The following is a 40472-nucleotide window of genomic DNA, read 5'->3' as shown; positions in this document are numbered from 1 at the left end:
TGTTCACGTGTGTTCGTGGTTGAAGCACATGATCACGCGAAGGCCGTTGTGCTGTCCGGGAAACGATGAAGCCCGTGACCAGGACGGTATCCGGTCACGGGCTCAAGGTTAAACGACAAGCTAGGGCGTGTTCGGTGAGCGATCGCCCGTTCAGGCACCCCGTACGGACCACCCTCCCAAGTGGGATCCCCGACGGCACCCAAGGGTTCACTCCTCCGGCCGGAGAACACGGAAAACGGGGGTGGAACGCCCGGTCCCGGCCAACGAGTTCCCGCGTGGCCACAGGCGGCCAACCCCGAGGTCAGATCAGGTGCCAGGGGGAATCCTAGGATCGTAAGTGCCACCGAGAGGACTACTCACCCTTGAAGACGCTCGACACCCTGCGAATCGACTCCCAACTGCGCCTGGCCCACAGCGTGTCGTGGCTCACCGCACAGGGCGGCGACCACGCCAGCAGGCTGCTCCACTGGCCCTGGCGGCACAACCCCTACCCCACCTACCGCAGGCTGCGCGATCAGGGCCCCGTGGTCTCCAGCCCCCTGCCCTTCCGAGCGGCCACCACCCGCGCCGCCGTGGACCAGATCCTCCGCGGCCGCGACTTCGGCGTCGCCCCGCCCGAGGGCCTCCGGGTACCCGAACAGTTCAACAGCGTCGAACTGTCCTTCCTGCAGATGGACCCGCCCGACCACACCCGGCTGCGCAAGCTCGCACGGCCCGCGTTCAGCCCGCGGCGCATGGCCGAGTACCGCACCGAGGTCGAGAAGATCACCGCCGACCTCCTCGACTCGGCCCTGGCCCGCGGTGAATTCGACCTGATGCACGACTTCGCCCAGCCCCTGCCCATCACGGTCATCAGCCGCCTCCTGGGCGTGCCCGAGCCCGACAAGGCCGACTTCGTGCGGATCGGCTACGTGATCAGCGGGGCACTGGACGGTGCCCGATCGGCGCGTCACCTGCGCCAGATCCAGGACGCGACGGCAGAATTGGACCTGTTGTTGGAGCGTTTGATGGCCGAACGCCGCACCAGCCCGCGCGGGGACGTCGTCTCCACCCTGGTAGGTCAGAGTGACGAGGGGGAACTGACCGGGGCCGAGCTGGGTTCGATGTGCCGTCTGTTGCTGCTCGCCGGTTTCGAGACCACGGTCAACCTGATCGGGAACGGAGTGATGGCCCTGCTGCGCCACCGGGAACAGTGGGAACGGCTGGTCGCCGATCCCACGCTGGTCTCCGGGGCGGTCGAGGAGGCCCTGCGTTACGACGCGCCGGTCCAGTTCACCGGGCGGTGGTCCCATCGCGATACGGAGGTCGAGGGGGTCCGCATCCCGGCCGGGCAGCAGGTGATGTGCCTGATCGGATCGGCCAACCGGGACCCCGAGCAGTTCGAGGACCCCGACCGGTTCGACATCACCCGGTCCGGCGCCGGTGACCATCTGGCCTTCTCCGGCGGGATCCACTACTGCCTGGGGGCGCCGCTGGCCCGGCTGGAGGGCGAGATCGCGTTCCGGGCCCTGTCCGAACGGGCTCCGGGGCTACGGCCCACGGCGATGCCGACCCGGCGGGCCACCACGACGGTACGGTCCCTGTCCGCGTTCCCGGTCACCACCGGCAACCAGTAGAGGGTGGGGGCAGAGAGGGTGCGAGAAGCTGTCGAGGGCAGCTGGCGATCGGCCACGCGCGGACGGGGTGTTCTGCTGTCGGCGGGGGCGGTGTGCGTGGTTATTTTCGTGGTGGTCGCGGTTCTGGTGGTGGTCCTTCCCGGACCGGCCGAGGAACCCGAGAGTGACCTTCCGGCGCTGGCCGAGGCGCACGGGATCGAGCTGGGCGTGGCCGTGGCGGTGAACCCGCTGGAACACGACTCCGAGTACCGGGACGTGGTGACCGACCACTACACGTCGGTGACCGCCGAGAACACGATGAAGTGGCAGCACGTCCAGCCGGAACGGGACGAGTTCGACTGGAGCGGGCCGGACCTGGTCGTGGACTTCGCCGAGGAGAACGATCTCAACGTGCGCGGACACACGCTGCTGTGGCACAACCAGCAGCCGGACTGGCTGGCGGAGGGCGGCTTCGACGGCGACGAGCTGCGCACGGTGATGCGCGAGCACATGGACGAGCTGCTGGGCCGCTACGAGGGGCGCATCTCCTCCTGGGACGTGATCAACGAACCCTTCGAGGACGGCGGCCCGGAGCTGCGCGACAACCTCTGGCGCCAGACGCTGGGCGACGACTACATCGCCGAAGCCCTGCGTATGGCCCATGAGGTGGATCCGGAGGCCGATCTCTACATCAACGAGTTCGGTGTCGAGGGCAGCGGCGACAAGGCCGACGCCCTGTACGACCTGGCGTCGGACCTGCTGGAGCGGGACGTACCCCTGGACGGCATCGGCTTCCAGGGGCACTTCGTGCACGAGCAGGTCCCCGAGGACATCGCCGAGAACATGCAGCGCTTCGCCGACCTCGGACTGGACGTGGAGATCAGCGAGGTGGACATCCGCATCCCCGAACCGGCCACCGAAGAGGAGCTGGCCGCGCAGGCGGACGAGTACCAGCACGTCGTGGAGTCGTGCCTGGCGGTCTCCCGCTGCGTGGGCGTCTCGGTGTGGGGCGTCGCCGACCACCACTCCTGGATTCCCGAGTGGTTCCCCGGTTACACGGCGGCCCTGCCCTTCGACGAGGACTACGAGCCCAAGCCCGCGCTGAACGGAATCACCGACGCCCTCGCCCAGGCCCGGGGCTCCCAGGGCACCCTCGGGGCCGGGGACTAGGGGGGTGTTCGGTATCCGTTAGGCGCGCGCCTCGGGTCTCCTTCGTCACGGCCGAGACGACGAAGGAGAGTGACGACATGCACGAGAGCACACCCCCGATTCCGGTGCCGCCCGGGCTCGCTGAGACCACCGGCCGCTTCTTCGGTCCCGAGTGGGCCGAGGCACTGCCGGGGCTGGCCGCGCGCCAGTGCGACCGGTGGGCACTGCGGCCCACGGGAGAGGCGATGCACGGTGCCGTGGCCCTGGTGGTTCCGGTGGAACGGCCGGACGGAACCACCGCGGTGCTCAAGGTCCAGCCGGTGGACGAGGAGACCGAGGGCGAACCAGCGGCGCTGCGTGCGTGGGGCGGAGAGGGGTCCGTGCGGCTGTTGGAGCACGATCCGCAGACCGGGTCGATGCTGTTGGAGGCCTTGGACCCCACCCGGCGGCTGGACGGTGTGGCGATCGACGAGGCGCTGGAGGTGCTCGGCGGCCTGCTGGCCCGCCTGAGCGCGTACCGCGGCCCCGACGGGATGCGCGGCCTCGGTGCGATCGCCTTGGACCTGGCGGAGCGGGCCGGGACGCTGGCCGCCTCGGAGCGGATCGAGCCGGTGTCCCGGAGGTCGCTGTCCCGGTGGGCCGGACTGGCCCGGGAGATGGCCGCCGAACCCGGCGACCGGCTGCTGCACTGGGATCTGCACTACGAGAACGTGCTGGCGCCCCTGCCCGGATCGGGTCGGGGGCCGTGGCTTGCCATCGATCCCAAGCCCCTCGTGGGCGATCCGGGCTTCGAGCTGTTGCCGGCGCTGCGCAACCGGTGGACGGAGGCCGAGGCCACCGGTGACCCGCTCCGGGAGACACGGCGCCGCCTCGACCTGCTAACCGAGGTGGCGGAGCTGGACCGGGAGCGGGCCCGCGCCTGGACCCTGGTGCGGGTTCTGGAGGACTCGCTGTGGCAGTTGGAGGGGTGTGACCGCGTCCCCGCGGTGCAGGCCTGGATCGCCGAAGCACTGGAGAACCGGCGGTGACGTGGAGCACGATGGTGGCGCACCACCGAGCACGCGCACTTTCGGAGGCTCCCGTGACCGTTCCACCCCGCCCGCCGTTCGACCCGGAACTCGCCGCCGCGCTGGAGGTGGTCGGCGCGGAGATCCCGCCCACGGTCACCCCCGAGATGATCAGTGCGCTGCGGGTGGGCGGGGGCCAGCGGGCTCCCGGCGACAAGGTCGACATGACCCTGGACGGGGCCTTCGAGGAGGAACGGCACACCGCCCAGGGGCCTGACGGGGCTGAGATCCCCCTGCTGGTGTGGCGGCCGACGAGGCCCAGCGGGGCCACCGGCGCCCTGTACTGGATCCACGGCGGCGGGATGGTCGCCGGTACCCCGCGCGGCTGGGAGATCCCCTGGTTGCTGGAGTACGCCCGGGAGCTGGACCTGGCGGTGGTGTCGGTGGACTACCGCCTGGCCCCCGAGAACCCGCACCCCGTTCCGGTCGAGGACTGCTACGCGGGTCTGGTGTGGCTGACCGAGAACGCCGGGAGCGCGGGGGTGGCGTCGCCCGAACGGCTGGTGGTCTGCGGGCTCAGCGCCGGCGGCGGCCTTGCGGCGGCGACCTGCCTGCTGGCCAGGGACCGGAGCGGGCCGACCGCGCTCGCCCAGCTCCTGCTCTGCCCGATGCTGGACGACCGCAACGACTCCGTCTCCGCCCACCAGATGGCCGGGGTGGGCGTGTGGGACCGGGCCTCCAACACGACCGGTTGGGGCGCCCTGCTGGGAGACCGGGTGGGCGGGCCGGACGTGTCCCCCTACGCCGCCCCGGCCCGGGCCCAGGACCTGTCCGGCCTGCCCCCGGCCTTCTTGGACGTGGGGTCGGCGGAGACCTTCCGCGACGAGGTCGTGGAGTACGCCTCGCGGATCTGGCGGGCGGGCGGCTCCGCCGAGCTGCACGTCTGGCCGGGCGGTTTCCACTCCTTCGACGGGTTCGTGCCGGACGCCGCGCTCAGCCGGTCCGCACGGGAACAGCGCCTGCCGTGGCTGCGGCGGGTTCTGGGGACATGACCCCGCCCCGGCGGTGCTCGGTGGGCGTGGTGCCGCGCAGGCGCTTGAAGGCGCTGCTGAGCGCGAAGGCGTTGCTGTATCCGACCCCGCGGGCGATGGCGTCGACTGTGGTGTCGGTGTCGCGGAGCAGGTCCGCGGCGAGCCCGACGCGCCAGTCGGTCAGGTAGGCCATGGGCGGGGTGCCCACCAGGGCGCGGAAGTCGCGGGCCAGAGCGGCGCGGGAGACCCCGCAGAGCTCAGCCAGGGAGCCCACGGTCCAGGGCTGGGCGGGCTGGTTGTGCATCAGGCGCATGGCCCGGCCCACCACCGGGTCGGCCATGGCGGAGTACCAGGCGGGCGGTCGGGCACCGGGGCGGGCGAACCAGGCGCGCAGTTTGGTGATCAGGGCCAGGTCCAGCAGGCGGTCCAGGACCAGTTGCTGACCGGGAGCGGCGCAACTGATCTCCGCCTCGATCATCGCGCCCAACCGGTCGTGGCACTCGTCGGCCGGGACCACCAGGGTCTGTGGCAGGGCGGCGAATAGGCGTCGGCTGAGGTCGCCGGTGACCTCGTAGGAACCGCTGAGCAGCAGGTCGGGGGCGTCCAGGGAGTCGCCGTAGGTGCGGATGCCCAGGCTGGCCTCCTCGGTGAGCGGGGTGCCGTCCGGTCCCAGGCACAGGTGTCCGTCCAGAACGGTGCAGCTGGTGGGCGCGTCCACGGGGTTGGCGACGGTGTGCGGACCGGGGGCGCGCAGGATGGCGGTGTCGCCAACCTCCAGAGGTATGGGGTCTCCGCTGCCTTCGGGGGCGATCCAGGCGCGGCCGCGCACCATGGTGACCAGGGTCAGGGGCGAGCTGTGGGCGAAGCGCAGCGACCAGGGCGGATCCATGACGGACTTGCTGAAGAGCGCCCCTCGGGCGCGGACCCCGTCCAAGAGGTCGGCGAGTGCGTCCATACCCGTAAGTGTAGACGCCTGGATATCGTTCTGAGCTTCTAGGCCATGGCGCGTCTCAGGGCTACGCGGTTGACTCAGGACCATGACAAAGAACAAGAGAAGCCAGCGGCCGATCCTGGTGACCGGTGCGACGGGGATGACCGGCAGCCGGGTCCTGGCACGGCTGCACGATCGGGGCGTGGCGGTGCGGGCCGCCTCCCGCTCCTCCGAGTGGAAGTTCGACTGGTCCGAACCGGACACCTGGGACACGGTGCTGGAGGGCGCGGGGTCGGTGTACGTGGTGCAGAACGACGTCGACCCCCGCACCCCCGCCTTCGTGGCTCGCGCGGTGACGCACGGCGTGGAGCGGATCGTGCAGCTGTCGGCGCGCGGGATCGACCAGCCGGGCTACTTCGAGGGTATGGAGGAGGCCTCCTCGCACCTGCGGGCAGAGGAGGCGGTGAAGGCCAGCGGGCTGGAGTGGACCGTCCTGCGCCCGGGGTGGTTCGCGCAGAACTTCAACGAGGGGCTACTGGCCGACGGGGTGCGCTCGGGACTGCTGCGCCTGCCCACTGGCGACGGCGCGGCCACCTGGATCGACGCCCGAGACATCGCTGACGTGGCGGTGGCGGCGCTGACCGAGTCCGGGCACCACGGGCGCATCTACGAGCTGAGCGGGCACCGTGCACTTACGGTGGCGGAGGCCGTGGCGGAGGTCGCCGAGGCCCTGGGGCAGCCGGTCCGCTACGAGCCGGTGTCAACTGAGGAGTACGTGAACGAGCTCCTGCGCCAAGGGTGGCCCAAGGAGGGCGCCCAGGAGATGGTCTCGGCTCTTTCGGCCGTGCGCCGCAGCCTGGAGGCGAAGGTCTCCCCCGGCGTCCAGGAGGCACTCGGGCGCGAACCCCGCGACTTCTCGGAGTTCGTCAAGACCGTTGCGGAATCCAGGGGCGGGCGGTGATAACGCACCGCAGGCACACCTTCGCGACGTAGAGTGACACTGGGGTGCCGACACACGTCGGCGCCCCTGCTTCCGTCGGCCGCTCAGCCGGCCACCGTGATGCCCAGGGAACCCAGGATCAGCCCGGCTTGGGCGGGGCTGATGGTGGCCCCGCGCAAGAACCCGGCCTGCTGCAGGTCGAACTCCCCCAGGTCCGCACCGCGCAGGTCCGCCCCGGTGAACGCGGCGTTGACCAGGTTGGCGCCGCGCAGCCGCGACTCCACCCACACGGTCTCGCGCAGATCGGCCGAGGCCAGGTCCACCTCGTCCATGCGCAGCCCTTCCAGGGTCTGACCGCGCAGGACCAGCCCCTTGCAGCGGGCCAGCATCAGGTTGCACTGGGAGAACGTGTAACCGATCCCCCGCAGCGAGTTCAGCCCGGCACCGGTCATCCGGCAGCCGGTGAACGCGGTGTCGCTGAGCAGCGCGCCCTGCCAGCGGGTGTTGGCCAGGTCCACCCGTTCGAAGCGGGTGTCGGTGCAGTCGGAGTGCGCGAAGGTCGCGCCCGGGGCACCCCCGCCGGTGAACACCGCGCCCTCCAGCACCGCCCGTTCCAGGCGCACCCCGTCCAGACGGCAGTCGACCAGACGCGCGTCCACCAGGTGCGCGTCTCTCAGGTCTGCCCCGCTGAGGTCGCAGCGGGTCCACACGCGCGGCGCACCCTGGTCCTCGGACAGGGCTTCGCGCAGGTCGAGTTCGGACAGGTCGGCGTCGGTGATCTCGGCGTCGGCGAGAAGTTCGGTGCTCACGCAACGAACCATAGACCCGGGCAACGACAGAGAGCGTTTAGTCCCGGAGCTTGAGGGCGAGGAACAGGTCGACCCGGTGTTCGAGGCTGCTCAGGTTCCGGCCGGTCAGCTCCTCGACGCGGCCGATGCGGTAGCGCAGGGTGTTGACGTGGACGTGCATGGTGGCCGCGCAGCGCTGCCAGGAACCCGAGTGGGCCAGGAACTGGTCCAGCGTCTCCACCAGCTCCGATCGGTGGTCGCGGTCGTAGTCCACCAGGGGGCCCAGGAGGCGCTCGCGATAGGAGGTCTGGACCTCCTCCGGTACCGAGGCCAGCAGGAGTTCGTGCGAGTCGATCTCGGCCCCGGCGATCACCCGGGAGCGGCCCCCGCGCAGCTCGGCCAGGCGGCGGGCGTGGCGGGCCTCCACCGCCGCACCGCGCAGCTCGGCGACGCCCCTGGCGGCCGAGCTCAGGCCGACCGCCAGACGGTAGTCGAGCAGCCCTCCCTCCAGAACGCGGGCGCGGTGGACGAGCTCGGCACGGATCGTTTCTGCGCTGGTGCGGGACCGGTGGTCGGGGTCGGCCACCGGGATCACGGCCAAGGCGTCGTTGTCCCCGGTGACGACCGCACCGGGGTGGTCCGCGACGAGTTCGGCGACCACGCGGCGCGCCAGGTCGGGCACGCGCGGCTCGGGCAGCATCATGGCACTGACCACGACGTGCGCGCGGTCGTCGGGGTCGGGACCCTCGCCACCACCGGTACCGCGCATGAGGGCAGTGACCTCGTCGAAGCGCTGGGCCGCGAGCAGCCGGGGCAGCCCCTCCAGGTGCCGGGCGGTAGTCAGGGCCCGCTCCTCGTCCCGGCTGCGCGCCAGGACACCGACGGAGACGAGTTCGGCGACCGACTCGTGCTCCTCCTCGCCCCATGTGGCGTGGTCACCGGTACAGACCAGCAGCCAGCTGGAAAGCGGGTGCGACTCCTTGGTCTGGACCGGAACGACGGTGAGGGTGCGGCCTTCTCCACCCGAGGGGATGCGGATGGTGTGCGGAAAGGCCGACCAGGTCTGGGCCCTGGCCGCGATGAGCTCCCGCTCCTCCGGGGCCAGGGGCGTACCCGAGGAGGCCACGTGACGGCCGCAGCCGGAGATCACCCAGGCGGTGACCCCGGCCTGCTCGGCGGAGGCGGCGAAGGCGTCGGGGAAGTCGGCCCCGGACGCGACCTCGGCCATGAGGCGCCGGTGCCGGTCACGGGTCTCGGCGATGGTGGTGAAGCGCCGCTGGGTGAGGGAGCGCAGCACCTCCTCGGTGACCGAGCCGAAGGAGGTTTCAGCGGGGACCTCGATGAGGGGCATCTGGTGGGCCTCGCAGGCCGCGACCAGGTCCGGGGGGATGTCGCCGAGCGCCGTTCCCGCGGCCACGGCCAGGGCGCCGGCGCTGGCGACCGAGGCCACGAACGTCTCGGAGTCCTCGGGGCGGTTGCGCCACATCATCCCGGTCAGGACCATTTCGCCGCCGCGCAGGTAGCGGGCGGGTTCGAGCAGATCAGTGGTGTAGGCCCACCGGACGTCGCGGTGGGCGTGCTCAGCGCCGGCCAAGAACCGCAGGTGCAGTCGTTTGACGGCGATCAGCTCACTGATCTGCATGAACTTCCCTCTGTGTTCGGGTGCGTCGGGTCCCACCAGTGGTGACTTCGTACCAGGACACAGTGTGCACCGACGAAGGACCGCCAAGCGACAGGACCGGGGGTCTTTCGTGCTCATACCAAGACCACTTGTAGGAAACAACCAACAGTAGCCGTTCGTTCCATGATCACTTCATGTCATCACTGGCTGGATGGGCGCGGACGGCGAGTGCTGTACTTCACATGACTGCCCCATTAACGAGGGGACGCCCGAGATCGGCGTGACCAGACCGCACTGCGCAGGACGAGGACGAGCATGGAATTCGTGAGGCCATCCACACTGGTGGAGGCCCTAGAGGCCAGGAGCGCCCACCCCGACGGCGTGCCCATCATGGGCGGTACCGACGTGATGGTGGAGCTGAACTTCGACAAGAGCCGGCCATCGGCGCTGATCGACCTGACCGGGGTCCCGGAGCTGACCGAGTGGGGTGTGGACGGCGACCACACGCGGTTGGGCGCGGGGGTCCCTTACACCCGGATCATCGAGCACCTGTCGGGGAAGGCGCCCGCGCTGGCCAAGGCCTCGCGGTCGGTGGCATCCCCCCAGATCCGCAACCGCGGCACGGTCGGCGGGAACCTGGGCGGGGCCTCCCCCGCCGGTGAGTCCCACCCGCCGCTGCTGGCCACGGACGCCGAGATCGAGCTCGCGTCGGTCCGCGGCACGCGCCGGGTGCGGGCCCGCGACTTCTACCTGTCACTGCGCACGACCGCCCTGCGCGACGACGAGCTGATCACCGCGGTCCTGCTGCCCAACGCCACCGGCCCGCAGCAGTTCGCCAAGATCGGTACCCGCAACGCCATGGTGATCGCGGTGACCTCCTTCTGCCTGGCGCTGGACACCGAGAAGCGGACGGTGGGGACGGGCGTGGGTTCGGCCGGGCCGACTCCGCTGCGCGCCGAGGCCGCCGAGGAGTTCCTGGAGGCCGAGTTCGACTGGGAGGACGGGCGCCCGCTCTCGGAGGCGGTAGTCCGCCGCTTCGGCGATCTCGTGGCCGCCGCCGCCCGTCCCATCGACGACCAGCGCGGTACCGCCGACTACCGCAAGCACGCCTTGTCGGTCATGGCTCGCCGCGCGCTGAGCTGGTCCGTCACCGACTACCGGAAGGGGTCCACGCGATGCGCGTGAATTTCAACGTCAACGGCGAGAACGTCACCGCCGACAACGTGTGGCCGGGCGAGAGCCTGCTGTACGTACTGCGTGAGCGCCTGGGACTGCCCGGCAGCAAGAACGCCTGTGAGCAGGGTGAGTGCGGCTCGTGCACGGTCTACTTCGACGGGGTGACCGCCTGTTCGTGCATGATCGCCGCCGGGCAGGCAGAGGGGCACGAGGTGCGCACCGTCGAGGGCCTGGCCGAGGGCGCGGGCAAGGGCAGCGACCGGAAGCTGGGCGTGGTCCAGGAGGCGTTCGTCGAGGCGGGCGCCGTGCAGTGCGGGTTCTGCACGCCGGGTCTGCTGGTGCAGACCGACGACCTGCTCGAGCGCACGGTGGGTGCGGGCGAGGGCGCGCCGGCCGACTCGGAGATCCGTGAGGCTCTGGCGGGCAACCTGTGCCGCTGCACCGGGTACGAGAAGATCATCGACGCCGTGCATCTGGCCGCGGAGCGGCGCGCGGAAGCCGGGAGCCAAGCATGAGCCGGACCGTAGTCATCGAGGGCGCCCACGTCGTGACCGTGGACGGCCCGGAGTACGCCGACGGCCACGTCGTGGTGCGTGACGGCCGGATCACCGCGGTGGGGTCCGGTCCCGCGCCCAGCGTCGAGGGGCCGGTCGAGCGGGTGGACGGTCGCGGCTGCGTGGCCACACCGGGGCTGGTCAACTCGCACAACCACCTCTACCAGTGGGCGACCCAGGGTCTGTTCGCGGACGGCACGCTGTTCGAGTGGCTGGTGGGCTCCTACGAGATCTGGCACCGGCTCGACGCCGACGTGGTCTCGGGTACGACCTCCGCGGGGATGGCCCACCTGGCGCTGGCCGGGTGCACGACCGCCTCGGACCACCACTACATCTACCCCTCCGGCCGCGGTGACATCGCCGCCGCCGAGGTCGAGGCCGCCCGGGAGGTCGGGATCCGCCTGGACCTGGCCCGCGGGTCGATGGACCGGGGCCACAGTCAGGGCGGTCTGCCGCCGGACAGCGTGGTCGAGACGCTGGAGGGCGCGCTGGCGGCTACCGGCGCCGCGGTCGACGCCCACCACGACGCCTCCTTCGACTCGATGACCCGGATCGCGGTGGCCCCGTGTTCACCGTTCTCGGTCTCGCGCGATCTCATGGTCCAAGGCGCCGAGTTGGCCCGGGAGAAGGGCGTGCGGCTGCACACCCACCTGGCCGAGACGGTCGAGGAGGAGCAGCAGTGCCTGGACGAGTTCGGCTGCACCCCCGTGGAGTACGCCGAGAAGCTCGGCTGGCTCGGTGAGGACGTGTGGTTCGCGCACGCCGTGCACCTGTCGGACACCGCGATCTCCCGGATCGCCGCGACCGGTACCGGAATCGCGCACTGCCCGACCTCCAACGCCCGTCTGGGCGCGGGGATCTGCCGGGTGACCGAGCTCCTCGACGCCGGGGCCCGGGTGGGCCTGGGCGTGGACGGCCCGGCCTCCAGCGAGCTGTCGACGTTGGCCGGGGAGATGCACCAGGCGCTGCTGATGGCACGTGCCCGCAAGGGCCCGCAGGCGCTCAGCGCCCGCCAGTCGCTTGAGCTGGCCACCCTGGGCGGCGCCCGGGTGCTGGGCCGCGACGCCGAGCTGGGCTCGCTGTCGGTGGGCAAGGTCGGAGACGTCGCCCTGTGGCGCGTGGACGGCTTCGGCTACGACGTGATCGCCGACCCGGTGGTGGCACTGACCTTTGGACCCACCCCGCCCTTGGAGCGGCTCCTGGTCGGCGGCGACACCGTCGTCGACCGCGGTGAGCTGCGCACCCTGTCCGCCGAGACCGCCGCCGCGCGGGGCCGCGCGGCGCACCGATCCCTCATGCAGGAGGCGAGCCGCTGATGAAGGCCACCACAGACAGCGTGACCACGGACCTTTCCAGCACCACCAGGGACGGGCTGGGCGCCAGCCCGCGCCGTCCCGACGGGACGCTGAAGGTCACCGGCGAGTTCGCCTACTCGTCGGACCTGTGGATGGAGGACATGCTGTGGGGCGCGACCCTGCGCAGCCCCCACCCGCACGCCAAGATCCTGGGCATCGACATCACCGAGGCCCTGCAGGTCGCCGGCGTGTCGGCGGTGCTCACACACGAGGACGTGCCCGGCGAGAAGCGCTACGGCCTGGAGTTCCAGGACCAGCCGGTACTCGCCTACGACAAGGTGCGCTACAAGGGTGAGGCGGTGGCCGTGGTGGCGGCCGACCACCCGGAGACGGCGCGCCGGGCCATGGAGCGCATCAAGGTCGACTACGAGGTCCTGGACCCGGTCAGCGACTCGCGGCGCGCCGCGCACGACCCCGAGTACCCGCTGGTCCACGAGGAGGGCACCCTCGAGATCCACGAGGAGTACCACCAGGCCGGCAACCGGGTGCGCCACCAGCCGATCCGGACGGGCGACTTCGCCGGGGTGGCGGGGTCGGACGAGGGCCAGCGGGGGGTGCTCGAGCGCCTGCGCGCCGAGGCCGACGCGGTGGCCACCACCGAGTACGAGGTGGGCATGCAGGACCAGGCCTTCCTCGGTCCCGAGTCGGGGATGGCGGTGCCCGCCGAGGACGGCGGTGTGGACCTGTACGTGGCCACGCAGTGGTTGCACGTGGACCAGAAGCAGATCGGCCCGGCCCTGGGGCTGCCCCAGGACAAGGTGCGCCTGACCTTGGCGGGTGTGGGCGGCGCCTTCGGTGCCCGCGAGGACCTGTCGATGCAGATCCACGCGTGCATGCTGGCACTGCACACCGGCAAGCCGGTCAAGTTCGTGTACAACCGCGAGGAGTCCTTCTTCGGGCACGTGCACCGGCACCCGGCCAAGATGCGCTACGAGCACGGCGCCAAGGCCGACGGGACGCTGCTGTACGCGACGGCGGAGATCATCGTGGACGGCGGCGCGTACGCGTCGGCGACCCCCGCGGTGGTGGGTGTGGCCTCGTCGCTGGGCGTCGGCCCCTACGAGGTGCCCCACGTGTTGGTGGACGCCTACGGGGTGTACACCACCAACCCGCCGTGCGGCGCGATGCGCGGCTTCGGCGCTGTGCAGGCCTGTTTCGCCTACGAGTCGCAGATGGACAAGCTCGCGGAGCAGCTGGGGATGCACCCGGTCGACGTGCGGCTGAAGAACGCCATGGCGCAGGGGTCGCGGATCATCACCGGCCAGGAGATCGACATGCCGCTGCCGATGGCGGAGATGTTGGAGCGGTGCCGTGACCTTCCGATGCCGGTGGAGCGCACCGAGCTGGCGGACCCGTCCGACCAGCGCACCCTGCCGGGCGGCGTGGCCGGGACCACCCGCGGTGAGGGCGTCGTGCGGGGTGTCGGCTACGGGCTGGGCCTCAAGAACCTGTGCTTCTCGGAGGGTTTCGACGACTACTCCACGGCCCGGGTCCGCTTGGAGGTCGTGGGCGGTGAGCCGGTGGTGCTGGTGCACACGGCCGCCGCCGAGGTCGGCCAGGGGCTGGTGACGGTCAAGGGCCAGATCGCGCGGTCCGAACTGGGCGTGGAGAAGGTGGTCATCGCACCGTCGGACACGCAGGTGGGTTCGGCCGGTTCCTCCTCGGCCTCCCGGCAGTCGTACATGACCGGCGGCGCGGTGAAGATGGCCTGCGAGTCGGTGCGCGCCTCGGTGTTCGCGCTGGCCCGTGACCGGGGCGTCGTCCCGGACGCGGTCCCCGACTCCGACCTGTCGATGAGCGGCGGCAAGGTGGTGTCGGAGACCGCGGGGGCCCTGGTGTCCCTGGCCGACCTGCTCGGCGACTCCACGGAGTCGGGCACCGTGATCGAGGAGACCCGCGAGCACCATCACCGGCCGACGGAGATGCTCGACCCCACGCGGGGCCAGGGCATGTCCCACACCCAGTTCGGGATGTGCGTGCACCGCGCGGTGGTGGACGTGGACGTCGACCTGGGCCTCGTGAAGGTGGTGGCCCTGGACGCGGTCCAGGACGTGGGCAAGGTGCTCCACCCGCAGCAGCTGGCCGGGCAGATCCAGGGTGGTTCCACCCAGGGCCTGGGGCTGGCGCTGATGGAGGAGATCCAGGTCAAGGACAGCGTGATGCGCAACCCGTCCTTCACCGACTACCTGATCCCGACCATCCTGGACACCCCGCCGATGCGCATCGACGTTCTCGAGCGCCCCGACCCGCACGCCCCGTACGGGCTGCGAGGCGCGGGCGAGCCGCCGACGCTGTCGTCGACCCCGGCCATCGTGGCCGCCGTGCGCGACGCGACCAAGCGCCCGCTGACGCACGCGCCGGTGCGGCCCGAGGACATCGTGGGCATCGACCTGTGACCCCCGACCCCGGCGTTTAGCGCGGAGGGGCGGCGCGCGGGCCGTGCAAGCGCCCACGAGGGCAGTGCGAGCACTCGCCGCCCCTCCCCCGAGTCCACCCGCCCCGGATCACCGACGCCCTCGGCCCCGGGGCGGGTGCCCAGGACAGCGTCGTCCTGGCCTACCCACGTTTGACTACGAGACGTAGCAAACCCCCCACACACGGTGCTTTACTGCCGTGCTCATATCCCTCCAGGAGGGGACGTGACCAAACTCAACGACACCGGCTCGCGGCCGGAACCGCGCACCGGTACGGATCGATCCTGGCTCGACCGCTTCTTCTTCATCAGCGAGCGGAACTCCACCTTCGGGCAGGAGGTCCGCGGCGGCCTGACCACCTTCATGGCGATGGCCTACATCATCGTCCTGAACCCGATCATCCTGAGCAGCGTGCCGGACGTGAACGGCGATTTCCTGTCGCCCGGCCAGCTGACCACCATGACCGCCCTGGCCGCCGGGCTGACCACGATCATGATGGGTGTGATCGGCCGCGCACCCATCGCCTGCGCGGCCGCGCTCGGCGTCATGGCGGTGGTCGCCTACCAGGCGGCGCCCGCGATGGCCTGGTCCGAGGTGATGGGCCTGGTGGTCTGGCAGGGCATCGCCATCATCATGATGGTCGTCACCGGGGTGCGCACCGCTGTGATGAACGCGCTCCCGCACAACCTCAAACTGGCCATCGGTGTCGGTATCGGCATGTTCGTGTCGCTGATCGGCCTGTCCAACGCCGGTTTCGTCAGCGGCGGCGACGGCGACAGCCTGCTGCAGATCGGTGCCGCCGGGGACGAGGGCAACCTGCTGGGCTGGCCGGTCCTGGTGTTCGTGTGCGGCCTGATCCTGGCCGGTGTGCTGTTGGCCCGGGGAGTATCCGGCGCCATCTTCTACGGCATCATCGGCGCCACCGCCCTCGCGGTGTTCGTGCACTACGTGGCGGGACTGGACGCCGACGACTGGGGTGGCGGCGTCCCCGAGCTGCCCGCCAGCCCGGTGGCCACGCCCGACTTCGGGCTGCTGTTCCAGGTGGACATGTTCGGCGCCTGGACGACCGCCGGCCCCACCACGGCCGGGGTCATCCTTTTCACCTTGGTGCTGGCCGGGTTCTTCGACGCGGTGGGCACCATCCTGGCCATCGGGAACAAGGCCAACCTCGCCGCCGAGAACGGGCAGATGCCGCGCGTCAACCAGATCCTGGTCACCGACGGCGCCGGGGCCGTGGCTGGCGGTCTGACCAGCTCCTCGGCCACGCTCGTGTTCGTGGAGTCCACCGCCGGGGTGAGCGAGGGCGCCCGGACCGGACTGGCCAGCGTGGTCACCGGCCTGCTCTTCCTCACCGCGGTCGTCTTCGCACCGGTGTTCTCCATGGTCCCCGCGCAGGCGGCCTCGGTGGCGATGGTGTTGGTCGGCGCGATGATGATGACCCAGGTCAAGGCGATCGACTGGTCCGACATCACGGTGTCGGTCCCGGCCTTCCTGACGATCGCCATCATGCCGTTCGCCTATGACATCGCCAGCGGCATCGGGATCGGGATCATCGCCCACACGGTGCTCAAGTCGGCCCAGGGCCGGTTCGGGGAGGTCGGCTGGCTGATGTGGATCCTCAGCGGGGTGTTCACCTTCCACTTCGCCATGCACGCGCTGGGGTTGTAGGGATGTAGGCCGACGGCGGCCCGCAAAGCAGAGCGCCCAGGCCCGCGCCGCCGCCACTGGATGGCGGCGGCCCGGCCCCTTTGGGCGTCCTTCTTGCACTGGAGGGCCACCTGCTACCGGCCCCGCCGAATCGACACGGCGGTGGACAGAGTCCGCATCGCGCCGTTGGCCAGACGTGGGTGGAGACCGCGTGAGTGGGGGGTTTCCCCGTTTCCTGCCGCACCCAACAACAAGCCCCCACCCACCGCGACCCCGAGTGCCCACACCTCCAGCGCAGGGTCTGCGCGTCTGCGCGGTCTGGGCCATCTGGGCCGACCAGGCGCGCCAGGATGCGGGGCCTGCCGGGGCCGGTGGCGGGGCTTCAGGCCGGACGGGGATGCCACGTTTTGACAGAGCACGCGCGACCACCTAAGTTGTCAGTGTCAACTTCAGTCGCCTCTCCGGGAAGCCGCTCATGGACATCCGCGTCAACGGCACACCCGCGCCCGCTCCGGACGAACCCGAACTCAGCTCCGCGGAACACCTGCGCGACCGGCTCGGGCTGACCGGCACCAAGATCGCCTGCGGCTCCGGGGTGTGCGGCGCCTGCACGGTCCTGGTGGACGGCGCCCCCACAGCCTCCTGCCTCCTGCCCTCCGGCCACCTGACCGGGCGCGCGGTCACCACCGTCGAAGGACTGAACGGGGACCACCCCGTGCAGCGCGCCTTCGCCGCGCACGACGGACTCCAGTGCGGCTACTGCACACCCGGCTTCGTCTTGGAGGCCTCCGTGTTCGTGGACGCCTGGCGCTCCGAGCACGGCGACGTCCGCCCCGGACGCGACACCGTCGCTGAGGCCCTGGCCGGCCACCTGTGCCGGTGCGGCGCCTACGAGGGGATCTTCTCGGCCGTGGCCGCCGCCTGTGCCGGTGAGTTCGACACCGAACCCGACCGGGACCCGCCGCGCTCGGACGCCCCGGCCAAGGTCACCGGGGCCGCGCGGTTCAGCGGCGACGCGGCCGACCCCGGCACCTGGGAAGGGGTGATCGTGCGCTCCACCGTCCCCCACGCCCGCATCCGCGACGTGCACGTCGCGGAGCCCGGCGGTGAGACGCCGGTCCTGGTCGACCTCCTCGGCGGGGACCGCACCGTGCGCTACGTCGGTCAGCCGATCGCCGCCGTGGCCGGACCGACGGCGGCGGCCGCCCGCGAGCTCGCCGAAGCCGTGGTGGTGGACCACGAACCCCTGCCCGCCGCGGTCGACCCCGAAGCCGCTCAGGAACCCGGCTCCCCCGCCGTCTACCCCACCCGCGCCGAGCGCGCCGCCGCTCCCACCTACGGGGAGGCGCCCACCCCGCCGGCCCCCTGGAACGGCAACGTGCGCGGCCCGGGGGTGGTGAGCTGGCGCGGACCCACCGCGGTATCCAGGCTGCGCGCCGCCCGCCGCCGCGAGGACCCACTCCTGGTCGCACAGGAGTACACCACCGCCACCCAGGTCCACAGCTCCCTGGAACCGCACGTGAGCGTGGCCTCCTGGGTCGACGGCGACCTCTTCCTGCACGTGTCCACCCAGGCGGTGAGCAAGATCGCGAACAAGGCCGCCAAGCGCTGGGGCCTGCCCCGGGAGCGGGTGCACGTGGTGACCGAGTTCGTGGGCGGCGCTTTCGGCGCCAAGAACGGGATCACCGCCGACGTCGAGGCGGCCGTGGAGCTGGCCCGGCGGACCGGAGTCCGGGTGCGCGTGGCCCTGGACAGGGCCGAGGAGCTGACCGACGCCGGACACCGGCCCGGAAACCGGACCCGGGTGGCGCTGCTGGCCGGGCGCGGCGGCGAGTTGCGGGCGCTGAGCGTGGACTCGTACGGCGACGGCGGGGTGTCGGTGGGATCCAACGTCGCCGCCCTGGCCGCGCTGATGTACGGACGCTCGCCCCGGAGGCTGCGCGATTTCGACGTGGTGACCCATCGGCCCCCGGGCGCACCCATGCGCGGCCCCGGCGGCCCACCGATGGCGTGGGCCCTGGAGCAGGCCGTGGACACCATGGCCCTGAGGCTGGGTGAGGACCCGCTGTCGCTGCGTCGGCGTTGGGACGGCAACCCCAAGCGGCGGGCCCTGTACGAACGGGTCGCCGACCTGCCGCTGTGGCGGGACCGCCCCCGTGGCGAGCGCTCGGGCCGGTACCGGCGCGGGGTGGGCCTGGCCGCGGCGGGCTGGCCGTACCTGCTCGCTCCCCAGGCCCGGGTGGAGCTCGTAGTGGAGGGCGGATCGCTGGTGGTGCGCTCGGCCACCCAGGACATCGGTACCGGGATCCGGAGCGTGCTCGGTGACGTGGTCGCCGACCGGCTCGGGGTGAGCGCGGCGGACCTGCGGGTGGAGATCGGGCAGAGCGCCTCGGTGCACGGCACGGGCTCCTACGGCAGCCGCACCACCACCTCCATGGGTCCGGCCGCCGCCGACGCCGCCGACCGGCTGCGCGAGGGCCTGCGCGAGCACGCACCGGAGGTGCCCGCCAGCGGGCCGATCCCCGAGCACACCTTCAAGGAGGCGCTGAGCTCCGCCGACGGGCTGAGCGTGGTCGGTGAACGGGCCTCGGACCGGTGGGGGCAGCTGAGTCCGAACCTGGCCGACGACTTCGCGCTTGGGCGCGGCATGAGCGGCGCCGTCCACGTGATGGAGGTCGAGGTCGACACCCTGCTCGGGCGGGTGCACCCCACCCGCTGCTGGGCGGGGATCGCCGCCGGGCGGATCTACTCCGAGCGGCTGGCCCGCAACCAGTGCGAGGGCGCCGTGGTCCAGGGTGTGGGGTACGCACTGTTCGAGGAGCGGCGCGACGATCCCGCCACGGGCGTGGTGCTCAGCGACAACCTGGAGGACTACCGGATCCCGGGGTTGAGCGACGTGCCCGAGACCGAGGTGTACTTCCACCAGGAGGGGTTCGAGCACGCGCGCGGCGGCGGGATCGGCCTCGGAGAGGTGTCGATCGTGGGTGTGGCGGCGGCGTTGGGCAACGCCGTGCACGACGCCACCGGTTGGCGCCCGCACGACCTGCCCATCCGCCCGGACCGACTGATCGGAGGCCCGCGTTGACCACCACACGACCCACGAACGTGGGAGAGGTGACCCAGGACCTGGCCCGGAGCGGGGCGCACCTGCGCGCCGGCGGCACCGACCTGACCCCCTGCTTGCAGGCGGGTTTAGTCGCGCCCGGCCCCCTCGTCGACCTGCTCGACGTGCCGGATCTGCGCATCACGAGCTGGTCGAAGGACGGGTCCTCCCGGATCGGCGCGATGACCAGTGTCGGCGAGCTGAGCGCCGACCCGCGCCTGGCCTCGGCCTATCCGGGGCTGGCCGCCACGGCCGACGGGCTGGCCACGCCGCAGATCCGAGGTACGGCCACGGTGGGCGGCAACCTGCTCCAGCGCAACCGCTGCTCCTATCTGCGCAACCCGGCGTTCGACTGCTTCCAGACCGGCGGTGACTCGTGCCCGGCTCGCTCCGGTGACCACCTGCGCGGCGTGGTGGTGGACCAGGGCCCCTGCGTGGCCCCGCACCCCTCGTCGCTGGCGGTGGCTCTGCTGGCGTACGACGCCACGGTCCAGGTCTACGACGGGCGGGTGTACGAGCTGGGGGTGGCGGATCTCTACGACGGCGCCGATCCGGCCCGGGACCACGTGTTGGCCCCGGGGTCGCTGGTGATGTCGGTGTCCCTGCCCGCGCCGGTTCACGGTGAGCGCGCCGCCTACCTGCGCGCGGCCGGGCGGTCCCGGGCGGAGTGGCCGCTGGTGGAGGCGGTGGTCAGCTTGGCGTGCGCCGACGGCGGCACCGGCCCGGTGACCGGGGCCGCGGTCGCGGTGGGCGGAGTGGCCCGTACCCCGTTGCGGCTGCCCGGTGTGGAGGCAGCCCTGGTCGGGTCGGTACCCGGCCGTGGGACCGGGCCGGAGGTCGCGGGGGCGCTGGAGGGCCTCGCCGACCTGTGCTCCCCGCTGCCCGCCACCGCGTACAAGGTCCCCTTGCTCCAGGCGACCGTCCAGGGTGTAATCGAACGGGCACTGGACGTTCCGGGCCGGTAGGGCCTCGGAGCAGGGCCGGGTGGGCCGCCGTGGCGTGGCGGCCCACCCTTGTGTCGGCTCCCATGGCATGGGCCCATGGTCGGCGCTGGGCCCGCGGCCCGCATATGGCTGGCGGTGTGCGCTCAGCCGCGCAGGTAGGCCCGGTGGGCCAGTTCGCGGCACACGACCGGGAAGTCCATACCCGCGGCGGCGGCCGCCATCGGGAACGTGGAGGTCTCGGTCAGACCGGGGGCGACGTTGGTCTCCAGGAAGATGACCTCGCCGTTCGGGTCGACGATGAGGTCGGTCCGGGAGAAGTCGCGCAGCCCCAGGGTCCGGTGGGCGGTCAGGGCCACCTCGGTCGCGGTCGCGACCGCCTCGTCGTCCAGCCGGGCCGGGCAGAAGAACTCGGTACGCCCCGCCGTGTAACGGGCGGCGTAGTCGTAGACGCCGCCATCCGGCACGATCTCCACCGGCGGGAGGGCGACGGGCCCCTCGCCGGTGTCGAGCACGCCGACCGCCAGCTCGGTGCCCTGGACCTGCTCCTCCACGAGTGCGGAGTCGCTGTAGGCGAAGCAGGAGACCAGGGCCGCCGACAGGTCGTTCACCGAGGCGACCGGGGTGGCGCCGAAGGCAGAGCCGCCGCGGTCGGGCTTGACGAACAACGGCAGGCCGAGCCGGTCGGCGAGCCGGTCCAGCAGCGCCGGGGCACCCAGGTCGTGGAAGGCCGACTTGGGCAGGGTGGCACCGCGCGGCACCCGGACGCCCTTCTCTGCGAGCAGGGCCTTGGCGGCGGGCTTGGTGTAGGCCAGGCGGCAGGCGTCGGGGCGGGCTCCCACGTAGGGCGCCCCGACCAGTTCCAGGACCTCGCGGATCGCCCCGTCCTCGCCCGCGGACCCGTGCAGGACGGGGAAGACCACCTGGGGCGGGTCGGCGGCGAGTCGGTCCAACAGGCCGGAGTCGACGTCGGCGACCTGCACCTCGACGCCGAGCCGGCGCAGGGCTTCGGCGACGCTGCGGCCGGAGTGGACGCTCACCTCGTGTTCGGGGGACAGGCCCCCGGCGAGGACGAGAACCCGGTCAAGGTCAGCCACGGCGCGGACCTCCTTCTCTGCTGCTGTCATGATGGTGCCCTTACGCGGCGGGGTCAGGGCAGGTCAGGGGTGGGTGCCTGGCTGCCTTCGGTGGGCGGGGAGGACGCGGCGCCGAACGTGTCGCGCAGGTCGATCTCGCCCTCGATCGCTCCGACGAGGCGGCGTACGCCCTCGCGGATCTGATCTGGGGTGGGGTAGCAGAAGCTCAGGCGCATGCTGTCGCGACCGCGGTCGTCGGCGTAGAAACCGGTGCCGGGTACGTAGGCCACCCGCTCGTTGACCGCGCGGGGGAGCATGGCCTTGGCGTCGATGCCCGCGGGAAGGGTGGCCCACACGAAGAACCCGCCCTCGGGTTTGGTCCACGTGCACCCGGCGGGCATCAGCGCCTCCAGGGAGCTGAGCATCGCGTCCCTGCGCTCGCTGTACATCGTGTTGAACACCTTGATCTGTTCCTGCCAGGGGAAGGTGTCCAGGTAGCGGCGGACCACGAGCTGGTTGAACGTGGAGTGGCTCAGCATCGCCGACTCCGCGGCCAGGACCAGTTTGGCGCGCACAGCCGCCGGGGCCAGGGCCCAGCCGATGCGCAGGCCCGGGGAGAGGGTCTTGGAGAGCGACCCGAGGTAGATGACGTTGCCGCTGCCCTGCGAGTACAGGGTGGGCTGCGGGTCGCCGTCGTAGCGGAGCAGGCCGTAGGGGTTGTCCTCGAGCACGAGCACGTCGTGGCGCTCGCAGATCTCCATGACCCGGGCGCGGCGCTCGGCGGTCATGGTGATGCCGGCCGGGTTCTGGAAGTTGGGGATCGTGTAGAAGAACTTGACGGTGCGCCCGGCCTTGGCCGCTTCGGTGAGCGAGCGGTCCAGCTCCTCGGGGATGACGCCCTGGTCGTCCATGCCCACGTGCCGGATGTCGGCTTGGAATGCGGCGAAGGTGTTGATCGCGGTGACGTAGGTGGGGGCCTCGGTCAGCACGATGTCGCCGGGGTCGACGAACACGCGCGTAATGAGGTCCAGGGCCTGTTGGGAGCCGACCGTGACGATGACGTCGTCGGGGCTGGCCTGGACGCCCTCCAAGGTCATGTAGTCGCAGATCTGCTCGCGCAGGACGGGGTCGCCCTGCGCGGAGCCGTACTGCAGGGCGACGGCACCCTCTTCGGAGACGACCTCCTTGACCAGGTCGCCGAGCTGCTCCAGCGGGAGCGCGGAGACGTTGGGCATACCTCCGGCGAGGGAGACGATCTCCGGCCGGGACGCGACCGCGAAGAGTGCCCTGACCTCCGATGCGACCATGCCCTGTGCTCGGACCGCGTAGCGGCCGACGTGCGGGTCGACACGCGAACCCTGTTGGCTGGGCTGCTGCTCTCGGTGGTCAGCGGACACGATCCACCTCCGAAGGAAGGACGGTCTGTGGGGACGTCGGGACGGGCCGATCCGGGGATCAACACTGATTCCTGGTTCGACGCCTCGTCGGGCCCCTTGGTTCACCGGGTTACGCGACGGCCGGGCCGTGTGTGAACCCCGGTGCGGCGTTCGGGTTGTGTGAACCGGGTACCTACGCGGTTCAGGAAATGTCCCGAGTGTAGCCCAGTACGGGTCGAACACGTTCGATCAGGGCTTTCCCGCACCCGTACGACCCCCGCGGGGCGCGGCCGGTCCCGGTTCCTCACCGGGCACGGTACCCAGGGACGTGTTCCGACTCACACGCGGATGACCGGACCATGACGCACTTTTCACCCGGCAGCGGTACGGCCCGGCGGTGTCCACACCGCCGGGCCGTACCGTTTTGTGCGCGGTGGCCCTGGGGGTTCCCCCGATCCCCTCAGGGCCCTAGGGTGCGCTCCGAGGATGCCGCCCTAGCCCGTCGACGCGTCCGCACCGCCCCCTCACCCCCCTCAAGGCTCGAAGGGCACGGACGTGCCCCGCACCGGTGAACATCCGCCGTGCCCTCTCTTGCCCGGAGGCCGCCCACCGGTGGGCGGGCCGCGCGGAACCTAGTTGATCCCATCCGCGCGAAGGGAGCAACGGTTGCAACAGGTTGCGAGTCAATTACTAAGGGCATTCAGCCGCGTCCGAAGTGCGAGCTTGCTCCCTCAGGACACGCACACCGGGCGCCAGGGAACCGGGCAACAGCTCTAGGGGCGACTCGGGGCGGACGACGTGCACGCGCACCTCGTCGGCGAAGCGGTAGGGGCGGCTCTCGATCACCCCGCCGAGGTTGCGCCGTATCCGAGAGAGTTCGGCCCGTACCGTCACCACGTGTTTGTCGGAGCCGAACACGTCACGGGAGAGCTCGGCACCGGAGCGCCCGTCGCGGTGCTCTGCCAGAAGCAGAAGCAGCTCAGCGTGGCGCGGGGACAGGTGCTGGACCCACTCGCCGCTGTCACCGGCCACCGATAGTGAGGGTGAGCCGGCCCGGGTCAGGTCCAGGGTGACGGTGGAGGGCGCGGACTGTTCTTCGGGTTGGGGGCGGACCAGCCAACCGCCCGGCAGTGGTTCCAGCGCGCACTCGCCCAGCGCCGGAAGCCAGACCGTTCCGCCCTCGCAGTGTTTGGGAAGCAGCACCCGCCGCACCGGCTCCATGTGGGCGGCGGCCGCCGTCCACCCAACGTCGTCCACGACCAAGGCGGGCCGGTCGAGCCCCGCCAGGATCGGCGCGGCCACCGAGCGGAGCCGTTCCAGGTGGGTGTGGTGGATCCCTTGGAGGTGGGCCTCGGCCAGTTGGGCCACGGCGCTGACCAGGGCCAGGGTGGAGGGGTGGATGGTGGAGACCGGGCCGGTGACGTCGATGGCACCCAGCAGGCGCCCGTCGCGGGGGTCATGCACGGGGGCGCAGGCGCACGTGAGGGCGTGCAGGGTCCGGACGTAGTGCTCGGCGGAGTAGACCTGGACCGGTCGGCCCACCACGAGCGCGGTTCCGATGGCGTTGGTTCCGGTGCTGCCCTCGTTCCAGTGGGCGCCCTCGACCAGGCCGACCCGGTCACCGATCGAGCGGATCCGGTGAGAGCCCTCCCGCCAGAGCACCTGTCCCGTGGCGTCGGTCACGAGCATGATGTGCTCGGCGTCCTCGGCCACCGACACCAGGGACCGGCGGATCAGTGGGAGGACCTCCGCGATCGGGGAGGCTGCGCGTTTGCGTTGGAGTTCGTCGAGCCGGGCCAGTCTGGGCGGCGGGGCGCTGTCCGGGTCGATGCCGAAGCGGCGCATCCGCCCCCAGGAGTCCTCGATCACGGGGCGCAGCGGTGCGGGCTTCGGCCGACCGGTGAGCAGCGCGTCGTGGACACGGCGGAGCAGGATCGCGTGTTCGCGCGGGTCCACCCCGGAGGGCAGGGCCGTGTCCAACGGAGGAAACGTCATGTGGCACCAGACCTCATGTTCGCTACGGGGTTCCCAAGTTTCCTGGTTCAGCCCCGGCTGGGCCAACAGAACCGGGATACACACGAGATTCGGAAGGACTTTCGGTTGTCCGCTTCCGTTTCCTGTGGGACTGCCGGTACGCCGCCTGCTCCCACTGGGCCTTCACCCCTCGGCGGAGTGGCGGGTGAGCGCGAACCACAGCCGCATGCGTTGTTCGGCGTCGGACAGGTCCACGGCCAGGTCCCGCTCGATGCGGCCGATCCGGTAGCGGACGCTGTTGCGGTGGACGCCGAGGTCGGCCGCGGCCCGGTCCCAGTTGCCGTGCCGGGCGATCCAGGTGCGCAGTGTCGCGCGCAGGGTGCGGGCCGCTTCGGTGTCCTGGGCCAGCGGCCCCAGCAGCTCCCTGCTGAGATCATCGGCCTCAACGGGGTCGATGAGCACCGCGAACGGGTCGGTGTCCTCGTCGGAGAGCAGCGGCGCGCCCACGGCACGGGCACGGACCAGCAGCGCGGCCGCCCTTCGGTCGGCGCCGGGGAGTCCGTCCGAGTGCACCGGTGGGCTGAGCGCCGCAACCCAGCCGTGGGAGCGCAGCAGGTCCAAGTGCTCGCGGTGGGCCCCCTCACTCCGGCCCGCGAGGACCGCGCGCACGGCGGGAACGGCGCCGGTGCCCGCACCGCCCCGGGGTTCCGGTGCGGTGTCGACCAGCGGGGTGCCCAGGGGGAGATCCCCGGCCGCGGTGTGGCGGCTTAAGGGAAGAGGGCTGGCCCGCAGGACCCGGTAGGCGCCGCGCCCCTTCTTGCCGGCACGGATGCCGGGGGCGGGGATGCCGGCGAGTTCGGCGAGCAGGGGCTCCGTCCGCTCATCGAGGCTTCCGTCGAGGACGAGGCCGGTCAGCAGCCGCCCGGGGACGGGCGGATCTTCGTCGGCCGTGCGGGAGAGCAGGTCGAGCAGGGCGGTGGCGGTGCGCAGGACAGCCCGGTCGGTGATTCCCAGGGGTTCGGGGCGGCCCACGAGGACCACGCCCCGTTCCTCCGGTGGCTGGCCCACCGTGTGCAGGAAGACCTCGTCCGTGCCGCTGGGCGCCTTGGCGCTGCGCGGACCGGAGGGAGCGACGAGCTTGGTGAGCAGGGAGCGCACTTCGGCGCCGAGATCCGCGGGCGCCTCGGGTGTGCGGTGCGCGGCCGCGGCGGGGGCGGAGGGTTCCAGCGCGGCCCAGCCGTCGAGGGAGTCGGCCAGCACCGCCAGAACGCGTGCCTCGGGCGCGGCCGCGGTGACCGCGCGGGCCAAGGCCTGGTGGGACTCGCCCAGGCGGCGCACGTCGCGCAGGTGACGTTCCTCCAGCTCCTCCCCGACGGCGCGGCTGACCGCTGCGAAGGCGGTGACCCTGGGTACCGCCACGAGTGGCAGGCCCTGGGCGTGGCACTGCTCGACGAGGCGTTCGGGGACGGTCTCGTACACCGGCGCCACGCCGAAGCCGACGGCACTGACCCCGGCCTGGACCAAGGAGCGCACGTAGTCGCGCACGCCCGCCGCCGTGTCGGGCAGGTTGACCCCAGCGGTGAGCAAAAGTTCGCCGCCGCGCAGGTACGTGGCGGGTTCGACCATCTCGCTGGCCACGGACCAGGTGATAGCCGGATCACCCGCGTCGACCACGGTGGTCAGGGCGAGGTCGCGGCGGCCGAGCACCACGCTCAGGGGTACATCGTGGCTGTCCGTTCCGCCTGAGGCGTGGGCCATGTCCGCTCCGTTCCGCTTCCCGGGTGCGCGCACTCCCCCGGCGCGTTTCCTGAACCTTGCGTACAGGAGAACACCGGCGCATCCGGTTGATGATTCGCCCAAAGACCGGTTCGAACTTGTGCGATTCGACCACTGGAGTGGAGCTTACCGGCTACTTACGCTGGCCGAAGCACTGTGACCTGCGTCAACGTCGCCGCGGCCCGTGTGCCTCATTCCCCGTATCGCAAGGAGCGTCATGGCCATCGACCTCGTGGTGATCGCCGCTTATCTCCTGGGTATGGTCGGCCTCGGCTGGTGGGGCATGCGCCGCGCCAAGAGCCGGTCCGACTACCTCGTGGCCGGACGCAGCCTGGGCCCGGTGATGTACTCCGGCACCATGGCCGCCATCGTCTTGGGCGGCGCCTCCACCGTCGGCGGGATCGGCCTGGGCTACACCCACGGCATCTCGGGGGCCTGGCTGGTGATCGCCATCGGCACCGGCATCCTGACCCTGCACCTGTTCTTCGCCAAGCGCATCTCCCGGCTGCGCGTCTACACCGTCGCCGAGATGATCGACCTGCGCTACGGCGGTAACTCCCGGGTCGTGTCGGGCCTGGTCATGTGGGGTTACACCTTCATGCTGACGGTGCCCTCCACCCTGGCCTTCTCCACCATCTTCAGCGGCATGTTCGAACTGCCCCGCGTGGCGGCGATCATCCTCGGCGGCGCCATCGTGGTGCTGTACTCCACGATGGGCGGCATGTGGTCGGTGACCATGACCGACATGGCCCAGTTCGCCATCAAGACCCTCGGGCTCCTGCTCATCCTGACCCCCGTCGCCGTGTGGACCGCCGGCGGCTTCTCCGGGATGCGGGAGACCCTGGACCCCTCCTACTTCAACCCCGTCGCCATCGGCGGGCAGACCATCCTGACCTACTTCGTCATTTACTCGCTGGGCCTGCTCATCGGCCAGGACATCTGGCAGCGCGTCTTCACCGGCCGCAACCCCAAGGTGGCCAAGGCTGGCGGGATCGGCGCTGGCGTGTACTGCCTGGCCTACGGCGTCTGCGGGGCACTCATCGGCACCGCCGCGGCCGTGCTCTTCCCGAACCTGGCCAACCCCGACGACTCGTTCACCATGATGGTGGACGCCACCCTTCCGGTGGGCATCGCCGGACTGGTGATCGCCGCCGCCCTGTCCGCGGTGATGTCGACCGCCAGCGGCGCGCTCATCGCCTGCTCCACCGTGACCTCCACCGACCTGTGGCCCGAGGTCAAGCGCCTGTTCGGCCGCGAGACCACGCCCGAGGACAACACCGAGCAGGACGAGGTCGCCGCCAACCGGCTCTTCACATTGGTGCTGGGCCTGGCCACCATCGGTGTGGCACTGGCGGTGGACAACGTGGTCGCGGCACTGACCGTCGCCTACAACATCCTGGTCGGCGGACTGCTCGTGGCGATCCTCGGCGGGCTGGTGTGGCGCCGGGGCACCCGCACCGGTGCGCTGGCCTCCATGTTCGCCGGTTCTGTGGCGGTGATCGTCACCATGGTGCTGACCGACATGCTGGCCAACGAACCGATCTACGTGGGCCTGGGCACCGCACTGGTCGTCTATGTCGTCGTCAGCCTTTCGACCAAGCCCACCGACCCTGCGGTCCTGGAGGCCTGGCGGCGCCGCCTGCGCGGCGAGGACGCCGAACAGCTCTCCGAAGCCGGCGGGGCCCCCGCCGAAGGCACTGCTCCCGCGGACACCGGGGGCGCGAACTCCCCCGCTACCCACCGGCCCAAGCCATAGCCACCGACTACACCGACCAACCGACGACGGCACCGACGAACAGGAGAAACAACCACATGACCACCCCGATCGGACCCACCGACTCCAGCCTCGTCCCGCGCTTCGCGGGCCCGGCGACCTTCGCCCGGCTCCCCCGCATCGACCAGGTCGAGCGCGCCGACGTCGCCGTGATCGGGGTTCCCTTCGACACCGGTGTGTCCTACCGGCCCGGGGCGCGGTTCGGCCCCTCCGCGATCCGCGAGGCCAGCCGTCTGCTCCGCCCCTACCACCCGGGTCTGGATGTGGCCCCGTTCGAACGCCTCCAGGTGGTCGACGGCGGCGACATCGCCGTGAACCCCTACTCGGTCGGGGACGCGGTGGAGACGCTGGACCAGGGTGCCTCGAAGTTCGTCGACGCGGGGACCCAGCTGGTCACGCTCGGCGGCGACCACACGATCGCCCTGCCGCTGCTGCGTTCGCTGTACCGCAAGCACGGCCCGATCGCCATGCTGCACTTCGACGCCCACCTGGACACCTGGGACACCTACTTCGGGGAGCCCTACACGCACGGCACCCCGTTCCGCCGTGCCGTGGAGGAGGGCATCCTCGACACCGAGGCCATCGCCCACGTGGGCACCCGCGGCCCGCTGTACGGCAAGCGCGACCTGGAGGACGACCGCCGTTTCGGGTTCGGCATCGTCACCGCCGGCGACGTCCTGCGCAAGGGCGTGGACGAGATCGCCGACGCTCTGCGCCAGCGCATCGGGAACCGGCCTCTGTACGTCTCCGTGGACATCGACGTCCTGGACCCGGCGCACGCACCCGGGACCGGAACCCCGGAAGCGGGCGGCATCACCAGCCGCGAACTGCTGGAGATCCTGCGCGGCCTGGCCGACCTGAACCTGGTGGGCGCCGACGTGGTGGAGGTCGCGCCCGCCTACGACCACGCCCAGATCACCTCGACGGCCGCCTCGCACGTGGCCTACGACCTGGTCAGCCTGCTGGCCCTGAACCACCAGAAGAAGACGGGGAACTAGATGGGCGGGAGCGCACCGCGCAACGGCGGTGACCTGGTGACCGAGACTCTGACCGCGCTGGGGGCCGGGGTGGCCTTCGGTATCCCGGGCCAGCACGCGCTGGGGCTGTTCGACGCGCTGCGGCGCGCGCCGGAGCTGCGGTTCGTGTCGAGCCGGGTAGAGAACAACGCGGCCTTCGCCGCCGACGGGCACGCGCGCCTGACCGGCGAGGTCACGCCGCTGCTGGTCTCCACCGGTCCCGGTGCGCTGCTCACCTTGGCGTCGTTGCAGGAGTCCCGAGCGGCAAGCGCCCCGGTGGTGGTGATCAGCAGCCAGATCCCGCGGGCGGGTCTGGGCGGCGGCCGCCACGGCTACCTGCACGAGCTGCCGGAGCAGTCGACGAGTTTCGCCAACGTCACCAAGTCGGCCGTCACGGTCCGGCACACCTCGCAGATCCCCTCCGCGCTGGCCGAGGCCTGGCGGACCGCCGCCGAGGCGCCCGCGGGCCCGGTTCTGGTGGAGATCCCGCAGGACGTGCTGTTGGAGCCGACCGTCATCCCGCCGGTCGGGGACGTGGACCCCGATCCCGCTCCGCTCGTTCCGCGCGCGGAGCTGGTCGCCGAGGCCGCGCGCCTGTTGGACGGCGCTCAGCGGCCGGTGGTCCTCGCGGGCGGCGGGGTGAGCCGCTCAGGCGGGCGGAAGGCCCTGCGGGAGCTGGCCGAGGCGCTCCAGGCGCCGGTGGCCACCACCTTCGGCGGCAAGGACGCCTTCCCGTGGGACCACCCGCTCTCGCTCCAGTCGTGGCTCGAGGACCGGTACACCACCGAGTACCTGGAGGGCGCCGATCTGCTCCTGGTCGTGGGTTCGGGGTTGGGCGAGCTGTCCAGCAACTACCACACGCTCGCCCCGAAGGGCCGTGTAGTGCAGATCGAGGCCGACCTCGGCAAGCTCGAGTCCAATGTCCCGGCGCTGGGGATCCACGGTGACGCCGCGCTGACCCTGGATGCCCTCGCCCGGCGGGTGGAGAGCCGCCCAGAGGCCCCCGGCGTGGTGGCGGAGGTCGCCGAGGTGCGGGCCAAGGTGGCCGAGCGGTTGGCGGAGCAGGACCTGGCCGCCGAGCAGGACGTGCTGGCCGCTGTGCGCGCGGCGCTGCCCGGCGATGCTCCCAGCTTCTGGGACATGACGGTGCTGGCCTACTGGGCGTGGTCGGCCTGGGACCCGCGCGACGGCCAGGCGCACTCCGCGCAGGGTTCGGGCGGCCTGGGGTACGGCTTCCCCGCCGCCCTCGGCGCGGCCGCCACGGGGCTCGGTCCCGTGCTGGCGGTCTCCGGTGACGGAGGCGCCATGTATTCGATCGCGGAGCTGGCCACCGCACGCCAGCACGACCTGGACGTGACCTGGCTGATCGTCGACGACGGCGGCTACGGCATCCTGCGCGAGTACATGGAGGGCGCCTTCGGCGAGGCCACCCACACCGAGCTCGCCCGCCCGGACTTCGTGGCCCTGGCCGCATCCTTCGGGGTCCCGGCGACCCTGACCACGCCCGAGAGGGTCGAGGAGGACCTGGCGGCGGCGCTGGCCGAGCCCGGCCCGAGTGTTGTTGTACTGCCTATGTTCGTGGGTCTGTTCGCCCCGACCCACCTGGACGTCTGAACGCTCACGTTCCCAGCCGTCCTTTCCGGGGGCGCGCGCCAACGGCGCCGCGCGCCCCCGTCCCCTCCCCCGTTCCTGATCCCCTCATCCCCTGAGGAGTCCAGCCGTGTCCCCAACCGCACCCGCACCGAAGGTCACCGAGGTGGAGAGCCACGGGGTCGCACCGATCCCGGTCGGCGACCAGACCTCCCGGCCCTTCGACCTGTTCCGCCTCACCTTCGGCGGGGCCAACACCTTCGCCACCATCATCCTGGGCACCCTGCCCATCGCCTACGGTCTCGGGTTCGCCGCGGCGGCCACCGCCACCGTGATCGGCGTGGTACTCGGCGCGCTCATCCTGTCGCCCATGGCGCTGTTCGGGCCGCGCACCCGCACCAACAACGCCGTCTCCTCCGGGGCGCACTTCGGCGTGGTGGGCCGCTCCCTGGGCTCACTGCTGTCGCTGCTGACCGCCGTCACGTTCTTCTCCATCTCGGTATGGGTGAGCGGCGACGCGATCGTCGGGGCCGCCGCCCGCCTGGGCTTCGACGGCGGGGACGGGCTGCGCGCGGCCGCCTACGGGGTCATCGCGGTCGCGGTGTTCGTGGTGTGCGTGTACGGCTACCAGTTCATGCTGCTGATCAACAAGGTCGCCGTGGTGGCGGGAAGTGCACTGATGCTGCTGGGCGCGGTCGCCTACGGCGGTGCCTTCGACCCCTCGTTCGCCGGGAGCGGCGACTACATCCTGGGCGGCTTCTGGCCCACCTGGGTGCTCGCCGTGCTCACCATCATGGCCAATCCCGTCTCCTTCGGCGGGTTCCTCGGCGACTGGTCCCGGTACATCCACGCCTCGACCTCCACCCTCGGCATGCTGGCGGCGCCCTTCCTCGCGCAGGTGTGCACGCTGCTGCCGTTCGGCTTCGGCCTGGCCACCGCGACCCTGGTCGCCGACCCGAACCAGTACGTGTCCGGGCTGGCGGCGATGTCCCCACTCTGGTATGCCCTACCCCTGCTCCTGGTGGCGCTGGTCGGCGGCCTGTCCACCGGCACGACCGCCCTGTACGGGACCGGTCTGGACTTCTCGTCGCTGGTGCCGCGCCTGAACCGGGTGCAGGGCACGGTCGTGGTGGGCTGCCTGGCCCTCGCCCTGGTGTTCGTGGGCACTTTCCTGTTCGACTTCGTCGAGACGATCAACGCCTTCGCGATCCTCATCGTGCTGCTGACCTCGCCGTGGATGGTCATCATGATGCTCGGATACCTGTTCCGGCGCGGGTTCTACCTGGTGGAGGACCTCCAGGTGTTCAACGAGGGCCGCCGGGGCGGCGCCTACTGGTTCCGATCCGGGATCAACTGGCGGGCGACGACAGCGTGGCTGCTGGCCGCGCTGACGGGCCTGCTGTTCGCCAACACGCCACTGCTCGTCGGGCCGCTGGGGAACCTGGCCGCGGGCATCGACCTCAGCCTGCCCGCCGCCCTGGTGACCGCCGCGGCCGCCTACCCCGCGGCCCTGTTCCTGTTCCCCGAACCGCGCTCCGTGTTCGGGCCCGAGGGACCGCGCCTGGTCCCCGCCCGAGAGGACGAGAACACCGCCGCCCCGGCCGCCGACCACACCCCGGCCACCGCGGCACGCTGACCCTAACTGACACTCACGCACGCTCTCCCGCACACGCACTGAACCGCAGCACGCGAAGGACACCTCATGAGCAGCCACGCTCCCCTGCACAGCCTGGTCGACGGCAAGCCCCTGCACCCCGAGGGCGGCCGGACCCTGACCCTGGTCGACCCGGCCGACGAACAGGTGACCGGGCTCGCCGGGACCTGCGGGCCCACCGAGGTGGACTCCGCCATGGACTCCTCCCTCCGGGCCTTCCGCACCTGGCGCCGGTCCACCCCTGCCCAGCGCCAGGACGCCCTCCTCGCGATCGCCGACACCCTCGCCGCACGGGCCGGGGAGTTCGCGGACGCGGAGTGCCGCGAGACCGGCAAGCCGCGCGCCTCCGTGCTGGCCGAGGAGATCCCCTTCTGCGTGGACACCCTGCGCTTCTTCGCCGGCTCCGCCCGCCATCTGGAGGGCAAGGCCGCCGCCGAGTACGCCGGCGACCGCACCTCGTGGATCCGCCGCGAACCGGTGGGCGTGTGCCTGGGCATCACCCCGTGGAACTACCCGCTCATGATGGCGGTGTGGAAGATCGGTCCGGCACTGGCCGCGGGCAACACCGTGGTGCTCAAGCCCGCGGAGACCACACCGGCCACCACGGTCATGCTCGCCGAGACCGCCGCCGGTGTCCTGCCCCCGGGCGTGCTGAACACGGTGGTGGGTGACCGGGACACCGGGCGCCTCCTGGTGGAGCACCCGGCCGCGCGCCTGGTGTCGGTCACCGGCTCCACGCGGGCCGGGTCTCAGGTGGCCCGGTCCGCGGCCGACGACCTCAAGCAACTGCACCTGGAACTGGGCGGCAACGCCCCGGCGCTGGTGTTCGACGACGCGGACGTGGCCGCCACCGCCGCCGGTGTGGTGGCCGGGGGCTTCCTCAACGCGGGCCAGGACTGCACCGCCGCGACCAGGGTCATCGTGCAGGACTCGGTACACGACGCTTTCGTGGCCGAACTGTCCCGCCGGGCCGCCCAGCAGGTCACCGGGCGCCCCAGCACAGAGGAGAGCGACTTCGGTCCGCTCAACAACGCCGACCAGTTCGCCCGGGTCACCGGACTGCTGGAGCGCCTGCCCGCGCACGCACGGGTGGAGACCGGCGGGCACCGTGTCGGCGAGAGCGGGTACTTCCTGGCCCCGACGGTCGTCTCCGGGCTGCGCGGCGACGACGAGATCGTACTCGAGGAGGTGTTCGGGCCGGTGGTGACCGTGCAGCGGTTCACCGACGAGGCCGACGCCGTGGAACTGGCCAACGGGGTCGACCAGGGCCTGGCGTCCTCGGTGTGGACCCGCGACCACGGGCGGGCCCTGCGGGTGAGCGCCGAACTGGACTTCGGCGCGGTGTGGGTGAACACCCACGGCGACCTGTTGTCGGAGATGCCCCACGGCGGGTTCAAGCGGTCGGGATACGGCAAGGACCTGTCCGCCTACAGCCTGGAGGACTACACGCGGGTCAAGCACGTGATGAGCGCCTTGGACTGATCCCTGTGCTCGCCCTTCAGCACCGCGGGTCCGACCGGCCCGCCCTCAACCGACCCGCTGCACCTGCGGCCCCTCCCCTAGAGACCGCAGGTGGGACCAGGTGAGTTCGGTGACGTGTCCCGCCATGGCGTCGGGGGTCTCCTCGGGGTGCTCCAGCAGCCAGTCGGTGAAGGCGTCGGCCGTGCTCACCGCCACGCGGGCGAGCAGCTGGGCATCCTTGGGGGCGAGGGCGCCGTAGTCGTCGCCGGTGCAGCTGGTGATGAGTGCGGCGACCTCGGCGGTGACGCGGTCGCGCATGCGGGTGGTCTCACCCTCGAACGGTTCTCCCTGAACGGCCGCGCGCCGGTAGAGGACGGTCCAGCTCTCCCGGTTGTCGACGACGAAGGCGAAGAAGGCCTGCATCCCCCGCCTCAGGGGGTCGTCGCCGATCGGCGCCAGGGGATCGTGCACGGCGGTGCGGACCGCATCGACGAGGCGTTCCATTTCCCGGCGCACACAGGCGGTGAAGATTCCTTCCTTGGAGCCGAGGTAGTGGTAGACGGTCGGCTTGGAGAGACCGGCCGTCTCCGCGATCTCCTCCACGCTGACCGTGTGGTAATCGCCCCGGGAGAACGCGGTGACGGCGGCGTCGATCAGTTGCTGTTCCCTGACACGACGCGGGAGTCTGCGCTGTTTGGTCTTCACGGGAACCGACCCTAGTGGGATCGGTGGCTTTGACCAGAGGCCGCCGGACATGAGTTCCCCGGCCGGATTCCCGTGTTCGCGACCGCGTGGCGCGTGACCTGTGCGACCGCGAACCGAGCCGAATTCGGTGCGTGACGCATCCCACGCCATGGAGAGTTTGAGCGGGCGGATTCCGCACGGGGGTGCGCGGAATCCGCCCCCCGTTTGTCAGGCAGGTGCGCCCCGCAGTTCGAGCGTGCAGCATTTGGCCCCGCCGCCGGCCTTGCGCAGTTCGTCGAGTTCCACCGGGTGGACCTCGAAACCCAAGCTGCGCAGTCTGTCCGCGAGCTCGGTGGCTTCGGCGGCGATGACGACGTTGCGGCCGTCGCTGACCGCGTTGAGGCCGAGGACCGCGGCGTCCTCCTCCGTGGCCAGGAGCGCGTCGGGGTAGAGCGAGCGCAGCACTCTGCGGCTGCCCTCGGTGAAGGCGCCCGGGTAGTACGCGACCTGGTCTCCGGAGAGCGCGAACAGCGCGGTGTCCAGGTGGTAGAAGCGCGGATCGGCCAGCTGCAGGGTCACGACCGGGCGGCCCAAGAGCCGTTCTGCCTCCTGGTGGGCGGCGGCCTCGGTACGGAAGCCCGTCGCGGCCAGGATGGCCTCGTCGAGGGTGATGAAGTCCCCCTCCCCCTCGTTGACGTGCTTGGGCTCCAGGGTCTCGTCATAGCCCGCCTTGCGGAACCAGTCCAAGTAGGCAGGACCCTCCGGAGTACGTTCGGCGCTGGCGAACCGCGCACCGTAGACGCGCCCGTCCACGACCAGTGCGCCGTTGGCCGCGAAGACCATGTCGGGCAGCCCCTCGATCGGCGTGATCTCGCTGACCCGGTGGCTGAGCGACCGGTAGAGGTCCCGGAGTCCCTCCCACTGCCGGATCGCGCGGTCGCGGTCGACGCCCGCGGCCGGGTCCATCCAGGGATTGATCGCGTATTCCACCGCGAAGTAGGTGGGGCGGCACATCAGAAAGTGCCGGGGCGTCACCGCTGCCGAGTCGACAGGTCGAACCATGGAACCTCCCCTTTGAGGCGCACCGAAGACCGGTAGGCCCGCGGTGGTACAGACATTTACCATCCGGGGTTTCCGGACGGACAAAAGTGGGATACCCGCACGGAAGCCGCGCCAATATAGGCTTTTCCATAAAGTGGGAGGGGGAGGTCGGGCGTTCACGCGCGGCGCACAGGGCCGTCGTCACGGCGCTCACGGCAGGACGCCCGCACACCGGCCAGGGGCACGGGCACCCCACAGAACCGACCGACCGGCCGGTATTGCTAGGGTCACTGCATTCCGTGATTGGAGACCTCCCATGAGCACCAACATCAAGGCGGCCGTCTTCCACGAGACCGGCGCGCCCCCCGAGATCCGCGACGTCGTCCTGCCCGACCCCGGCCCCGGACAGGTGCGGGTCCGGATGGTCGCGGCAGGCGTGTGCCACTCCGACCTCTCGCTGTCCGACGGGACGCTGCCCCAGACCTGGCCCGCGGTTCTCGGGCACGAGGGTGCCGGCACCGTCGAGGCGATCGGTCCCGACGTCACCGAGGTGGTGCCCGGACAACAGGTCATCCTGAACTGGGCTCCGCCCTGCCGTGCCTGCTGGTTCTGTGAACAGGGCGAGCCGTACCTGTGCGAGCACGCCCTCGACCGCACCGTCACCCCCTACGCAGAGCTGACCGACGGCACCCCCGTCTACCCGGGGCTCAACACCGGAGCCTTCGCCGAGGCCACGGTCGTCCCGGCGAGCGCGGTCGTACCGCTGCCGGACGGGATCGATCCCGCGGTCGCCGCGGTACTGGGGTGCGCGGTACTCACCGGTTGGGGTGCCGTGAACAACGCCGCCGAACTGCGCTCCGGCCAGTCCGCCCTGGTCCTGGGTCTGGGCGGCGTGGGGCTGTCCCTCCTGCAGGCCGCCCGGCTCGCCGGGGCCGATCCGCTGATCGCCGTGGACACCTCCCCGGACAAGGAGGAGCTGGCCCGGTCCCTGGGCGCCACCGACTACCTGGTCGCCGACCCGTCCCTGCACAAGTCGGTGCGGGGACTCACCGGCGGACGCGGGGTCGACCACGCCTTCGAGGTGGTCGGCAAGGCCCAGGTCGTGCGATCCGCCTGGAACTCGACCCGGCGGGGCGGGACGGTGACGGTCGTGGGTGTGGGTTCGGCCAAGGACGAGGTGTCCTTCAATTCCCTGGAACTGTTCCACCAGGCCCGGACGCTCCAGGGGTGCGTCTACGGGTCCAGCGATCCGGCCCGGGACATCCCCGTACTCGCCGAGTCGGTCCGTTCGGGCGACATCCGGCTCGCCGCCATGGTCACCGACGAGATCCCGCTGGAGGGAGTCCCCGACGCCTTCGAGCGCATGCGCCAAGGCAAAGGCGGCCGGTCACTGGTGCGCTTCGGCGCCTGAGCCGGAGCACACGCGGCGCTTCGGGACGGCTGGCGGGTGCCAGGAAGCGCCGCAAGCACCCCGGGGCCCGCCACACGGGAAGGGCGCCGGTCGGTCGGGTCAGTCGCGCTCGAGGGGACGGCCGTCGGCGTCCAGCAGAGTCACCCCGACCGGGTACGGGGCCGGGGAGGACTCCGGGACGGGCACACCCACGAAGCCGCGTGTGGTTCCCAGGGCCACCCCCAAGTAGCAGGCCCAGACCAGCAGGGGAACGAGCAGGGAGCCGGGCACGAGCACGGCGTAGGCGACCAGTCCGATGCCGGTCAGCACCGTCATCGCCAGGACCAAGCCGCCGCCCTGGCCAAGGGACTGCCAGCCGCCCAGCAGCCCCAGCACGGCCACGGCCAGCAGCGGGGAGCCGAAGGCCAGCGCCAGCATGGGATAGAGGACCGTGTAGACCACCAGTACGTGGGAGAGCACGCCGAGGACACCGACTCCGACCATGCACAGGTACTCCCGCCGGTCTTGCGGGAGTACCAGGAGGGCGTTCCGGTCGACCCCGGTCGGCAGCTCTCCGGAGCGGACCTGGGCCAGCAGCCCGCGGTTGGCCCGGGCCAGGGAGACGAGGAAGAACACGAGAAAGTACAGGGAACCGGCCGCTACGAGGGCCGTGACCAGGAGGTCGCTGTCGGCCAGGCGCGGAGCGGCCCATCCGAGGTCGGCGCCGGTGACTGCGGTGGCGGTGCCCACGAAGGCCATCACCGCCAGGGCCTCGGCCAGGACGAACCAGCCCCCGGTGCGCAGTCGGGCGGCGTAGGGTGCGCGGGCCTCCCCGGATCCGGGACGGAGCCGCCTCGCGTTCAGCGACCGCAGCAGCGGGGGCGCGGCCACGTGGTATGCCAGCAGGGCCAGAGCGATCCAGGTGGCCGCCGGACCCGGGTCAAGGGTCGGGGGATGGAAGTACACAGGGGATTCTTTCGGTTGGGAACACACGGTGAACTGCGATGACCGTGGGAAACAAGACCACGGGAGCGCGGCGACGCGATTCTGCCCGACCGACGACCACTTGTCACACCCTGACAAATGATGTGGCACAGGGCACACAACACTCTTGCCGCTGGGGCCGCGCGGGTGCACAGTCGTCACGATGGCGCACGCTGTGCCCGCGGCGGCACGGACAACCCCCGAGGAGATCCCCATGAGCACCGGAGCCGACCAAGCCGACACCGTCGTCGTCGGAGCAGGGCTGGCCGGACTGGCCGCCGCGGCCGAGCTGGCCGACGCCGGGAAACGGGTGATCCTGCTGGACCAGGAACCCGAACAGTCCCTGGGCGGACAGGCGTTCTGGTCCTTCGGCGGGCTGTTCTTCGTGGACTCGCCCGAACAGCGCCGCATGGGCATCAAGGACTCCAAGGAGCTGGCCCTCCAGGACTGGATGGGCACCGCCGCCTTCGACCGGCCCGAGGACGAGTGGCCGCGCAAGTGGGCCGAGGCCTACGTCGACTTCGCCGCCGGTGAGAAGTACCCCTGGCTGCGCCAGCAGGGCCTCAAGGTCTTCCCCGTGGTGGGATGGGCCGAACGCGGCGGCTACCTCGCCAACGGGCACGGCAACTCGGTACCGCGCTTCCACATCACCTGGGGCACCGGCCCCGGCGTGGTCGCGCCCTTCGAGCGCCGGGTCCGTGCCGCCGCCGAACGCGGCCTGATCGACCTGCGCTTCCGCCACCGCGTGGACGAACTGGTCGTAACCAAGGGCACGGTCACCGGTGTGCGGGGCACGGTCCTGGCGCCGAGCGGCATCGAGCGGGGCAAGGCCAGCAACCGGGACGCCGTAGGCGACTTCGAGGTCGGGGCGCAGGCCGTCATCGTGACCGCGGGCGGCATCGGCGCCAACCACGACCTGGTCCGCCAGAACTGGCCCGAGCGGCTGGGCACGGCGCCCGAGCACATGCTGTCGGGGGTCCCCGCGCACGTGGACGGCCGGATGCTGGGCATCACGGAGAAGGCCGGGGGCGGGATCATCAACCGCGACCGGATGTGGCACTACACCGAGGGGATCCAGAACTGGGACCCCATCTGGGAGAAGCACGGTATCCGGATCCTGCCCGGCCCCTCCTCGCTGTGGCTGGACGCGACCGGTAAGCGGCTGCCCGCGCCGTACTTCCCTGGCTTCGACACCCTGGGCACGCTCGACCACATCATGAAGAGCGGACACGAGTACACGTGGTTCGTGCTCTCACAGAAGATCATCGAGAAGGAGTTCGGGCTCTCCGGGTCCGAGCAGAACCCCGACCTGACCGGCAAGGACATCAAGCTCGTCCTCCAGCGCGTGCTGCCCGGCGCCCCTGGCCCGGTGGAGGCCTTCAAGGAGCACGGCGCCGACTTCGTGGTCGCGGACAAGCTGCCCGAACTGATCCGCAAGATGCAGGAGATCTCCGGCGACGACGCGCTGGACGCCGACACCGTGACCCGCGAGGTGGTGGCCCGCGACCGGGAGATGGCCAACACCTTCACCAAGGACCTGCAGGTCATGGCGATCCACGGGGCCCGCAACTACAAGGGCGACAAGATAGCCAGGGTGGCTTCACCGCACCAGATCCTGGACCCGAAGTCGGGTCCGCTGATCGCGGTGCGCCTGCACATCCTCACCCGCAAGACCCTGGGCGGGCTGCACACCGACCTGGACTCCCGCGTGCTGCGCGCGGACGGCACCCCGCTGCCCGGGGTGTACGCGGCCGGTGAGGTCGCCGGGTTCGGCGGCGGCGGCGTGCACGGGTACCGCTCCCTGGAGGGCACGTTCCTCGGCGGGTGCATCTTCTCCGGCAGGACGGCGGGAAGGGCCGCTGCGGCAGCCCTGGGGTAGATCCTGCTCACCTTGGGCGGTCGACCGCACGAAGTGGTGGGAGGGCATGTGCCCGCCCACCACTTCGTGGACGGGAGTTTCGGGTTACCGCCACCCCACGGTCACCTCTTCGGGAAACTGGGTTCCCGCCTACACCAGGAACTCTCATGACCTGTAACAGGAAGAGCTCGGGCGCACCACTGCTGACTGTGGATGATCTGTCGCGCCTACCTGACGACGGGCGGCGCTACGAGCTGGCCGACGGGCGGTTGGAGATCTTCGATGCCTCAACCCTGGCCCATTCCCTGGCCACTTCCCGTCTGCTGTACAGTTTGACTTCCTCCCTCTCCTGAAGCGAGAGGGATTCCGACCAGACCCGGGGTCTGGTGGCGCTGTCCGCCTCGCGGCGGCAGCAGGTTCCTGCTTCACAGACATGGCAACCCAGAGGTCTCCGCAGGCTGGCACGGTTCACCGTAAACGGCTCGTCCATCCGCGCTTTTCGGTGTTCTCGGCCGCGTTCACATCCGCATGATCTGTATGCGCACACCTGGTGCACCGATAGCGCG

The 40472-nt window shown here is 71.3% G+C and carries 30 protein-coding genes; 20 read left to right on the top strand and 10 right to left on the bottom strand.

The annotated features are described in order from the left end of the window. The first annotated feature begins 362 nt into the window (after nt 1-362). From ACYVD1_RS26800 to ACYVD1_RS26785, 4 genes are all read left to right on the top strand, one after another. Nucleotides 363-1616 (top strand): cytochrome P450, encoded by a 1254-nt coding sequence (locus tag ACYVD1_RS26800; protein ID WP_460777259.1) that lies wholly within the window; start codon nt 363-365, stop codon nt 1614-1616. Between the two features lie 18 nt (nt 1617-1634). Beyond that, complete coding sequence (locus ACYVD1_RS26795; RefSeq protein ID WP_460777258.1) at nt 1635-2765, top strand: endo-1,4-beta-xylanase; 1131 nt, start codon at nt 1635-1637, stop codon at nt 2763-2765. A gap of 77 nt (nt 2766-2842) precedes the next feature. After that, the gene (locus ACYVD1_RS26790; protein WP_460777256.1) at nt 2843-3772 is read left to right on the top strand and encodes an aminoglycoside phosphotransferase family protein; all 930 of its coding nucleotides are present in this window, start codon (nt 2843-2845) and stop codon (nt 3770-3772) included. A 53-nt stretch (nt 3773-3825) separates the two neighbouring features. After that, nucleotides 3826-4803, top strand: coding sequence for an alpha/beta hydrolase (locus ACYVD1_RS26785; protein WP_460777255.1), 978 nt, complete (start codon nt 3826-3828; stop codon nt 4801-4803). Here ACYVD1_RS26785 and ACYVD1_RS26780 read toward each other — a convergent pair. After that, on the bottom strand, nt 4745-5737 hold the full coding sequence (locus tag ACYVD1_RS26780) for an AraC family transcriptional regulator (RefSeq protein WP_460777254.1): 993 nt from the start codon (nt 5735-5737) through the stop codon (nt 4745-4747). The genes ACYVD1_RS26785 and ACYVD1_RS26780 overlap by 59 nt on opposite strands. A gap of 82 nt (nt 5738-5819) precedes the next feature. Here ACYVD1_RS26780 and ACYVD1_RS26775 point away from each other — a divergent pair, with 82 nt between their 5' ends. After that, nucleotides 5820-6674 (top strand): NAD(P)H-binding protein, encoded by an 855-nt coding sequence (locus tag ACYVD1_RS26775; RefSeq protein ID WP_460777253.1) that lies wholly within the window; start codon nt 5820-5822, stop codon nt 6672-6674. Between the two features lie 83 nt (nt 6675-6757). On the opposite strand, the gene ACYVD1_RS26770 is transcribed toward ACYVD1_RS26775, so the two are convergent. Both ACYVD1_RS26770 and ACYVD1_RS26765 read right to left on the bottom strand, forming a co-directional pair. Next, nucleotides 6758-7462 carry a pentapeptide repeat-containing protein gene (locus ACYVD1_RS26770; protein ID WP_460777252.1) on the bottom strand — a complete coding sequence of 235 codons (705 nt, stop codon included), beginning with the start codon at nt 7460-7462 and terminating at the stop codon, nt 6758-6760. A 37-nt stretch (nt 7463-7499) separates the two neighbouring features. Continuing rightward, on the bottom strand, nt 7500-9083 hold the full coding sequence (locus ACYVD1_RS26765) for a PucR family transcriptional regulator (RefSeq protein WP_460777251.1): 1584 nt from the start codon (nt 9081-9083) through the stop codon (nt 7500-7502). A gap of 294 nt (nt 9084-9377) precedes the next feature. Here ACYVD1_RS26765 and ACYVD1_RS26760 point away from each other — a divergent pair, with 294 nt between their 5' ends. The 7 genes from ACYVD1_RS26760 to ACYVD1_RS26730 all read left to right on the top strand — a co-directional run bounded on the left by ACYVD1_RS26760 (nt 9378) and on the right by ACYVD1_RS26730 (nt 20276). Then, nucleotides 9378-10247, top strand: a complete 870-nt coding sequence (locus tag ACYVD1_RS26760; RefSeq protein WP_460777250.1) for an FAD binding domain-containing protein — start codon at nt 9378-9380, stop codon at nt 10245-10247. Next, on the top strand, nt 10238-10753 hold the full coding sequence (locus ACYVD1_RS26755) for a (2Fe-2S)-binding protein (RefSeq protein WP_460777249.1): 516 nt from the start codon (nt 10238-10240) through the stop codon (nt 10751-10753). Before ACYVD1_RS26760 ends, ACYVD1_RS26755 begins: the two co-directional genes overlap by 10 nt. Further along, nucleotides 10750-12108: an 8-oxoguanine deaminase gene (locus ACYVD1_RS26750; RefSeq protein ID WP_460777248.1), complete on the top strand. Its 1359-nt coding sequence runs from the start codon at nt 10750-10752 to the stop codon at nt 12106-12108. Before ACYVD1_RS26755 ends, ACYVD1_RS26750 begins: the two co-directional genes overlap by 4 nt. After that, nucleotides 12108-14543 (top strand): xanthine dehydrogenase family protein molybdopterin-binding subunit, encoded by a 2436-nt coding sequence (locus ACYVD1_RS26745; protein ID WP_460777247.1) that lies wholly within the window; start codon nt 12108-12110, stop codon nt 14541-14543. Before ACYVD1_RS26750 ends, ACYVD1_RS26745 begins: the two co-directional genes overlap by 1 nt. Before the next feature lie 243 nt (nt 14544-14786). Continuing rightward, a complete protein-coding gene (locus tag ACYVD1_RS26740; protein ID WP_460777246.1) occupies nt 14787-16229 on the top strand; it encodes an NCS2 family permease in 1443 nt (480 codons plus the stop codon). Between the two features lie 454 nt (nt 16230-16683). Beyond that, nucleotides 16684-19293 carry a molybdopterin-dependent oxidoreductase gene (locus ACYVD1_RS26735; protein WP_460777245.1) on the top strand — a complete coding sequence of 870 codons (2610 nt, stop codon included), beginning with the start codon at nt 16684-16686 and terminating at the stop codon, nt 19291-19293. Further along, entirely contained in the window at nt 19290-20276 is a 987-nt protein-coding gene (locus ACYVD1_RS26730; protein ID WP_460777244.1) for an FAD binding domain-containing protein, read from the top strand. The genes ACYVD1_RS26735 and ACYVD1_RS26730 overlap by 4 nt, the downstream gene beginning before the upstream one ends. A gap of 122 nt (nt 20277-20398) precedes the next feature. On the opposite strand, the gene ACYVD1_RS26725 is transcribed toward ACYVD1_RS26730, so the two are convergent. The 4 genes from ACYVD1_RS26725 to ACYVD1_RS26710 form a co-directional block, all read right to left on the bottom strand. Next, nucleotides 20399-21349 (bottom strand): D-alanine--D-alanine ligase family protein, encoded by a 951-nt coding sequence (locus ACYVD1_RS26725; RefSeq protein WP_460777261.1) that lies wholly within the window; start codon nt 21347-21349, stop codon nt 20399-20401. A gap of 53 nt (nt 21350-21402) precedes the next feature. Beyond that, the gene (locus ACYVD1_RS26720; RefSeq protein ID WP_460777260.1) at nt 21403-22635 is read right to left on the bottom strand and encodes an aminotransferase-like domain-containing protein; all 1233 of its coding nucleotides are present in this window, start codon (nt 22633-22635) and stop codon (nt 21403-21405) included. Nucleotides 22636-23394: 759 nt separating this feature from the next. Then, nucleotides 23395-24699 (bottom strand): GAF domain-containing protein, encoded by a 1305-nt coding sequence (locus ACYVD1_RS26715; RefSeq protein ID WP_460777243.1) that lies wholly within the window; start codon nt 24697-24699, stop codon nt 23395-23397. 162 nt (nt 24700-24861) lie between these two features. Beyond that, nucleotides 24862-26436: a PucR family transcriptional regulator gene (locus ACYVD1_RS26710; RefSeq protein WP_460777242.1), complete on the bottom strand. Its 1575-nt coding sequence runs from the start codon at nt 26434-26436 to the stop codon at nt 24862-24864. A gap of 235 nt (nt 26437-26671) precedes the next feature. Here ACYVD1_RS26710 and ACYVD1_RS26705 point away from each other — a divergent pair, with 235 nt between their 5' ends. The 5 genes from ACYVD1_RS26705 to ACYVD1_RS26685 all read left to right on the top strand — a co-directional run bounded on the left by ACYVD1_RS26705 (nt 26672) and on the right by ACYVD1_RS26685 (nt 33970). After that, on the top strand, nt 26672-28210 hold the full coding sequence (locus tag ACYVD1_RS26705) for a sodium:solute symporter family protein (RefSeq protein ID WP_460777241.1): 1539 nt from the start codon (nt 26672-26674) through the stop codon (nt 28208-28210). Between the two features lie 56 nt (nt 28211-28266). Next, complete coding sequence (gene speB, locus ACYVD1_RS26700; protein WP_460777239.1) at nt 28267-29226, top strand: agmatinase; 960 nt, start codon at nt 28267-28269, stop codon at nt 29224-29226. Next, nucleotides 29227-30858: a thiamine pyrophosphate-binding protein gene (locus ACYVD1_RS26695; protein WP_460777238.1), complete on the top strand. Its 1632-nt coding sequence runs from the start codon at nt 29227-29229 to the stop codon at nt 30856-30858. 106 nt (nt 30859-30964) lie between these two features. Further along, nucleotides 30965-32470 carry a purine-cytosine permease family protein gene (locus ACYVD1_RS26690; RefSeq protein WP_460777237.1) on the top strand — a complete coding sequence of 502 codons (1506 nt, stop codon included), beginning with the start codon at nt 30965-30967 and terminating at the stop codon, nt 32468-32470. A gap of 66 nt (nt 32471-32536) precedes the next feature. Continuing rightward, the gene (locus ACYVD1_RS26685) at nt 32537-33970 is read left to right on the top strand and encodes an aminobutyraldehyde dehydrogenase (protein ID WP_460777236.1); all 1434 of its coding nucleotides are present in this window, start codon (nt 32537-32539) and stop codon (nt 33968-33970) included. 45 nt (nt 33971-34015) lie between these two features. Here ACYVD1_RS26685 and ACYVD1_RS26680 read toward each other — a convergent pair whose 3' ends face one another. Together ACYVD1_RS26680 and ddaH are read right to left on the bottom strand one after the other, a co-directional pair. Further along, a complete protein-coding gene (locus tag ACYVD1_RS26680) occupies nt 34016-34654 on the bottom strand; it encodes a TetR/AcrR family transcriptional regulator (RefSeq protein ID WP_460777235.1) in 639 nt (212 codons plus the stop codon). A 207-nt stretch (nt 34655-34861) separates the two neighbouring features. Continuing rightward, nucleotides 34862-35695 (bottom strand): dimethylargininase, encoded by an 834-nt coding sequence (gene ddaH / locus ACYVD1_RS26675; protein ID WP_460777234.1) that lies wholly within the window; start codon nt 35693-35695, stop codon nt 34862-34864. Nucleotides 35696-35990: 295 nt separating this feature from the next. Between ddaH and ACYVD1_RS26670 the strand changes: the two genes are divergently transcribed. Then, nucleotides 35991-37085 carry an alcohol dehydrogenase catalytic domain-containing protein gene (locus tag ACYVD1_RS26670; RefSeq protein WP_460777233.1) on the top strand — a complete coding sequence of 365 codons (1095 nt, stop codon included), beginning with the start codon at nt 35991-35993 and terminating at the stop codon, nt 37083-37085. A gap of 99 nt (nt 37086-37184) precedes the next feature. On the opposite strand, the gene ACYVD1_RS26665 is transcribed toward ACYVD1_RS26670, so the two are convergent. Next, entirely contained in the window at nt 37185-38030 is an 846-nt protein-coding gene (locus ACYVD1_RS26665) for a hypothetical protein (RefSeq protein ID WP_460777232.1), read from the bottom strand. 232 nt (nt 38031-38262) lie between these two features. On the opposite strand from ACYVD1_RS26665, the gene ACYVD1_RS26660 reads away from it, so the two are divergent. Together ACYVD1_RS26660 and ACYVD1_RS26655 are read left to right on the top strand one after the other, a co-directional pair. Beyond that, on the top strand, nt 38263-39927 hold the full coding sequence (locus ACYVD1_RS26660) for an FAD-binding dehydrogenase (RefSeq protein WP_460777231.1): 1665 nt from the start codon (nt 38263-38265) through the stop codon (nt 39925-39927). Between the two features lie 146 nt (nt 39928-40073). Beyond that, nucleotides 40074-40259, top strand: a complete 186-nt coding sequence (locus ACYVD1_RS26655) for a hypothetical protein (protein ID WP_460777230.1) — start codon at nt 40074-40076, stop codon at nt 40257-40259. The last annotated feature ends 213 nt before the right edge of the window (nt 40260-40472 follow it).

The sequence above is a fragment of the Nocardiopsis nanhaiensis genome (assembly GCF_054778635.1).
This window is presented reverse-complemented; position numbering and strand designations above follow the sequence as displayed.

Bases quoted from the DNA above. Each gene is read 5' to 3' on its own strand.
- ACYVD1_RS26790 (WP_460777256.1), top strand. From the start codon at position 2,843: ATGCACGAGAGCACACCCCCGATTCCGGTGCCGCCCGGGCTCGCTGAG.
- ACYVD1_RS26720 (WP_460777260.1), bottom strand. From the start codon at position 22,635: ATGGTCGCATCGGAGGTCAGGGCACTCTTCGCGGTCGCGTCCCGGCCG.
- ACYVD1_RS26660 (WP_460777231.1), top strand. From the start codon at position 38,263: ATGAGCACCGGAGCCGACCAAGCCGACACCGTCGTCGTCGGAGCAGGG.
- ACYVD1_RS26655 (WP_460777230.1), top strand. From the start codon at position 40,074: ATGACCTGTAACAGGAAGAGCTCGGGCGCACCACTGCTGACTGTGGAT.
- ddaH (WP_460777234.1), bottom strand. From the start codon at position 35,695: ATGGTTCGACCTGTCGACTCGGCAGCGGTGACGCCCCGGCACTTTCTG.
- ACYVD1_RS26750 (WP_460777248.1), top strand. From the start codon at position 10,750: ATGAGCCGGACCGTAGTCATCGAGGGCGCCCACGTCGTGACCGTGGAC.
- ACYVD1_RS26670 (WP_460777233.1), top strand. From the start codon at position 35,991: ATGAGCACCAACATCAAGGCGGCCGTCTTCCACGAGACCGGCGCGCCC.
- ACYVD1_RS26745 (WP_460777247.1), top strand. From the start codon at position 12,108: ATGAAGGCCACCACAGACAGCGTGACCACGGACCTTTCCAGCACCACC.
- ACYVD1_RS26755 (WP_460777249.1), top strand. From the start codon at position 10,238: ATGCGCGTGAATTTCAACGTCAACGGCGAGAACGTCACCGCCGACAAC.
- ACYVD1_RS26705 (WP_460777241.1), top strand. From the start codon at position 26,672: ATGGCCATCGACCTCGTGGTGATCGCCGCTTATCTCCTGGGTATGGTC.
- ACYVD1_RS26765 (WP_460777251.1), bottom strand. From the start codon at position 9,083: ATGCAGATCAGTGAGCTGATCGCCGTCAAACGACTGCACCTGCGGTTC.
- ACYVD1_RS26715 (WP_460777243.1), bottom strand. From the start codon at position 24,699: ATGACGTTTCCTCCGTTGGACACGGCCCTGCCCTCCGGGGTGGACCCG.
- ACYVD1_RS26685 (WP_460777236.1), top strand. From the start codon at position 32,537: ATGAGCAGCCACGCTCCCCTGCACAGCCTGGTCGACGGCAAGCCCCTG.
- ACYVD1_RS26710 (WP_460777242.1), bottom strand. From the start codon at position 26,436: ATGGCCCACGCCTCAGGCGGAACGGACAGCCACGATGTACCCCTGAGC.
- ACYVD1_RS26695 (WP_460777238.1), top strand. From the start codon at position 29,227: ATGGGCGGGAGCGCACCGCGCAACGGCGGTGACCTGGTGACCGAGACT.
- ACYVD1_RS26760 (WP_460777250.1), top strand. From the start codon at position 9,378: ATGGAATTCGTGAGGCCATCCACACTGGTGGAGGCCCTAGAGGCCAGG.
- ACYVD1_RS26780 (WP_460777254.1), bottom strand. From the start codon at position 5,737: ATGGACGCACTCGCCGACCTCTTGGACGGGGTCCGCGCCCGAGGGGCG.
- ACYVD1_RS26735 (WP_460777245.1), top strand. From the start codon at position 16,684: ATGGACATCCGCGTCAACGGCACACCCGCGCCCGCTCCGGACGAACCC.
- speB (WP_460777239.1), top strand. From the start codon at position 28,267: ATGACCACCCCGATCGGACCCACCGACTCCAGCCTCGTCCCGCGCTTC.
- ACYVD1_RS26775 (WP_460777253.1), top strand. From the start codon at position 5,820: ATGACAAAGAACAAGAGAAGCCAGCGGCCGATCCTGGTGACCGGTGCG.